This is a genomic window from Acinetobacter sp. V116_7, from assembly GCF_056735735.1.
In genome coordinates this window covers 1-55,045 of record NZ_JBWZIF010000012.1, presented here as the reverse complement: position 1 = coordinate 55,045, position 55,045 = coordinate 1, and the positions used below count along the sequence as shown (strand labels likewise).

62 protein-coding genes and 4 tRNA genes (1 of these 66 cut by a window edge) are annotated in these 55,045 nt (G+C 37.0%); 34 read left to right on the top strand and 32 right to left on the bottom strand.

All coding sequences use genetic code 11. The features are described from left to right. The 3 genes from AC1PJP_RS02935 to AC1PJP_RS02925 form a co-directional block, all read right to left on the bottom strand. On the bottom strand, positions 1 to 45 hold the 5' portion of the coding sequence (locus tag AC1PJP_RS02935) for a DEAD/DEAH box helicase (protein WP_479766505.1). 2,076 nt of this gene lie to the left of the window's left edge; 45 of the gene's 2,121 nt are visible here — the first part of the coding sequence; the start codon lies at positions 43 to 45; the stop codon falls past the left edge of the window. Positions 46 to 115: 70 nt separating this feature from the next. Then, positions 116 to 1,312 (bottom strand): tyrosine-type recombinase/integrase, encoded by a 1,197-nt coding sequence (locus AC1PJP_RS02930; RefSeq protein WP_479766504.1) that lies wholly within the window; start codon positions 1,310 to 1,312, stop codon positions 116 to 118. Positions 1,313 to 1,510: 198 nt separating this feature from the next. Beyond that, on the bottom strand, positions 1,511 to 2,212 hold the full coding sequence (locus AC1PJP_RS02925) for a hypothetical protein (protein WP_479766503.1): 702 nt from the start codon (positions 2,210 to 2,212) through the stop codon (positions 1,511 to 1,513). Between the two features lie 289 nt (positions 2,213 to 2,501). Here AC1PJP_RS02925 and AC1PJP_RS02920 point away from each other — a divergent pair, with 289 nt between their 5' ends. After that, a complete protein-coding gene (locus AC1PJP_RS02920; protein ID WP_416088515.1) occupies positions 2,502 to 2,948 on the top strand; it encodes a hypothetical protein in 447 nt (148 codons plus the stop codon). 122 nt (positions 2,949 to 3,070) lie between these two features. Here the strand turns inward: AC1PJP_RS02920 and AC1PJP_RS02915 are convergent, their stop codons facing one another. The 4 genes from AC1PJP_RS02915 to AC1PJP_RS02900 all read right to left on the bottom strand — a co-directional run bounded on the left by AC1PJP_RS02915 (position 3,071) and on the right by AC1PJP_RS02900 (position 4,885). Further along, complete coding sequence (locus AC1PJP_RS02915) at positions 3,071 to 3,349, bottom strand: type I restriction endonuclease subunit M (RefSeq protein WP_479766502.1); 279 nt, start codon at positions 3,347 to 3,349, stop codon at positions 3,071 to 3,073. Between the two features lie 60 nt (positions 3,350 to 3,409). Continuing rightward, positions 3,410 to 3,751, bottom strand: coding sequence for a hypothetical protein (locus AC1PJP_RS02910; protein ID WP_479766551.1), 342 nt, complete (start codon positions 3,749 to 3,751; stop codon positions 3,410 to 3,412). Next, complete coding sequence (locus AC1PJP_RS02905; protein WP_479766501.1) at positions 3,738 to 4,268, bottom strand: hypothetical protein; 531 nt, start codon at positions 4,266 to 4,268, stop codon at positions 3,738 to 3,740. The genes AC1PJP_RS02910 and AC1PJP_RS02905 overlap by 14 nt, the downstream gene beginning before the upstream one ends. A gap of 77 nt (positions 4,269 to 4,345) precedes the next feature. Beyond that, positions 4,346 to 4,885, bottom strand: coding sequence for a hypothetical protein (locus tag AC1PJP_RS02900; protein ID WP_202744875.1), 540 nt, complete (start codon positions 4,883 to 4,885; stop codon positions 4,346 to 4,348). A 118-nt stretch (positions 4,886 to 5,003) separates the two neighbouring features. Here AC1PJP_RS02900 and AC1PJP_RS02895 point away from each other — a divergent pair, with 118 nt between their 5' ends. Continuing rightward, positions 5,004 to 5,249 (top strand): helix-turn-helix domain-containing protein, encoded by a 246-nt coding sequence (locus tag AC1PJP_RS02895; protein ID WP_198307419.1) that lies wholly within the window; start codon positions 5,004 to 5,006, stop codon positions 5,247 to 5,249. A 39-nt stretch (positions 5,250 to 5,288) separates the two neighbouring features. On the opposite strand, the gene AC1PJP_RS02890 is transcribed toward AC1PJP_RS02895, so the two are convergent. The 6 genes from AC1PJP_RS02890 to sxtP form a co-directional block, all read right to left on the bottom strand. After that, the gene (locus tag AC1PJP_RS02890) at positions 5,289 to 5,516 is read right to left on the bottom strand and encodes a helix-turn-helix transcriptional regulator (RefSeq protein WP_202744874.1); all 228 of its coding nucleotides are present in this window, start codon (positions 5,514 to 5,516) and stop codon (positions 5,289 to 5,291) included. 16 nt (positions 5,517 to 5,532) lie between these two features. Continuing rightward, positions 5,533 to 5,691: a hypothetical protein gene (locus tag AC1PJP_RS02885; RefSeq protein ID WP_004839860.1), complete on the bottom strand. Its 159-nt coding sequence runs from the start codon at positions 5,689 to 5,691 to the stop codon at positions 5,533 to 5,535. A 407-nt stretch (positions 5,692 to 6,098) separates the two neighbouring features. After that, on the bottom strand, positions 6,099 to 8,201 hold the full coding sequence (locus tag AC1PJP_RS02880) for a hypothetical protein (RefSeq protein WP_479766500.1): 2,103 nt from the start codon (positions 8,199 to 8,201) through the stop codon (positions 6,099 to 6,101). A gap of 488 nt (positions 8,202 to 8,689) precedes the next feature. After that, positions 8,690 to 8,765 (bottom strand) — tRNA-Thr (locus AC1PJP_RS02875). Between the two features lie 111 nt (positions 8,766 to 8,876). Continuing rightward, a complete protein-coding gene (locus AC1PJP_RS02870) occupies positions 8,877 to 9,203 on the bottom strand; it encodes a gamma-glutamylcyclotransferase family protein (RefSeq protein ID WP_267531306.1) in 327 nt (108 codons plus the stop codon). 23 nt (positions 9,204 to 9,226) lie between these two features. Then, a complete protein-coding gene (sxtP, locus tag AC1PJP_RS02865; protein WP_479766499.1) occupies positions 9,227 to 10,471 on the bottom strand; it encodes a multidrug efflux MFS transporter SxtP in 1,245 nt (414 codons plus the stop codon). 139 nt (positions 10,472 to 10,610) lie between these two features. On the opposite strand from sxtP, the gene sxtR reads away from it, so the two are divergent. From sxtR to AC1PJP_RS02850, 3 genes are all read left to right on the top strand, one after another. Then, a complete protein-coding gene (gene sxtR, locus AC1PJP_RS02860) occupies positions 10,611 to 11,510 on the top strand; it encodes a multidrug efflux pump transcriptional activator SxtR (protein ID WP_479766498.1) in 900 nt (299 codons plus the stop codon). Between the two features lie 897 nt (positions 11,511 to 12,407). Further along, positions 12,408 to 13,370 (top strand): isocyanide synthase family protein, encoded by a 963-nt coding sequence (locus tag AC1PJP_RS02855; protein WP_013196634.1) that lies wholly within the window; start codon positions 12,408 to 12,410, stop codon positions 13,368 to 13,370. Positions 13,371 to 13,403: 33 nt separating this feature from the next. Further along, the gene (locus AC1PJP_RS02850; protein ID WP_013196635.1) at positions 13,404 to 14,198 is read left to right on the top strand and encodes a TauD/TfdA family dioxygenase; all 795 of its coding nucleotides are present in this window, start codon (positions 13,404 to 13,406) and stop codon (positions 14,196 to 14,198) included. A 510-nt stretch (positions 14,199 to 14,708) separates the two neighbouring features. Here AC1PJP_RS02850 and AC1PJP_RS02845 read toward each other — a convergent pair. Continuing rightward, positions 14,709 to 17,753: an efflux RND transporter permease subunit gene (locus tag AC1PJP_RS02845; RefSeq protein ID WP_416684889.1), complete on the bottom strand. Its 3,045-nt coding sequence runs from the start codon at positions 17,751 to 17,753 to the stop codon at positions 14,709 to 14,711. Beyond that, positions 17,750 to 18,877: an efflux RND transporter periplasmic adaptor subunit gene (locus AC1PJP_RS02840; protein WP_262771256.1), complete on the bottom strand. Its 1,128-nt coding sequence runs from the start codon at positions 18,875 to 18,877 to the stop codon at positions 17,750 to 17,752. The genes AC1PJP_RS02845 and AC1PJP_RS02840 overlap by 4 nt, the downstream gene beginning before the upstream one ends. Positions 18,878 to 19,009: 132 nt before the next feature. On the opposite strand from AC1PJP_RS02840, the gene AC1PJP_RS02835 reads away from it, so the two are divergent. Further along, positions 19,010 to 19,627, top strand: coding sequence for a TetR/AcrR family transcriptional regulator (locus tag AC1PJP_RS02835; protein WP_479766497.1), 618 nt, complete (start codon positions 19,010 to 19,012; stop codon positions 19,625 to 19,627). A 122-nt stretch (positions 19,628 to 19,749) separates the two neighbouring features. Here AC1PJP_RS02835 and AC1PJP_RS02830 read toward each other — a convergent pair whose 3' ends face one another. Next, on the bottom strand, positions 19,750 to 20,634 hold the full coding sequence (locus AC1PJP_RS02830) for a DMT family transporter (RefSeq protein ID WP_479766496.1): 885 nt from the start codon (positions 20,632 to 20,634) through the stop codon (positions 19,750 to 19,752). Between the two features lie 351 nt (positions 20,635 to 20,985). Here AC1PJP_RS02830 and AC1PJP_RS02825 point away from each other — a divergent pair, with 351 nt between their 5' ends. The 6 genes from AC1PJP_RS02825 (at position 20,986) to AC1PJP_RS02800 (ending at position 26,330) form a co-directional block, all read left to right on the top strand. Beyond that, entirely contained in the window at positions 20,986 to 21,666 is a 681-nt protein-coding gene (locus AC1PJP_RS02825) for a hypothetical protein (RefSeq protein WP_004789949.1), read from the top strand. Between the two features lie 15 nt (positions 21,667 to 21,681). Next, the gene (locus AC1PJP_RS02820; RefSeq protein WP_447506792.1) at positions 21,682 to 22,572 is read left to right on the top strand and encodes an FAD-binding oxidoreductase; all 891 of its coding nucleotides are present in this window, start codon (positions 21,682 to 21,684) and stop codon (positions 22,570 to 22,572) included. A 14-nt stretch (positions 22,573 to 22,586) separates the two neighbouring features. Beyond that, entirely contained in the window at positions 22,587 to 23,798 is a 1,212-nt protein-coding gene (locus AC1PJP_RS02815) for an ATP-grasp domain-containing protein (RefSeq protein WP_322005515.1), read from the top strand. Next, positions 23,795 to 24,991, top strand: a complete 1,197-nt coding sequence (locus tag AC1PJP_RS02810) for an ATP-grasp domain-containing protein (RefSeq protein WP_322005513.1) — start codon at positions 23,795 to 23,797, stop codon at positions 24,989 to 24,991. Before AC1PJP_RS02815 ends, AC1PJP_RS02810 begins: the two co-directional genes overlap by 4 nt. A 182-nt stretch (positions 24,992 to 25,173) precedes the next feature. Beyond that, on the top strand, positions 25,174 to 25,917 hold the full coding sequence (locus AC1PJP_RS02805) for a hypothetical protein (protein ID WP_479766495.1): 744 nt from the start codon (positions 25,174 to 25,176) through the stop codon (positions 25,915 to 25,917). A gap of 20 nt (positions 25,918 to 25,937) precedes the next feature. Further along, the gene (locus AC1PJP_RS02800; RefSeq protein WP_035332186.1) at positions 25,938 to 26,330 is read left to right on the top strand and encodes a hypothetical protein; all 393 of its coding nucleotides are present in this window, start codon (positions 25,938 to 25,940) and stop codon (positions 26,328 to 26,330) included. Positions 26,331 to 26,375: 45 nt separating this feature from the next. Here the strand turns inward: AC1PJP_RS02800 and AC1PJP_RS02795 are convergent, their stop codons facing one another. Continuing rightward, positions 26,376 to 27,377, bottom strand: a complete 1,002-nt coding sequence (locus tag AC1PJP_RS02795) for an aldo/keto reductase (protein WP_013196646.1) — start codon at positions 27,375 to 27,377, stop codon at positions 26,376 to 26,378. A 111-nt stretch (positions 27,378 to 27,488) separates the two neighbouring features. Beyond that, complete coding sequence (locus AC1PJP_RS02790; protein ID WP_479766494.1) at positions 27,489 to 28,391, bottom strand: helix-turn-helix domain-containing protein; 903 nt, start codon at positions 28,389 to 28,391, stop codon at positions 27,489 to 27,491. 763 nt (positions 28,392 to 29,154) lie between these two features. Between AC1PJP_RS02790 and AC1PJP_RS02785 the strand changes: the two genes are divergently transcribed. Continuing rightward, the gene (locus AC1PJP_RS02785) at positions 29,155 to 29,703 is read left to right on the top strand and encodes a TetR/AcrR family transcriptional regulator (RefSeq protein WP_322005511.1); all 549 of its coding nucleotides are present in this window, start codon (positions 29,155 to 29,157) and stop codon (positions 29,701 to 29,703) included. A 33-nt stretch (positions 29,704 to 29,736) separates the two neighbouring features. Here AC1PJP_RS02785 and AC1PJP_RS02780 read toward each other — a convergent pair whose 3' ends face one another. Then, on the bottom strand, positions 29,737 to 30,411 hold the full coding sequence (locus AC1PJP_RS02780) for an Ntn hydrolase family protein (RefSeq protein WP_479766493.1): 675 nt from the start codon (positions 30,409 to 30,411) through the stop codon (positions 29,737 to 29,739). 80 nt (positions 30,412 to 30,491) lie between these two features. Between AC1PJP_RS02780 and AC1PJP_RS02775 the strand changes: the two genes are divergently transcribed. Genes AC1PJP_RS02775 through AC1PJP_RS02765 form a run of 3 tightly spaced genes read left to right on the top strand, consistent with a single transcriptional unit; the run spans position 30,492 to position 32,867 of the window. After that, complete coding sequence (locus AC1PJP_RS02775; protein WP_151822598.1) at positions 30,492 to 30,854, top strand: hypothetical protein; 363 nt, start codon at positions 30,492 to 30,494, stop codon at positions 30,852 to 30,854. Then, positions 30,851 to 32,002, top strand: a complete 1,152-nt coding sequence (locus tag AC1PJP_RS02770) for a DUF2515 family protein (protein WP_151822597.1) — start codon at positions 30,851 to 30,853, stop codon at positions 32,000 to 32,002. The genes AC1PJP_RS02775 and AC1PJP_RS02770 overlap by 4 nt, the downstream gene beginning before the upstream one ends. After that, entirely contained in the window at positions 31,986 to 32,867 is an 882-nt protein-coding gene (locus tag AC1PJP_RS02765) for a hypothetical protein (RefSeq protein WP_151822596.1), read from the top strand. Before AC1PJP_RS02770 ends, AC1PJP_RS02765 begins: the two co-directional genes overlap by 17 nt. 62 nt (positions 32,868 to 32,929) lie before the next feature. On the opposite strand, the gene AC1PJP_RS02760 is transcribed toward AC1PJP_RS02765, so the two are convergent. Together AC1PJP_RS02760 and AC1PJP_RS02755 are read right to left on the bottom strand one after the other, a co-directional pair. Further along, the gene (locus tag AC1PJP_RS02760) at positions 32,930 to 33,148 is read right to left on the bottom strand and encodes a DUF6500 family protein (RefSeq protein ID WP_005066974.1); all 219 of its coding nucleotides are present in this window, start codon (positions 33,146 to 33,148) and stop codon (positions 32,930 to 32,932) included. Positions 33,149 to 33,175: 27 nt separating this feature from the next. After that, the gene (locus AC1PJP_RS02755) at positions 33,176 to 33,511 is read right to left on the bottom strand and encodes a winged helix-turn-helix transcriptional regulator (RefSeq protein WP_005066976.1); all 336 of its coding nucleotides are present in this window, start codon (positions 33,509 to 33,511) and stop codon (positions 33,176 to 33,178) included. A gap of 116 nt (positions 33,512 to 33,627) precedes the next feature. On the opposite strand from AC1PJP_RS02755, the gene AC1PJP_RS02750 reads away from it, so the two are divergent. The 4 genes from AC1PJP_RS02750 to AC1PJP_RS02735 all read left to right on the top strand — a co-directional run bounded on the left by AC1PJP_RS02750 (position 33,628) and on the right by AC1PJP_RS02735 (position 36,192). Next, on the top strand, positions 33,628 to 34,185 hold the full coding sequence (locus tag AC1PJP_RS02750) for an NAD(P)H-dependent oxidoreductase (protein WP_322005508.1): 558 nt from the start codon (positions 33,628 to 33,630) through the stop codon (positions 34,183 to 34,185). A 174-nt stretch (positions 34,186 to 34,359) separates the two neighbouring features. Beyond that, positions 34,360 to 35,316: an AbaSI family restriction endonuclease gene (locus AC1PJP_RS02745; protein ID WP_479766492.1), complete on the top strand. Its 957-nt coding sequence runs from the start codon at positions 34,360 to 34,362 to the stop codon at positions 35,314 to 35,316. Next, positions 35,310 to 35,768, top strand: coding sequence for a hypothetical protein (locus AC1PJP_RS02740; RefSeq protein WP_479766491.1), 459 nt, complete (start codon positions 35,310 to 35,312; stop codon positions 35,766 to 35,768). Before AC1PJP_RS02745 ends, AC1PJP_RS02740 begins: the two co-directional genes overlap by 7 nt. Positions 35,769 to 35,850: 82 nt before the next feature. Further along, positions 35,851 to 36,192 (top strand): DHCW motif cupin fold protein, encoded by a 342-nt coding sequence (locus AC1PJP_RS02735; RefSeq protein ID WP_479766490.1) that lies wholly within the window; start codon positions 35,851 to 35,853, stop codon positions 36,190 to 36,192. Between the two features lie 64 nt (positions 36,193 to 36,256). Here AC1PJP_RS02735 and AC1PJP_RS02730 read toward each other — a convergent pair. Next, positions 36,257 to 36,346: transfer RNA gene (locus AC1PJP_RS02730), tRNA-Ser, on the bottom strand. Positions 36,347 to 36,464: 118 nt separating this feature from the next. On the opposite strand from AC1PJP_RS02730, the gene AC1PJP_RS02725 reads away from it, so the two are divergent. Next, positions 36,465 to 38,342 carry a potassium transporter Kup gene (locus AC1PJP_RS02725; protein ID WP_005300825.1) on the top strand — a complete coding sequence of 626 codons (1,878 nt, stop codon included), beginning with the start codon at positions 36,465 to 36,467 and terminating at the stop codon, positions 38,340 to 38,342. A 56-nt stretch (positions 38,343 to 38,398) separates the two neighbouring features. Here the strand turns inward: AC1PJP_RS02725 and AC1PJP_RS02720 are convergent, their stop codons facing one another. After that, the gene (locus AC1PJP_RS02720; RefSeq protein WP_005300829.1) at positions 38,399 to 38,839 is read right to left on the bottom strand and encodes a hypothetical protein; all 441 of its coding nucleotides are present in this window, start codon (positions 38,837 to 38,839) and stop codon (positions 38,399 to 38,401) included. A gap of 255 nt (positions 38,840 to 39,094) precedes the next feature. Here AC1PJP_RS02720 and AC1PJP_RS02715 point away from each other — a divergent pair, with 255 nt between their 5' ends. From AC1PJP_RS02715 to AC1PJP_RS02705, 3 genes are all read left to right on the top strand, one after another. After that, complete coding sequence (locus tag AC1PJP_RS02715; RefSeq protein WP_479766489.1) at positions 39,095 to 40,174, top strand: DNA/RNA non-specific endonuclease; 1,080 nt, start codon at positions 39,095 to 39,097, stop codon at positions 40,172 to 40,174. 97 nt (positions 40,175 to 40,271) lie between these two features. Next, positions 40,272 to 40,871 (top strand): LysE family translocator, encoded by a 600-nt coding sequence (locus AC1PJP_RS02710; RefSeq protein ID WP_013196658.1) that lies wholly within the window; start codon positions 40,272 to 40,274, stop codon positions 40,869 to 40,871. Between the two features lie 45 nt (positions 40,872 to 40,916). Further along, positions 40,917 to 41,159, top strand: coding sequence for a hypothetical protein (locus AC1PJP_RS02705; RefSeq protein ID WP_013196659.1), 243 nt, complete (start codon positions 40,917 to 40,919; stop codon positions 41,157 to 41,159). 221 nt (positions 41,160 to 41,380) lie between these two features. Here the strand turns inward: AC1PJP_RS02705 and aqpZ are convergent, their stop codons facing one another. Beyond that, positions 41,381 to 42,070: an aquaporin Z gene (gene aqpZ, locus AC1PJP_RS02700; RefSeq protein WP_005300839.1), complete on the bottom strand. Its 690-nt coding sequence runs from the start codon at positions 42,068 to 42,070 to the stop codon at positions 41,381 to 41,383. 132 nt (positions 42,071 to 42,202) lie between these two features. After that, complete coding sequence (locus AC1PJP_RS02695) at positions 42,203 to 43,207, bottom strand: AraC family transcriptional regulator (RefSeq protein WP_322005501.1); 1,005 nt, start codon at positions 43,205 to 43,207, stop codon at positions 42,203 to 42,205. Between the two features lie 109 nt (positions 43,208 to 43,316). On the opposite strand from AC1PJP_RS02695, the gene AC1PJP_RS02690 reads away from it, so the two are divergent. After that, the gene (locus tag AC1PJP_RS02690) at positions 43,317 to 43,955 is read left to right on the top strand and encodes a hypothetical protein (RefSeq protein ID WP_479766488.1); all 639 of its coding nucleotides are present in this window, start codon (positions 43,317 to 43,319) and stop codon (positions 43,953 to 43,955) included. 40 nt (positions 43,956 to 43,995) lie between these two features. Here AC1PJP_RS02690 and hisF read toward each other — a convergent pair whose 3' ends face one another. Beyond that, positions 43,996 to 44,754, bottom strand: coding sequence for an imidazole glycerol phosphate synthase subunit HisF (hisF, locus tag AC1PJP_RS02685; protein ID WP_004789907.1), 759 nt, complete (start codon positions 44,752 to 44,754; stop codon positions 43,996 to 43,998). A 112-nt stretch (positions 44,755 to 44,866) separates the two neighbouring features. Between hisF and AC1PJP_RS02680 the strand changes: the two genes are divergently transcribed. The 4 genes from AC1PJP_RS02680 to AC1PJP_RS02665 are packed head-to-tail and all read left to right on the top strand — an operon-like array spanning position 44,867 to position 47,197. After that, a complete protein-coding gene (locus tag AC1PJP_RS02680; RefSeq protein ID WP_267531278.1) occupies positions 44,867 to 45,817 on the top strand; it encodes a homoserine kinase in 951 nt (316 codons plus the stop codon). A 12-nt stretch (positions 45,818 to 45,829) separates the two neighbouring features. Then, complete coding sequence (locus AC1PJP_RS02675; RefSeq protein WP_107880528.1) at positions 45,830 to 46,459, top strand: DUF1294 domain-containing protein; 630 nt, start codon at positions 45,830 to 45,832, stop codon at positions 46,457 to 46,459. A gap of 36 nt (positions 46,460 to 46,495) precedes the next feature. Continuing rightward, positions 46,496 to 46,888 carry a DUF4870 family protein gene (locus AC1PJP_RS02670; RefSeq protein WP_016139947.1) on the top strand — a complete coding sequence of 131 codons (393 nt, stop codon included), beginning with the start codon at positions 46,496 to 46,498 and terminating at the stop codon, positions 46,886 to 46,888. A 3-nt stretch (positions 46,889 to 46,891) separates the two neighbouring features. Continuing rightward, on the top strand, positions 46,892 to 47,197 hold the full coding sequence (locus AC1PJP_RS02665) for an antibiotic biosynthesis monooxygenase family protein (protein WP_192836230.1): 306 nt from the start codon (positions 46,892 to 46,894) through the stop codon (positions 47,195 to 47,197). A 32-nt stretch (positions 47,198 to 47,229) separates the two neighbouring features. Here the strand turns inward: AC1PJP_RS02665 and AC1PJP_RS02660 are convergent, their stop codons facing one another. Next, the gene (locus AC1PJP_RS02660; protein ID WP_192836231.1) at positions 47,230 to 48,132 is read right to left on the bottom strand and encodes a DMT family transporter; all 903 of its coding nucleotides are present in this window, start codon (positions 48,130 to 48,132) and stop codon (positions 47,230 to 47,232) included. A gap of 98 nt (positions 48,133 to 48,230) precedes the next feature. Here AC1PJP_RS02660 and AC1PJP_RS02655 point away from each other — a divergent pair, with 98 nt between their 5' ends. Continuing rightward, positions 48,231 to 48,782 (top strand): helix-turn-helix domain-containing protein, encoded by a 552-nt coding sequence (locus tag AC1PJP_RS02655; RefSeq protein WP_192836232.1) that lies wholly within the window; start codon positions 48,231 to 48,233, stop codon positions 48,780 to 48,782. Positions 48,783 to 48,965: 183 nt separating this feature from the next. After that, positions 48,966 to 50,657 (top strand): ATP-binding cassette domain-containing protein, encoded by a 1,692-nt coding sequence (locus AC1PJP_RS02650; protein ID WP_479766487.1) that lies wholly within the window; start codon positions 48,966 to 48,968, stop codon positions 50,655 to 50,657. 56 nt (positions 50,658 to 50,713) lie between these two features. Here the strand turns inward: AC1PJP_RS02650 and hisA are convergent, their stop codons facing one another. The 5 genes from hisA to hisB all read right to left on the bottom strand — a co-directional run bounded on the left by hisA (position 50,714) and on the right by hisB (position 54,176). Next, positions 50,714 to 51,445, bottom strand: a complete 732-nt coding sequence (gene hisA / locus AC1PJP_RS02645; RefSeq protein ID WP_002052186.1) for a 1-(5-phosphoribosyl)-5-[(5-phosphoribosylamino)methylideneamino]imidazole-4-carboxamide isomerase — start codon at positions 51,443 to 51,445, stop codon at positions 50,714 to 50,716. Between the two features lie 94 nt (positions 51,446 to 51,539). Beyond that, complete coding sequence (locus tag AC1PJP_RS02640; protein ID WP_250375069.1) at positions 51,540 to 52,181, bottom strand: 3'-5' exonuclease; 642 nt, start codon at positions 52,179 to 52,181, stop codon at positions 51,540 to 51,542. A gap of 86 nt (positions 52,182 to 52,267) precedes the next feature. Beyond that, positions 52,268 to 52,816, bottom strand: coding sequence for a DUF805 domain-containing protein (locus tag AC1PJP_RS02635; protein ID WP_151988698.1), 549 nt, complete (start codon positions 52,814 to 52,816; stop codon positions 52,268 to 52,270). Between the two features lie 149 nt (positions 52,817 to 52,965). Beyond that, positions 52,966 to 53,583, bottom strand: coding sequence for an imidazole glycerol phosphate synthase subunit HisH (hisH, locus tag AC1PJP_RS02630; RefSeq protein WP_250375070.1), 618 nt, complete (start codon positions 53,581 to 53,583; stop codon positions 52,966 to 52,968). Next, complete coding sequence (gene hisB, locus AC1PJP_RS02625) at positions 53,583 to 54,176, bottom strand: imidazoleglycerol-phosphate dehydratase HisB (protein ID WP_002116767.1); 594 nt, start codon at positions 54,174 to 54,176, stop codon at positions 53,583 to 53,585. Before hisB ends, hisH begins: the two co-directional genes overlap by 1 nt. A gap of 102 nt (positions 54,177 to 54,278) precedes the next feature. On the opposite strand from hisB, the gene AC1PJP_RS02620 reads away from it, so the two are divergent. The 3 genes from AC1PJP_RS02620 (at position 54,279) to AC1PJP_RS02610 (ending at position 55,045) form a co-directional block, all read left to right on the top strand. Beyond that, on the top strand, positions 54,279 to 54,662 hold the full coding sequence (locus tag AC1PJP_RS02620) for a GNAT family N-acetyltransferase (protein ID WP_004789887.1): 384 nt from the start codon (positions 54,279 to 54,281) through the stop codon (positions 54,660 to 54,662). A 105-nt stretch (positions 54,663 to 54,767) separates the two neighbouring features. Next, positions 54,768 to 54,843: transfer RNA gene (locus AC1PJP_RS02615), tRNA-Phe, on the top strand. Between the two features lie 126 nt (positions 54,844 to 54,969). After that, positions 54,970 to 55,045, top strand: a tRNA-Phe gene (locus AC1PJP_RS02610).

Here is a 55,045-nt window from a genome sequence, read left to right as displayed (position 1 = left end):
CTTAGAATTAAGATGAAACTCTATTGGTTTAGGTAAATTTGACATAAAAAATCCTCTGGATATGCCTGTAAGGGCATATCCATTCAAAATTTAAAATAAGTGAGAAGAGGTTTAACTAAGCGACATTCGCCGTTGGAATTGGGTGAGTACTCTGGGCACGTATAGCAGCAGCAACTTCCTCTGAAGCTTGTTTCAATGTGCTGGACTGTAAATGTGCATAGCGCTGAGTAGTCTGTGGTGAGGCGTGACCTAACAGGTGCTGAACGACATATAGGCTTTGGCCACTGTTCACAGCTAAACTGGCAAAGTTATGCCTTAAGTCATGGATACGGATATTTCGAATCGAAGCAGCTTTCATGATGCGTTGGAAGGTCTTTCGCATGTCGTTAAACGGTTGACCTGTCATCGGGTTCGCAAAAATAAATACATGCTGCCGTGATAATGAATGCAGAATCGTTAGTGCATCCTGATTCAAAGTAATACGTCGAGCCTTTCCAGACTTGTTTTCACCTAAAAGCCAAACACCTGTAGTGAGATCAACATCAGCCCACTTCATGTCCATTGCTTCACGCTTACGTACTCCTGTAAGCAGTAAAAACTTGACGATAGCGACAATAATCAAGTTGTCTATGCCATGCTGATGCGGTGCATTCAGCACATCCATTAAACGCTTGATCTCTTGAGCATTGAGATAACGCTCAATCTGATTATTTTCCTTAAATTTAGCTACCTTGCTTACAGGATTAACCTGTATCAAGTCATGATTAATTGCCATGTTGAACATGACAGAGAGCAGTGCCCGAACCCGATTGATTGAGGCATTCGTTAAGCCTTTTGAACGAAGTTCAGTCAATAGCTTATTGAGCATCCCAGCATTGATATCTTCAAACGGATAATCTCCAATGACTGGTAAAATATGCATTCGTAATTTTGCTTCATCATCCTTATAAGACTTTTTACGCATCTCAGCACTTGGCATATAGATCATTAAAGCAAACTCACGCAATGTATTTGCAGGTTTTACCTCATCTTCGAATGGCGCTAGGCCTTGAGCGATTCGTTGATGAAATCCTTGCATTTGAGAGATCAGTTTCTCTAAGTTTTGGTCAAAATCAGCATGAGAAAATGTACCTAAACTTTTTGAGATTTTCTTACCTTGAAAGGTTAAACGCGCTAGAGTACGTACGTGGTGTGCTGTAATCACAAAGCGTAATCCAGTCACTTTTAGGTCTGGACGATACTTGCGAATATCAAACTCTTTACCCGATTCAAATTGGTTGAGTTGGGTATTTTTCTCTAAAAACTTTACCATTTTTTGGTCCTTCTATTGATGTGCCAAAAAAATAATATGTGTTTAAAAAAGGGTTAAAAAACCAATATTTATTTGATTTTTTAAATCCTGTTTGTTGATTCGATTTAATTAATCTAGACAAAAATAAGGCGTACTAATCCCTGATCGTTAAACCATAAATTCATTACTTACAGAGAAAGTACGCTAGGGGAAAGTGAGTTATGGCGTTGTAAAATTACAACTTAAAAAAGACCTTGATGTATCGGCAAAGTCATCAGGAGATTTCGTTAAATTTAAACGAAAAGAATTATCAGGAGCATCTGCTAAATCAAAAAATTTATAGATAGTTTTAAATATTAATTTATCACTTTTATCAAATAAATATAAAACGAAGCCAGATAATGGATCATCTTCTTTAATACGATAATCAAGAAAAATAAGTGTAGAGGGATTAGAGTGGGAAAGCATTATCTCTAAATCGTCTATACAAAGGGGATTAAAACTTTCACCTTTCACGTTTCTCCAAACTTTTTCCTGCCAGTCTAAGCCTATCATTGCATTACAATTATTTTTCTTAATAAACTTAGACATATGATGAGACAGAGTCCACATAATTTGTGATAATAAATAATCAACGAACATACTTTCTGCTTGTGAAGACTTATTATATGCAATATTGCAGGTAGCTTTAAGATCAGGAAATCTAAGAGACTTCTTACTTATTTTTTTTGTAGTAGATGATAAATATCTTAAGTTTCTGCTGATTAACTTATTATTAAAAACATCTTTAATCTCTTCATCATAGAAATAGTCATAAAGTATTTTTTTACCAACCTCTGTAACATGATATTCATGTAGTAATAAGTCATCTGTATCTTCATAAAAATCAGGGTAATTTTTAGGTTGAGGAGTGATGTACATAATAGTGTTCCTTTAAATGGATTGGGGAGGCTTGAGCTAAGAAATAAATTCTTCATTGAATGCTCAAGTTGGGCCACTATAACAAATATAGTTTTTTACCTATAGTTGGGTGTATTTCTTTATAATTAATTGATATTTTTAAATAATTATTGTATTTTTAAATATCAATACAAAGGAGAATATCGGAGTTTAAGCTTAATAACTCACCATCAAAAATTGGTCCTCTTCCAGTTTTTAGTGAAGGAATAAACGTACCTTTAGTTTTGTAATTTTATGTAAATGTATTCTAATGAAAAAAGAAATTGAGAAATTCTTGTCAGAACGTTATGCAGAAGAAAAGGAAACTAGTGCACAAAGATTACGAGCATTTTTTCCTGAGTTATCAAGAAAAACTGCTTACAACTATATAAAGAAATTTAAAGCGAACAGAGAGCATGGTATACCTTTGCAAAATAAGAGGCAGAGGTTAATTTCACGAAAAAAGTTTGCCGAATTTATGATTGAGTTATTAAAAAATGAAGGTTTTAGGTCTTCAAAAGATTTATATGAAAAAGTACTTAAGATTAATGGAATATCTCGTTCAACGTTTAATTCTTATTTTAAGGAGTTTAGAGATAAACATAAGCCGAATCGAAAGAAATATAAAAGAGTTATTTATAAAAGCAAAAATAAATTTATAGGGTTTTATACGGTAAAAAGACAATCTAAAAAGAACCAAGACAAAATGAAGAAATAAAGATCTTCGGACTGCTAAAACGTTTGCCTATTTATTCTTAAAACTCATTAGTATTTGATTGATGTGTCTTAATAAAAAAAGACCTTAAGCTATTAAAGCTTTAAGGTCTATCAACGGTTCTGTTAGTAATCACTTGGTAATAGAATTGTTGTTAATGTCCTATCTGCCTCAGTGATAACCCAAATTTTCTCATTGTCAAAATTGTAGCTTGAGAGAATCCGGAGATCCTCAATCAAGGCCTGTTCATTTGCTTCACGGTCAGGTTCATCTAAATCACCCCAGTCGCCATGTTGATGTCGATGAAGTAAATCGAAAGGAGTAATGTATCTTTGAGTCATGAACTCTACTGCATTTTTAGTAGCCACGACTTGTCCCAAAGCGAATAAGATATGCCTTGTCATAAAATAGCCTTAGATAAAAATTAGTAAAAGGTTTGGTAGGGGAGTGTGCTGTAAACAGCTTTAGATCGCTGTCAAAGAATGATTGTCGAATATGTCTTCCGGAACATAGATTAATATGCCTTCATTATCATTGAGCAATACATAAACCTCATACCAGTTCTCTTTCTTTTCGATATATTCCACTTCACCTAAGTGAAGCTTATCGCTAAGGCTAAAGGTCAGATTGGCAAGTGGTTCAGATAAATCAGATTCATCTTCACAAATAATAAACCACCCATGTAGGGTGGCTTGATAAGGTTCATTATACTGTTGCTCTAAAGTCAGGATGTGATTGGAAATATTTTCCTTAATCGCTTCATTCTCTAGATGTGATAAATCATCTTTGGTCTTAATGCATTTCATCATGCGTTTCTTCCCCAACTTCGGATCCGATAGATTGATTCTTAGGTTTTGGACCACGTTTGGCAGGAATCTTAGTCACTATATTCTCTTGAATATCAGTTTTACCTACCATTTCTTCAAGGCGAAGAGGCCATAATTCATATTCCTCTATCACTTCCAGTAAACGGGCTGTTTGGGGATGTAAGCGAATAACCTGTTGATCAACTAAAACTGCACCCAAGAAACTATAGTTATTGACTGATTTGCCAATGAATAAGCCTTTCAAGGCAGTTGCATGGAAGGGCTTCCCTGACTGCAATAATTCTTTGATCGTTTTGAGGATGTCATCTACCTTGATGAGTTCAGAACTAAATCCACCCGATGATTCATTATGGCTCAAAGCAATACCAAGAGATAAATCCTCATTGTCTTGCCAAAGTTGATAATGCAATTGACCTTTAGAGCGTTCAGAAAGCTTGTTGCAAATAAAGGTTTTGATGAGGGTTTGATTCACTTTGTCGAATACACGTTGTTGCATGTTGAAATTCCTTAGAAATAAAAAATCCCGATGACCTGTAAAGATCATCGGGACTAATAAATTGATAATAGATTTAGTTATCTGCGCTGTTCAACCTTTTGTACTTCACGTTGTACGCAAGCATTCCAAGGGGGGGAGCTTTCAACATATTGAGAGCAATTTTTCAAAGCACCCATAGAAGCCTGTTGCATAGTGCCAAGCATTTGCCCATATGCATCAAGATCAGCAATTGAGACATCACCTGCACGTTTGGTTTGAGTCGTAGACTGACGTTGGGTAGTTTGTTCAGCTTTCCTTTGCTGTTCCAATGCTTGTTGAGCGCGAAGTTCCTGCTGCTTCAACACTAAATATTCTTCTTTAGTATTAAAGTCAGCAAAGCCAGTAATTTCTCCATCAGCGTTATATTTCAAAGCTCGCCAGACAGTTTTACCTTTTTCAGTTACAGGGATAATACCGTCAGGCGAACTTATGATTCGTTGAGCCATTTCCTGTTGTTGCTGAGCTTGATAAGAAACCACCAATTCATTAGCAGAATTAGCAACTTGTTGAACATCTGGATTACCAGAGAATGTAGCTACTGCAGTCAGTGCAGAGCTAAGTAAATTTGAAAACCCCATCTTTATGCACCTTATATTTTCTCGTTAGAAAGTGAAGACTTAGTTCTGATTTCAGGATTAGTTACATATTACATGTATCTATATTGGGTACAAAATATATTGTATCGATAATAGGTACATGACAGCAAGTATTAATACCCCAGAAATGCAGGCTTTAACTAAGTGGTTGAAGCAAATGCGGGAAGAACAACATCTCACTATGCGAGCATTAGCTGAACGCATGGGTAAACCGCACTCGTATATTCAAAAGGTTGAACAAGGTGAACGTCGGTTAGATGTTGTCGAGTATGTGTGGTATTGCCGAATACTTGGAATTACCCCAGAGGAGGGGTTAGAGCAGATTAGGCAAGCGATTCCAGCATAAAAAAATTGATATGGATCATAATAACTATTAAGAAGAGACCTATTTGTTTTGGTCTTGAGGATCAAGATCAATTAAGCGAATACCCTGATAAGGGTCAATATTCAAGGCTTGGCAATAATAAATAAATTCAATGACCTCCAAGCGATAATCACCATGTTCCACATCTTCAATGTATTGCAAAGGTTTTCCAAGCTTATGAGCTAATTGCTGTTGAGTCAGCTCATTGAGTTCACGTTGCTGTTTGAGCCACTCTTTCAAAGCTTTCATTTTCATCTCCATGTACTTAGATCATAACCCCAACTACAGCATGTAGTTTGGTGAGAACATGCGTATCTTGGTCATTGCAGATACGAATAGCATGTGCAATGGATTGAATTTGTGGATGAGGAATTGATGCAAGGATGTCGGAAACAGTATCAAGCTCAGGAAAGTATTTCTTCATGGTCACTCCTTGGTTAATAGACCATGTAGATAATATCTATGCAAATTCAAGACAAATACAGAAACAGTTCTCTCCATCCATAAGAGCCAAGCGATTTTCACCCCATAAAAAGAGTGGTTATTTTAAAGAAAATCCCCACAACCATCAGGTATTCCCCCTTGATGTCCAGTCCGAAACAGGAAATACAAGTAACCTTAAAAAACTCCCTAAATGCCATACTAAAAACATCCATCAACAAAAGCAAAAGAAAGCCCCTATTAATCAGCTGAGTAATAGGGGAGTAATTTGTTTATAGGCCTGATAATGCTATTCAATAATGTTTAGGAGTTAAGTTAGCTTCTCTCTTCTGATCTACTGAAATAAACTATTTTGTATTATTTAGTTGGTACTTCAATATTTAGCCTTATTTATGGGTGATTAATTTGATCAATAAATTCTGATAAATTCTCAAATTGGTTAATATTTCTGAAGGCAATATAAACTGCTAAATAGGAAATATAAATAAATCCTCTTAAAAATTGTAATTCGGATTCATTAAGTATTTCTATCGATTTACGTTTTTTTATACGATATGCCTCTCGTACATATTGTTGAACATTAATTGATTTATCATTTTTAATAAGATCTTTCATTCTTTTCTCTATAGTAAATTCTATAGGTTCAGCTGAGTGTTTTAGAAGAAGGTTTTCAATTGATAGCAAGCAATAGGTAAGACGATCTATTGGGTTGGATAACTTAGAACCCAAACTAAATAGTAATAAACTAGAACGAACAGTTGTAGAAAACTGATTTAATTTTTCAGGATATATAAGCGTTTCCAAAAGAGATAAGTCAGTTTGCAATTCTTTCTGTTTATTTTCAGAAATATACCAATCAAAAGAAGGTGAAAGTAGGTTTGAGGTGTAGCTGAAAGTTTCTGAATTATAAATAATTATTTTTGATACTGGCTTAATTTCATTTCCAAGTAAACTAATATTAACAGTAGATGGATATGATTTAGCCGCTGGAGATAAAAAGCATAAAAGATTGATAATAACTTCTGCAAGGGCTTGAGTATATTCACTTACTTTTTCTCTTTCTTTATTTACTCTAAACTCAAGAGCCGATAAACCCTGCATTTCTTTTCTCAAATCTGAAAACAATAATGCTGTTTGGTGCTGAGCCTGTTCACTTATCTTTGTAACTTGTAGTTCGAGCGAGTCAAATGTAGTTTTATTTAAAGGAATAATTCTTGCAGGCCCAAATTCAATTACCTCTTCAACTTGAAGGTTGGATATAGGTACCCATACAGTATATTCTCTAATACTTTCAGATATTGAAGAGAGTAGTTTTGTGACAAAATCTGTTGATTCTAGCCCGAGAAATCGTAAGCGGATCCATTTTAGTATCTCATTTTTTAAGTAATCCTCACTTAATGAGTTTTTAATTAATTCGAATTCTAATAGTTGTTTGATTAGCTCCTCTATATCAGCAATTGGTTCACCCATTAAGCCATAATTTTTATTAGATTTTTTAATAAAAAATACCATTGGAGTATTTTTATTGTATGTCCATAATATGGGAGTTTCTATTAGTTCTTCTATTTTTATGATAGCGCTAGGTATTCGATCACTAGTATGATTTTTGTTTAAAGGATCAGGGAATGATAACTCTTCTACTTTTGATAAAATTTCTAAAGTCTTGTCATTCAGTATAATTTTTGTATTGTCATCAAATAACTCTTCTTGATTTGATTCGGGTAATTTTTCAGAAGATTCCTCCTTATTTATCACAGAACCTTTATTCAGATCATGCGTGGAATGAAGCTCAGATACTAGTTTATTGTACTCAGTTAAGTCATTAGAATGGAAGCTATTAAGCTCATTGTTGAGCCAATTATGAAAATTGATAACTTTTTTTTCATAATCTGAAGCAAAATTATGAATATCAATAAAATCATTAGAATTTTCTAAATATCTTTTCGCTAGAGCTGTCCAACCTTTCCATTTTAATAATTCTTTAGTTTTTAATCTAATACCTGTTTTCATAGCTCCGTCACCATTACTTGTATTTGGATTAGATTTGAACTCCAAATACATTTCTGTAGGAGGCAGGCCATTGTGTAAAAGGAAATTACGTAAATCTTCCACAAATTTTATGACTGGTTCATTTCCAAAATCTAACTTAATTTTTTCGATATATTTATTATAAATTGATGTATTTTGATAATGTTCCTTCATAAAGTTTCTAGTATGTTCAACTAATGTTTTGGCAGAAGCTACAAAATTATGAACTAATCGTGTAACTTCGCGATGAGTCTGATTTCCAGCATCACGGTTTTCCGCCATCATAAGGTCTAATCCTTCATTAGGATCATTAATTCGTTGTGACAGTTGTAATAATTCTATTGTGTTCATTTGAAAAATATTTACTGAAAATGAGCGTTTGTATGTACGATTTATATGTTTATTTCCAGCAGACTCTCGAATAGTGTCATATGTATGCTTCCAGTTATTAGATTTATCACTCATTTTAAATATTTCTCATGAATAAAAATTATACTTCTTAGTATAATACTGAGAATTTGATAGAGGTCTATATTTACTTTTCTTTATTTAAAGTAGGGACTTACTAACTTCTATTAAATTTAGATATTATTGGGTTTAAAAAAGAAAACTCTATAGGAACTATGGAAAGAACCTAGTCCTGTTTGAAACAGGAAGTTCAAATAATCTTGAAAACTCCCCTAACGCCTTAAGTTTTCCATGCGTCCTGCTCTGTGCAGCGATAGCAACTATGAAAAGTTGATGTATCGACATCGCAATTCGCATGGAAAGCCAAAGAGCTGAAAACGGTGTGGGTAGTATGTTGGGGAGGGAAGTTGAGTAGGTCTAATGACCTATTTGGACCATCAGACTATTGATCAAATGGACCACAAAATAGTCCGTCGGACCAAAAATGAGCTAAACCTACAGGCAACAAAAAACCCCATAAATCAAATATTCATGAGGTTTAATGATGGTGCCGACACACGGATTCGAACTGTGGACCTACTGATTACAAGTCAGTTGCTCTACCAACTGAGCTATGTCGGCGACGTGGAATGAATTCTACAGTTTCTTTAAAAAAATACAAGCCAAAAAATGACCACTTAAATTTTTTCTATCAATTTTTAAATGTTTATGGGCTTGAGCTTTAGAAATAGCTTAAGACTTCAATACATAAATAAAAGAATCAACACGTTCGCCACTATTTAAAGTGACTTGGACAGGTACTCTTTCGTATTCTTCGCCTTCAAAGTCATCAAGTAATTTCCAGTTTGCATTTAAATGTTCTGAGCTAAAAACAAAACCTTGAACTTGATTGGTACTATCATCAAGCATAATTCCCGGATAGCCTAAATCAGCTCCCCAACCTTCATTATGTAAGGTTCCGTTGACCCAACCTTCTGCCCATTGTCCGCCAATATTTTCAAGTATATGTGCATTAGGACGACCTGGGCCTAAAGTGCCATAAACAAATAAACTCGACATGTGATTTTCCTTTAACTTAAAAATTAATGAGCTTTTGCGTGTGATATATAAACCACTAAAAATATTCCAAGTAACGACAGTACAACGGTTAAGCCTACGATTGCACTCCATCCACCGTGTAACCAGAACCAGCCACCTGCTGAGCCGACAATACTCGAACCCATGTAGTAAAACAGTAAGTACAGGGAACTGGCATGGGCTTTGGCTTGTTTGCTTTCAGCGCCAACGGAACTACTGGTAAGTGAATGGGTAATAAAGAACCCTGTGGTAATAAATGCAATCCCAATAATAATGCCGAAAAGAGAGGTGAGTAATGTCATGAGGCTACCCACAATCATTAAGGCAAAACCACTCATCATCATGGTTTTTTTACCGAAGCGGTCGGCTAGCGTACCTGCCAATGATGAAGACACCATACCGAAGCTATACGACAAGAAAATAAGGCTAATTTGAGTCTGACTCAGCGAATAAGGCACTCCACTTAAACGAAAAGTAGCGTAGTTAAACAAGGTCACAAAAACACTCGTGAGCAAGAAACCAATTGCAAACAGGCGTAGCAATTTTAAATTACTTAAATGTGTCAGCCACATTTGCAGGTGAAAATTTAAATTCAAACCCTTTTTCTGTACGAAATTACGCGAAGCAGGAAGTAAATTCAAAAAGGCAATCGAGCAAATAAAACAGATTGCGCCAAGTAAGCCTAAAGCAGTTCGCCAAGAAAAATATTCAATCAAAATGCCCATGCCGACACGGCCCATCATTCCACCAAAAGCCGTACCTGCAATATATAAGCCCATGGTTTTACCCAAGTGTTCAGGTGCGATTTCTTCGGCAATCCAAGCCATAGTTACGGCTGGTACGCCGCCAAGCAATAGACCTTCTAGTGCTCGTGCAATGAGTAAGCTATGCCAGTTAGGTGTAAACATAGCCACAATATTAAGAATAGCTGCACACAGCATTGAGCTGAAGATCACGCCACGACGACCAATTGCCTGTGAAAAAGCACTCGATAGCACAATTGAAATCGCTAAAAAGGCAGTGGTTAAAGATAGTGCGAGAGAGCTACTCGCAGGGCTAATCTGGAAGCTTTGGCTAAATGCGGGCAGGAGTGGCTGTACACAATAAATCAGAGAGAAACTGGCAAAGCCCACGAGGAATAAAGCAAATCCTGCGTGTTTATAGGCTTTAGTCCCTTTGTGAATCCATTCGCGGGAAAGAACAGAAGTTGCCTCAGTGTTTAAGGTACTGGGTGTAGATGAAGAACTCATATCATGACCATGACAGAAAGAAATAGCAGTGCTTGTGGGCATGCTGCATCGAGAAAATTCGATAAATTAAAATTAGCAATTTAGATGGTATTTTTCTAATATATTTAACAATAGGTCATGATATGTTTTATATATAGAGATGGAACTCAGACATATACGCTACTTTTTAGCAGTAGCAGAAGAAAAAAACTTTACCAGAGCTGCGCATCGTTTAAACATGAGTCAGCCGCCTTTAAGCATGCAAATACGCGACTTAGAGGAAGAGCTAGGCGCAGATTTATTTATTCGTTCACCACATGGGGTGGAGCTGACCGAAGCTGGGCTTGCCTTTTTAAATGCGATTCAGCCTGTACAACAACGTGTAGAAGATGCAGCGAACTTGGTTAAACAGGTAGCAAATGGTGAAGTTGGTCAATTGCGATTGGGTTTTACGGGTACATCTATGTTGAACCCCCTAATTCCTAAATGCATTCGCTATTTCCAGCAGCAATATCCTAAAGTGGATTTAAAACTTGAAGAAGCAAACACCTTGCTGCTCATCGATTTATTACTCGAAGACCGTTTGGATGTTGCGATTATAAGGTCACCACGCAATATTCCAGACAGTTTAATTATTCAAGAGTTATTGGCTGAACCCCTAATTGCTGCTTTACCTTCGGAGTCTTTTAATTTAGACGATTCATCACAAGAAATTGATTTAACGGCACTCCGAGAACTTGATTTTATTGTCTCGCCACCTTCAATTAGTGCAGGGCTTTTCGATGCGATTAAACAAGCCTGTCATGAGCGTGGTTTTGAACCAAAAATTGGACAAAATGCTCCGCAAATTGTGTCAATTTTATCGTTAGTATCTGCAAACTTAGGGGTATCTTTGGTGCCGGAGTCGACCAAACAATTGCAAATACAGGGCGTGGCCTATTGCTCTTTGAAAGCACCTGTACCTACCGTGGGTTTAGGGCTTGCTTATAAAAAACATGCCCCTTCACAAATGGCAATTAATTTTGCCAGTGTGGTGCAAGATATTCTCCATTTTAATTAAATATTATGAAAAGGCAGTTAAATTTTATTCAATATATAATTATTTATAGGTCTGGATTTATACAAAAATTATTTAATTTTGGTTGAAAAATAGGCTTATGAACGAAGTTTTTATCTATAAATTATAAAAATTATTATTCTATTTTTTTAACAAAATTTATGAAAACTTAATAATATTAAATATTCGGAAAAATTGTAAAATTTTTATATTAGTTTTATTAATAAATTAATTAATAGTTTGAATCTATTCTTAATTATAAATAATAAATCAATTGTTAGAGTTTTTTTGTAATTTAAATTTAAGCAAAGGTTTACTATAAGTTTTTATAATTTTAATTAATTTAATGAAAATAAAATTTTATTTTATGTCTATTTATTTTTTATTCTGTATTAAAGAATTAATATTAAATTAAACTGAATAATTATGTTTTTTTGGTGAGTGTTTTAATCAATTTTTAGGACGTGGATTTACGTTAAAGCAAATGCTACACTTGTGATTGATTTAGAAAGCTTAATATAAATAAAATTTTATAATTAAGGGAAATAATCAGATTTTAACTAATATATATATTTTATTGGTGGTTAAATGTTCGATAGTTATTTGTTTTGATAGTTAAAATTAGAAATATATGAGTTAAAAGTTGGGTCTTATTTTTTATTAATGGTTTGTATAAAAATGATTGATTAATTTAAATTTTATGAAAATTTTTTGTGTTAAATAAAAAGGTTAATATCATCAAAAATAGGATTAACTACTATAGAAATTATTATTGGAGAGAAAGCTGAATGAAATAAGTGAAATTTATTTATAAAGTAATATTGAAAATTTAAATAAAGGCTTAAAAATAAGTCTAATTTAAAAGTTTGTGAATGTATAAAGGAAATAAGGGTTTTTGTTGTGGTACAAATTTTAAATAATGATTTAATGTTAGCTGAGCAGATCGTAAAATTAATTTTTCATAAGCGACGTTTATTAGCAAATGACTCAGAGCAAGAGAACTTTCAAGAAGAAGCTTTTTTACATATTCAAAAAGTATTGAATTTTGTCAAAAATAAACAACCTATTCATATGATTTTACCTGCTTTTCCAGCTAAATCACCAAATAGGAAAAAAACTTTAGATATTTTTCCTGATAAAGGTGAGGAATTAGCTTTAGCAACATTGAATAAATTATGTGAAAAAATAAAAAATATTTATGCACCTGGAGCAAAGTTAACTATTTGTTCTGATGGAAGGGTTTTTGCTGAACTAGTACGAATCCCGGATGAGGCCATATCTTCTTATAAATATGATCTTATAGAGAGAGTGGGAAAACCTTATGCAGATAATATTGATTACTTTGATTTAGATGATGTTTTTCAAGATATACCAGAATATAGCACACTGCGTGAAGAGTTGATGGTTCAATATGGAGAGTCATTACTAAGCTTAAAACACCGATGTAAGCAAGAAAAACCAGCAGCTGAAATGTACCGCGGGATTTGTCGCTTTTTGACTGAGGATTTTTCAGGTCTTAATGAATTCAAAGGCTGGTCAAAAAACCAGATATTGAATGTAGCTCGTATGAATGCTTACCGGGTAATTCAAAGAAGCAATGCATGGACTAATTTATTGAAGGAGCAATTCCCAAATTCGGTTCGTCTTAGTATTCATCCACAACCTCGAGTTTCAGAAAAAATTGGAATATTTTTGATGGACTCGGATGACAATTGGCGTACACCTTGGCATTCGGTCGTTATACAAGATGATGATGGATTTACTTTAGTTCCACGACATAAAGCCGAAGAAGAAAATGCTTTATTAATCTTTAAAAACGGAAAAGCTAGCCATTATTTGCGTAATAACCAACAAGAAATGTAAGTAAATATGGTTTTATATTTAGAGATTTGAATAATGTTTAGTGTAAAAGATTTATCTCCATTTGGAGCATTAATAACTGCATCTGGTGATCATGACAATATTAATGAGATCGGTGCCGAGGTTTTAAATAACTTGTTGTCTCAATATAAAGTTTTAGTATTTCGTGGATTTAAAGCGTTACCAGATCCACAATATATTAACTTTTGTGAGTCATTGGGCAATCTGATGTATTGGGAGTTTGGTGCTTTACTCAATGTAAAAATGGAACAAGATCCTAAAAACCATATTTTCTCAAAAGGCAGAGTTGAATTGCATTGGGATGGAGCTTTTGCGAAACAAACTCCAAGAATTAATGCTTTTCAGTGTACCGTATCCTCAGAAGATGGGCGAGGTGGGGAAACACTTTTTGTTGATACCACACGTATTTTGAAAGATATACCTTCTAGTCAATTAGAAGACTGGAAGAAAATTAAGCTATCTTATTCGACTGAAAAAAAAGCACATTATGGCGGCTCAATTGATGTAAGCCTCATTGAAAACCATCCTCATAAAGGCCATTCAGTTATCCGGTTTATTGAAATCGAAAATGAAGATAATCAGGAAGTGAATCCTGTACAGCTCTCCATTAAAGATACAAATCATCAACCCGTAGAATCACAGGAAATTGTTCAGTCAATTACAGAGATTTTATATGACCCTAAATACATGTACCAACATCAGTGGGTCAGTGGCGATTACATGTTGATTGATAATAATTCGGTATTACATGGCCGTGCAAAAGTTGAGGGAAATGTGAATCGACATTTAAAACGTGTCCATATCTTGTAACTAATCGATAGAAAAAAATCGATGGAAAATGTTAATGGATCAAGTGCTTCAGCTGAAGTTATTAGGACAGATTTTCCATTGAGTGGGTGGTGATTCTGCTTATCAGCAGAATCATTGCCTAGATTGCTCAAAGGTTTTTAGCTCAAATGGAATCACTAGGTGAAATTCTAGCCGGAATTATAATAGGACCTAGTATATAGGGACTCTTTTACCAAATGTATTTGTCTCATTTCTGAAGTGATGTGTAGTAAAAAAATTAAAAATTTCCGTATGGGAGTTGCGGAAATTGAAAACTCTGTACAATCAGGTGTAGAAATTTTCTTAGCGGCTTATCTTGTCTAACACTATTTTTTCTTCTTATAAAATTTGAATAATGAGCTACTTCAAATTTACAAGTGACTCATCATTTTCCTCACTTTAGAAGTTTATAAACCATTAAAAAAGCACAAATAGAAAAATCTATTTGTGCTTTTAAGCTATAAATTTTTAGTTCTATCGAGCTAAATAAATTTAGCTTTTCACTCTAAACCAAGCGGCATAGAGTGCTGGGACAAAGAATAAAGTAAGTATCGTTGCTACTGCTAAACCCCCCATAATCGCAATTGCCATTGGGCCCCATAATGTGGAAAGTGTAAGAGGAATCATTGCTAAAATTGCTGCTAAAGCTGTCAATAGAACAGGACGAGTACGACCTACAGTGGCTTGAATAATCGCTCGTTCTGGCGTTTGACCGGTAGAAATATTTCTATCTATCTGATCAACTAAAATAACCGAATTACGCATAATCATACCAGCTAGAGCAATTACTCCTAATGTGGCCACAAAACCGAATGGTGCACGAGTAATCAATAAGGCTAGGCTTACTCCGATCATGCCAAGTGGAGCTGTTAATACCACCATAAACATGCGACTGAAGCTTTGCAGTTGTAACATCAAGAATATTGCCCAAAGTAATAACATCACCGGCATAACAGATTGAATAGCTGCATCTGCTTTAGCACTTTCTTCAATAGTTCCTCCAGTTTCAATACTGTAGCCAATGGGTAACATTTTACGAAGATCATTTAGCATTGGTTCTATTTGCTTTGAGACATCTGGTGCTTGAGCACCCGACACATCAGCACGGACGCTGAGAGTTGGTAAACGGTTACGTATCCAGATTCCTCCTTCTTCTAATACAGGTCTGAGTTCAGCGACTTGATCTAGAGGAATATTTTTTCCATTTGATGCACGAATCGTAATTTGGCCCATTTGAGCTGTATCAAGCCGATTATCTGCTTTGGCTCTTGCTACAACGTCAATTAACTCTGTGCCTTCTCGTATCTGGGTAACTGTATAACCACTTAATAACATTTGTAAGGTACGTGAAATATCTTGCGAGCTTACTCCTAAGCTACGGGCACGTTCCTGATTAATGATAAATCTGATGGCTTTACTACGTTCGTTCCATTGAAAATTGACATCACGTACATTTGGATGCTGACGCATAATGTCGCGAACCTCAGCAGCAATTTCACGAACTTTTTCAGGATCTTTACCACGTACCCTAAACTGTACAGGGTAACCAACGGTGGGACCTAGCTCTAAACGATAAACCCGTGTTCGAATATGAGGGAATTGCTGAATGAGACGATTATGTAGATCAGAAGTTAATTGACTCGCTTGTTCAATATCTTTTGGATAAACAATTAACTGTGCATAATTATTTTTAGGTGTTTCTGGATCAAGAGATAGATAAAAACGAGGAGAACCACTTCCTACATAAGCTGTGTAGTCTCGGACCCGTTGATCACTGGAAAGTAATTTTTCAACCTGTTTCGTTGCGTTTAACGTTGCCGTGTAACTAGCACCTTCTTCGAGCTGTACATCAATTAGAATTTCTGCACGCGGTGAATCTGGAAAGAATTGTTTAGGAACGAATTGAAATGCAACTAAAGCGAGAACAAAGCTGAGAACAGTGGTCAGTAAAACCCATTTCCTTTTTTTGACGCACCATGCAATTTTACGACTAAACCATTGAGAAAGTTTATCTCTGTATGAATTTTTCGAGGAATGAGAATGATGTGGCTGTACTTTGGGAAGTAAAATTGTGCCTAAAAAAGGAGTAAATAGTACTGCTACAAACCAAGATACAATTAAAGAAATCCCAACCACCCAAAAAATTGATCCGGTAAACTCACTTGTTGAAGATAAGGCAAAGCCAACTGGAACAAAGCCCGCCGCTGTAATTAAAGTACCTGTTAGCATAGGAAAAGCTGTATTACTCCATGCAAAACTCGCAGCTTTAAAACGGTCCAGACCTTCTTCCATTTTGACTTGCATCATTTCAACAGCAATAATCGCGTCATCGACTAACAAGCCCAAGGCAATAATAAGTGCACCTAAGGAGATTCTTTGTAAATTTATATCTAGGCGCCACATAAAGAAAAAGGTAATACCCAAAACTAGTGGAACAGATAAAGCAACCACAATCCCTGTCCGCACGCCTAAAGCAAATAAACTGACGGCAAGAACAATGCCTAAAGCTAGAATAAAGTGTCCGAGAAATTCATTAACTGAATGCTCAACGAGACTAGGTTGATCCACTACTTTTTCAATAAAAATACCCGCAGGTAAGTTTTCTTGTACCTCTTTAATACGTTGATCTAGATGTTTGCCCAAAGAAAGAATATCGCCTTTTTCTGTCATTGAAACAGCAAGACCAGTGACACGTTCACCATTTCGTCTCATAGACATTTGTGGGGGATCGATAAACCCTTTATCAATATGAGCAACATCCCCTAAATGAATATTGTGTGTTCCGACTTGAACTACGATATTTTTTAAGTCTTGTACGCTTTTTACATCTCCATCAACACGAGCATATATACGGGCATGAGGACCTTCAAAAGTTCCTGCTGGTTCGACTGCATTTTGTTTTTGTAATTCATTAACTAAGTCTAAGGGAGAAATACCCAATTGAGCTAACTTGGCATAATTGAATTCAATATAAAAGCGAGGTTCTTGAACGCCTAATAGAATGACTTTGGAAACATCAGGAACCTGAAGTAAATGGTCTCTTGTAGAAAGAAGAACCTGCTTCATTTGGACATCATCAAATCCGTCAGCATGAAATGCGTAAATAGACCCAAAGGTATCTCCAAAGTCATCATTAAAAAATGGTCCTTGGATATCTTGAGGCAAATTTTGCCGTATGTCGTTTACTCGTTTACGTGCTTGATACCAACTTTCTTCAATTTGACTTTTACGTGTCCAGTCTTTCAGAACTAAAAAGATGGTTGCTTGTCCTGGGCGTACATAACTTTGTACATAATCATAATTAGGTACTTCTTGAAGTGTACGCTGAATTTTTTCAACAACCTGTTGTTCTAAATCTCGTGTAGTAGCGCCTGGCCAATTTACATCTATTGTCATGACCTTTATCGTTAAATTTGGATCTTCAGCGCGCCCTAATTTAAAATAAGCTACAGCACCTAAAAGAAGAGAAAGTAGCATCGCGAAAATAATTAATGTTCGATGCTGGAGTCCCCAACTGGATAAGTTAAATCCTTTCACGGTAACCTCCCATCCCATGCTTTTACACTCATCTTGCTATCGAGACGATGAACACCCGCAGTAACAATTTGTTCACCTACCTGAATACCATTGGCAATGGTAATAGTCTCAGTATTGATTTTGCTAAGTTTAACAGGACGAAGCTGAAGGTTTTTTGCACCGTGGGGTAATATCCAAACGGCTGTTTGCTGTCCTTTTTGGAAGAGGGCACCAATAGGTAAAATAATTTGTTGATCTACATTATTATTTAAAAAATGGACCGTTGCTGTCATACCTAATTTAGCTGCAGCCGGTAAATTTGATATAGAGATTCGAACACGATAAGTACGACTATTTGGATCTGCAACAGTCGCTATTTCACGCACATGACCCGTAAAAGTATGGTCTGATAAGCTAAGTAATTTTATGCTGACCTGTTGATCTATTTTGATTTCATTAATTTGACTTTCAGGAACATCTATCTGTACTTCATTTTCACCATTTTGAGCTAATTTAAATATAGGGGTGCCAGCTGAAACAACCTGTCCACTTTCTGCTTGAACTTCTGCAATTGTTCCTACTGCTGGTGAACGTAAAGTCGTATAACTTAAATCGTTTTGTGCCCGATCAAGGCGACTTTGTGCTGCATTTACTTGTGCTTGAGTGTTTTGATATAAGTTTTCAAGACTATCAAGATCGGATCGGGAAATAGCGCCTATGTTAACCAGACTACGATTACGTTGAAGATCTCTTTGTAGTCTTGTGAGAGTGCTTTGTGCTTGATGCAATTCAGCAGTTGCTTCCTGAATACTAAGTCTAAACGGAGTATCGTCTAACTGGGCCAAGGCTTGATTTTTTGTAATAGAAGCTCCTGTATCTACTAAACGTTTAATGATACGACCTGCTACCCGAAAAGAAAGTTGGCTTTCAACTCTCGGTACAATATTTCCTGAAAAAGATAAATTAGAGAGCTCACTGGCAGGATGAGCTGTGGTGAGTTGAACAGTAATAACCTTTTCTGGCTCTTCAGTTTTATTACTACAACCAACTAGGGGGAGAATACTTACAAGAAATAAAATTATAAAAATCATGTAGATATTTGTTTCTAATGATTTTAATTGATTTTTAAACTCAATCGGAGGCATTTCGTAGATCCTTAAAGGGATTTTTAAACAATTAAAGTTTTCAGAGGAGTATTTTTGTACTGGTTCGCAAAATATTTGAATTTTGTACTGTTTTGTATAAAATAGTCAATAAATTTTTTATGGAGATCGCAAATGGAAATTAAATCTCGAGGCAGACCGCGCTCTTATGACCCTGAGCAAGTATTAGAGCGGGCATTACATGCATTTTGGAAAGGTGGATTTTCAGGAACTTCTCTTGATACTTTGGCTTTGGCCACAGGTTTAAACCGACCAAGTCTTTATGCTGGCTTAGGAGATAAACGCACAATCTATATTAAAGCGATGCATTATTTCCAAAAATATGCCCAGACAGAATTTGGCAAAGCATTGGAACGTAAAGATACGGATAGGTCGTTTGCCGATGTTATTTTGAGATATTTGCGAACAGCTCTCGAAGTAGATGGATATCATGAAGATATCGATTTGAGCGGATGTGCAGTTATATCAACAGCCATGGCTGATGCGTTGGCTGATAATGAAATCCAATCTGTATTAAAAGAAGTTTTAACAGAAATGAATGAACAGCTTTATCAACGATTGAGCCTAGCTAAACAAAATCTAGAATTGCCTCATGATACTGATATTGATGCATTAGTTTTCTTAATGACTTCTGCCGCGCATAGTATTGGAATTCGTGCTAGGGCAGGTTTAGACTTACAGCAAATCGAAATATTACTACTTTCTGTGTCTAAAATTCTTTGCCCAACTTAAAGTAGAACTGTGTCTAAATTAAATAAAGCTCTCTAAAGTTTATCAATAATATTTTTAAAATTAGATAAATTGAGTTTTAAAGAGAGCTTGGATTTTGTTCCCTTATCAAAATTAAATTTGCACTAGGCTTTAGGCGCTTTATTCATTAAAAAGATGCCTGAAATAATGAAAATTGCACCATACAAAAACGATAAGGTTGGCTGTTCATGAATGAAAACCCAAGCCATTAGTGCTGCAAAAATGGGTTCGGAAAGTTCGGTCACTTGTACTTTTGCTGCGGGTAGATATGTTAACGCTTTGGTTGTGCAATAAAATCCAAGAATGGTCGGCAGAACTGCCAAGCCAATTAAACCTAAAATAATATTGGAATTAAAACTAATGCTTTGAAAATTAATTAAAAAGGGAACGGCAAGATAAACACTACCAAAAAGTAATAAATACTTCGTTAGGAATAAACCACCATTTAATCTGAATTTTTTAATTAATACTGAAAATAGACCATAGCCAGTGCCTGCAATAGAGGCATTGATAAGCATTAATAAACTATTTTCACCTTTCCATGAAATTAAACTAATACCCGCTACAGCTAATAATGTTCCAGCAATAGAATGAATATAAATACTTTCTTTTAAAACTAATCTACCAAAAAATAAAGCTGAAATAGCGGCTGAAGCCATGAGCACCACAACTACATTGGCTGCTGCACCATGGTTGTAAGCAATGGTTTCGAAAAAGAATAGTGAAAAAATCCCTAAAAAAGCACATATTGCAATTTGGACAAAAACACTCAGTTTGCTGGGAGTATTGCTAATAAAAGCAATTTTTTGGCTAACAGGAACTTTAAATAAAAACACACTTAAAAAGAAGAAGGCGATGACTGTTTTTAAAAAAGCAATGTCTTGTGGGCTTAAGCCACTGTGCATAAGCAGTTTACTGATCACACCAATAGAGGCATTGAGTGCAGCCGCACAAAGTGCAAATAGAGTCCCAATAATCAGATTATTCACTTTTCTAATACTTCCATATATTTAGCCATAAGGAGTCTACATTGTTTTCCGCAATATAGCCCTGTCAAATTCCTTCTTTTCCATGAAGTATAAATTATTTAAATTTTGTTGGTGATGGATATTAATTTGAATTAATCCATTTATTAAAAATTATTTGTTGTTCGATTGTTAATTAAATTATTTTATTTAATTTTAATTAGAAATTCTTAAAAATAATATTTTGTTGACATTTTTAAAAATATATTTAAACATAATATTTGATTGTTTTAAGTTTAATTAATAACAGTCTTAATTCTAGCTAAATAAGTATTTAATACTTAGATAATAATTTAAATATAATGGAGATAATTCGTGTTTTTTTCACAGGAAAGTTTGAAAAAATTAGAAAGTGCGGTTGATCATGCTATGCATAGCGAGTTTAAAAAAGATGAGATTATGCATAAATTTCATAATGAAGACTGGTTTGATGAAAATTATTATAAACGTCATATTTTAGAGTGTGTTATTCGCATTCATATGAATAATGAATTAGATGCAAATGCAGTGCGTGTTGCAGCAATCAATAATATCTCTGCCGCAAAACAGCTTTCATATTATTTATATGATGAATTTGGTCACGATGAAATGTTCGGTCAGGATTTGACTAAATATGGCTATTCTTCAGATCAGATCGTTTCAAAAAATGCATTTCCTGAAACATGGAAATTGATGGGGTACTTAAACTTTTGTGTAGAGAAATTTGGGGCATTACCAGCAGTCGTTTGGGACTGGTTCCTCGAATATTATGGCGACAAATTTAATAATTTTATTACCCAAAAAGCGGGTGTTCATATGGGGAATCAGGCTGTATCTGGTGCAGCTTCGCATGTTGCATTTGATGAAGCTGAAGACCATAGCGGCATGATGACAGAGATGCTTTCTTCTGTAATTAAGACACAAGAAGACTTTGATTTAGCAATCAAGCATATCAATAGCTTTGTTCCAATGGTGGGTGAGTATTTTCAGGCTGTACGTGCTGAAACGCTTTCATAGCAATGGACTTAGAATATGCCAATGGTAAATATCCGCACTCAAGAGCATATTTACATTGCTGATTCTGAACAGCCTCTCATCGATGCGGTGCCTGAGAGCGCCGTGATGAAAGGCTGTTTAAAAGGTGTGTGCCGGGTTTGTCGATGTAAGCTAAAAGGTGGAGTCGTATATGAGTCGGGAAATCAGGTTGCCGTAGGGAAAGAGTTCTTACCTTGTATTAGCTATGCTCATAGCGATGTCGAAATCGCACCATTGGTTAATAATTTTAGTGTCGCTCAACTTGTCAGTAAAAGTTTTCTTGCTGAAAATATTGTTGAGCTCACATTTAAAATTAAAAGGACGTTCTTTAGCTCTAAAGCAATTGTGAATATTAAACACCCATCAGAGCCTTTAATTCGAAGTTACTCTGTGGTTTCACTGGGTGTGAAAAATTATGATTTTTTTGTTTTGCACATAAAATTAAGACCAAATGGAATATTTTCTAACTTATTTGAAAAGCTGGCGATTGGTGATCAATTAGAATACAACCTGAATAATCATATAGAACCTGAATACGAGAAAAATATCTCTACGCTGAATATTGTAAGCGGTGGAAGCGGCATGGGAGCTGCACTTACTCGTGGATTAGATCTCATCCGAAAAAATCCTATTTCTAAAGTAAATATCTATGCGATTAATCGGTCGGTTTTAAGTGATTATCATCAACATTGCTTCAATGTTTTTCGAGAACAAGTTACCGCTGAGGTCAATATTATAAATATCCCGTTTTGTACGTGGACGAATAATGGATTTGATTTTTCAAATTATTTGGACTCTCACGAGTTAACAGTGGGTGTTGGTTCTACCCCAATAATTAATAAAATTTTAAATCAGCCTCTGTGTGAGTTAGAAAGTTTTGGTCCCTAACGGAGACTGTAACAATGACAGTAGTAGTTATAGAACCTATTTCTTCAGGCGTCACTTATTTAAATGCCGCTCAAGAATTAGGGATAGATTTATATGTTTTTTCTACTGATGAAGGAGAGTGCAGCATTGATGGAACAATGCGCCAAAAAGCAAAAGAAATAATAAAAATAGATACCAGTGATTTTCATAGTCAACTCTCTAAAATTGTTGAGTTAAAGACCATAAAAGCCATTTTACCCGGTGTTGAATATGCTGTACCTATGGCAGCACAGCTCGGTAACTCATTTGCCAAAAACTCTCTTGGATATAGGGCAGCTCAAACAGTTCGAAATAAATTTAAATTTCGTGACAAGCTAACCAAGTCAGGTTTAAGCGATATTAAATATGCCTTGATTTCACAGGCTAAAGAAATTGACTTACCTCAAGGCTTTAAGTTTCCTGCTGTAGTAAAGCCAGTTGATATGGCGGGCAGTATGTCTGTTAAAAAAGTTGCAGATTTTGAGGAACTTTTAACAACAGTTGAAGCGATCTGGAAAGCTAAGCCTAACGATATTGGTTTCTATGCCAGTGGTGATTTAATTGTTGAAGAATACATTGTAGGTAAAGAATACAGTGTTGAAGGAATTATCCATACAGATGGAAAAATAACCTTTGCTTCGCTAACAGAAAAACTATTAGGGCCAGAACCTTACTTTGTCGAAATTGGGCATATTGTGGGTAATCAATATGACAGTCAATTTTCTGCACATGTTTTTGACTATGCAGAAAAAGTAATTCGAACCTTAGCGTTAAATATTGGGCCTTTTCACTTAGAACTGCGAGTTACACCTCAAGGAAAAGCAGTCGCAATTGAGTTAGCAGCACGTTTACCGGGCGACAATATTGTTGAGTTAATTAAATTGGCGACTAATTTTGACCTTGCTCAAGCAGTATTGAGCGAATACTTAGACCTGCCATATACACCTTCAATAGAAAAAAATCTGGTTTCTGCAATTGCCTTTATGCCCCAAGGTAATCACCGTCTGTTCAAAGGTTTTAGTAGTTTAGATCAACTGTTAGAAGCACCTGAATGTGTACATCATCACTTCTACTATGAAATAAACGATGAATTGGCGTGCAACCATGATTGGACCTCACGATTAGGCTACTTCATTTTCCGTTCCGAAAGCGAAGATAAGATTCGTAGTTTAGTCAAACATATACATGAGCAGGTGAAAGTCATATGAAACATGTATTAATCATCAATAGATATGACGATGAACTATCTGATTATAATAAATATATAGATCACGATGCCGTGCATGTGTCTTATATTTCATTAACAGAAACGATGCGTTATATCACTTCTTCAAACTGTTACTGCATAGCTGGGTTAGAGCAGTTAAATGAAGAAGACGTTCTCGATCAAGCTAAAAAAATCTATAAGAAAAAACCTATAGATTACGTTATTGCCATCTCAGAATATGACCTCGACGCTGCCGCTCGTATTCGAACGGAATTGAATATTGTGGGTGCAACTGTCGAAGATAATTTGTTGTGCCGTAACAAGAAAAAAATGAAAGATGCTTTAGCTCATTCGACTGTGCGTTACCCTAAATATTCGGAAGTGTCTTCGTATCAAGATATTGAAAAGTTTTTGCTGGAAATTGGCTCAGCGATTATTTTAAAACCTCAAGTAGGCGCGGCTTCTGAAGGGGTAATTAAAATTAGTGAGTTGGCCGATATTCCTCGTTTATCTTCATATGCGGGCTATGAAGTAGAAGAATTTGTTGAAGGGGATATCTATCACGTCGATGCGATTATTTCAGACAATCAAATGCCTTACTTTAAAGTCTCAAAATATATTAATACCTGTTTAGATTTCAGAAATGGTGTGCCATTAGGCTCTGTAACGATTGATAATTCTGAATTTATTAATAAAGTAGAAAAATTTACTTTAGAGGTATGTAAATTCTTAAAATTAAAAGATCAGGCGATTCATCTTGAATTTATTGAATCGAAGGGTGAGTTGGTCTTTTTGGAAGTGGGTGGACGAGTAGGCGGTGGAGAAATTCCATTCATCACATTACGCAATGAGTCAGTCGACTTATATGAAATGTGGATTAAGGCAGCCATGAAAATTCCACAAGAGCCAGTGAACACGAAAATTACGGGCTTTCTAATGATGCCTAATCCTTATAGTTCAGGCTTTTTATTTAATGGGATTAAAGAGCTCGAAAATGAAACCATTACCTATCAGTTGATTCAGGAAAGTGGTGACCATAACAATTTTAGTTATGAAAATATCCCTGCCAAAATTCATTTCATGGGAGATAGCCAAATACAGGTCGAAGATGCGATTAAAAATAGTATGAAAATTTTGCAAAGCGCAATTTGTCAAAATCATCATTCTAATTTGAGTCTGAGTGAATCTTCTTAGTTGAGATTTGGCTAAATTCTAAAAATCAAAAGGCTTGGACTTAAAATGTTCAGGCCTTTTTAAATGGTGTAATGAAAGTACCTAATTTAAATAGCATTGTAAGGGACTTTTGTTTCAGAGAATTGTGATTTATAAAACTTACTCATATTATATAATTAGTTAATTATTAAAGAATTTTAAAAATGATTAAATCTATTATTTCAGGTTGTGCGGTTCTTACACTTTCGGCTTTGGCGGTCACGCATGCAGAGTTTTCTTTTGAACAAGAATTACAACAAGGCTGTAATAAAGTGAAGCAATACGCGAGCTTAGGTAAGAAAAATTACGACCAAAAACAATATAAAAAAGCGCTCGAAAATTTCCAGAACCAAGCTTCTTGGACTGCATTTTGTAAAGCCAATGCAGATGAAACCACAGTTAAATTTACCGACCGTGATGTTGAAGTTGCTAACAATAATGTGGGCTTAGCCTACGCAAAATTGGGTCAGCCACTTTGGGCGAGATCGTGGTTTATGCTCGATGACAAATCAAAATCGAGCCAGTTTAATCTTAAGCAATTACCTACACCTAAGGCCTCAAATGATTTGTCAGGTGAGTATGTACGTTATTCAGGTTTTGGTGAGTGGGATCACATCACGGTAAGCCGTGAGAAGAGCCAATATGCAATCAGCTATGCTGGTTTATATATGGGTCTTAGAAGCTTAATTTACGGCCCGAACATGGGTGAGTTTGGGACCACAATGCCGAGCAATAAAAAGCAAACCATTTATAAAGACGAAGACTGTCGTATTCAACTCGACTTTAAAACCAACGCGAAATTAGGAAATTATATTCAAGCCAAACAAAACGAGGGTAACTCGGGCTGTGGCTTTGGACATAACGTTTATGCAGATGGTACATATTTAAAAGTTGAGTCTGGGAAATAAACCTAAAAATAGGGAATTGAATGATGAATAAATTTGCACGGTTGCTACTCGTTTCTACGATTGCCATTTCATCTCAAATTTACGCCGAGCCAACCAGCACATGCAAAGAAGTGAAATTCCAAAAAGCCGATGAGGCGTGGAGTGGGCACTATTATTTAAATGGCGTGATGGAAGTTGGTTCAGAGCTTTTACTTCAGCCAGACGGTAAGTTTAAATGGATGCTTGCTGTGGGTGCTTTAGACCAATATGCCGAAGGTACATGGTGGAAAAATGGTGACTGTATTGGTTTAAAACCAGAGGCTAAATTTAAAAAAGATTTAAGTATTTTCCCTGAAAGCCTAACGATTTCTGACAAATCATTAGACGCGATTTGGGAAGGGGGACGCCAACAAGGCACATATAGCAAAGACTAAATAAAAAAGTCCGACACTGAGTCGGACTTTTTTATGACTTAGATATTAGTGATTGACCGCAGCAAGTTGCTGAGCGTTATAGCGTGCGCCCATGTTTGGATATCTCGCGATAATCGCTTCAATTTCTGCCAAGTCTGCTGTTGTTAAATGAAGGTCTACGGCACCCGCATTTTCCACGAGACGCTCGATTTTACGCGTACCCGGAATTGGAATAATGTCGTCACCTTGCGCCAAAATCCAAGCCAAAGCCAGTTGAGCTGCTGTCGCATTTTTGCTTTGAGCAAAGTCGCTAAATGCTTGCGCCAAGCTTTGGTTATTTTTCCAGTTATCGCCTTGATAGCGTGGTAACTGACGACGGAAATCACTTTCGTCTAGGCTGCTCACATCAAGCGTATTGGTGATTAAACCACGCGATAACGGTGAATACGGCACAAGGCTAATGCCTAACTCACGAATGGTTTTAAAGTGCGTATCTTCCAGCTCACGGGTAAGCAATGAATATTCATGTTGAACCGCTGCAATCGGGTGAATCGCATGCGCTTTACGAATAGTTTCAGCTGACGCTTCACTGAGTCCTAAATAACGAACTTTACCTTGTTTGACCAAATCGGCCATTGCCCCAATCGTGTCTTCAACTGGAATGTTTGGGTCAATGCGGTGTGCATAATACAAATCAATCACGTCTGTATTTAAGCGTTTTAAACTGTTTTCGACCGCAACTTTAATCCACTCTGGAGAACCGTCGATATAAGACTCTAAAGAGTTTTGTGGGTTAAGGTTGTCTTCTTTATAGCGAAAGCCGAATTTGGTCGCTAAGAACACTTTGTCGCGATGTTTTTCTAAAACTTTTGAGAGCAAAACTTCGTTTGCGCCGTTGCCGTACATGTCGGCGGTATCCCAAAAGTTAATGCCGAGGTCTAATGCCTTTTCTAGGGTTGCAATGCTTTGTGTGTCGTCTGAGGCACCATAGGCAAAGCTCATTCCCATGCAACCTAAACCAAGTGCTGATACTTTTTCGCCTGTTTGTCCTAAAGTTCTATATTTCATTTTTCACACTCTTTTTGCAAAATCACTTGAGTAGAAAAACTATAAAATGCTTTGGCTCAAACTGACGTATAACATTCAAACCAATAATTATAAAATTCAAACAATCTGTTTTTAGGCTACACAGTCTTCGCGAAATTTTTTAGGTGAAAAGCCCGTATTTTTCTTAAAGAAGTTGGTGAAATACGCTGAATATTCAAAGCCTAAGCTATAGGCAATTTCAGAAATATTCCAACTGGTATGTTGTAGCAACGCTTTGGCTTCTTGAGTAATGCGCGAAATAATATGCTCGGATGTGGTTTTACCTGTAGCCTCTTTTACAGCTCGGTTTAAATGGTTTACATGCACCGACAGACCATAGGCATAGTCATTTGCAGTTTTGAGTTTGAGCTGAAAATGGGGCGAGTCAATTGGGAACTGGCGTTCTAATAATTCAAAGAACAAATGGCAAATCCGAACCGCAGCATTGCTATGTTTTTCAAACTGTTGGGTCGGTTGTATTTTCATGGCTTCATGCACAATCAGGTGCAAATAGTTTCTTAAAACGTTGTATTTGTGAATATAGTCTGAATTTATTTCAGTCATCATCTTTTTGAAAATAAATGAAATTTCCTCAACCTGTTGGTCATTTAAAAAATACAGCGGGTCGCCGTCGACTTTAAACAGCGGTGAGTCTTTTAAAAAGCTTTGTCTAGATTCTTGGTTTACAAACTCTTCGGTAAATAGGCAAAACCAGCCTGCCTGTTCGGGCGAATTAATTTCCCATGCATAGGGAACCATTGGGTTTGAAAACAGTAAAGCAGGGCGATCTACCTTTATCCAACGGTTGGCGTAGTGAAGTTCGCCTGTGCCTAAAACCAGTGAAATTTTATAATAATCGCGGCGGCTATAAGGTGTGAGAAACGAGCAGGCATCGCGTTGGAACACATTGAAATGTCCAAATGAAGTCGATGGAACCGAGTAATCGCTATCTCTGGTTAAAGAAAAGCGGCGATAAAAATCATGTATGGTTTCCATGTCTTTGCCTGCGTGCGTTATCAATTTATTTAAAGTTATAAAATTCAAACTTTATTTACTGTAGCTTTTATTTATAGCGCGATCAATCTGTTCATTTAAGCAGTTTTGAAAATGAATGATAAATTAATAATGAAATGATCAGACAAACTAAACTTTAAGAAAATATATTCCTAAATCACTATGCTAATGAAAAATAAAAATAATCTTTATAAATGAATAGCCAATATCACATTGACACTCAAAAATGCGCGGATTATCCTTTGCCTGCTGGCCACATTGCCAGTCGATTTTGACAGATCGATATAACACACAAGACATCAAAAAGTTCTCTTTTTGGTGGCGAACTCGTTCGTCCCCCTTCGTAGCGGTAGGGCGAGGGAGGGACGCCTTGTGCGTGCTGATTCTTGTGTGTCAGTCTGTCAACCTTCTCTCGTTCTACCACCATCATTTGACAGTGATCGGGTAGAACTCCTTTACACACAAGGAGTCCGCACATGCGTACTATTTCATCTCTCTCATTGGCAATCTTCGCCAAAATCTTTGACTCTATACCCAACTGGTCTTTAAAACGGTTTAACCGACTCTAGGTTTTAAGTCATAGGTCATTACGACTAAAAAATCATAGCAACAATAAAACCCGAGATAGGCGAGCACACCATTTCTTGTGTGGCTTCTGCATGCCTGTTTTTAGCGCTCAATTTAAGAGCGACGGCATTTCTATCTCTTTTACATACAACAAAAAATTATTTTAAACGGTATAACAATGCCAAATTTAGAAGCTTCATTTAGAGCATTAAGCGTGCTCCACGCAGCAAAAGATTTATTTAATCAAAATGGGTTTTACATCGGGATAGATCGAATTATTGAGGAAGCCAAAATCCCCAAAGCCACTTTTTATAACTATTTTCACTCCAAAGAAAGGCTCATTCAGATGAGCTTAACTTTTCAAATAGATGCATTAAAACATGAGGTGTTTTCAATTATTCATTCGTACCGTGAACTCATGGCATTCGATAAACTCAAGAAAATTTACCTTTTACATGTGAACTTAGATGGCTTTTATCGTTTGCCATTTAAAGCTATTTTTGAAATTGAAAAGATCTATCCAGCAGCATATAAACTCGTGATTGACTACCGAAAATGGTTAATTGATGAAATTCATAAATTGCTTTTAACCGTAAAGCCTACCTCTACAGTTGCAGATGCGCACATGTTTTTATTTGTGATTGATGGAGCCATGGTCCAGCTTTTAGGGACCAATAACACCGATGAAAGGGATGCATTACTCGACTATTTTTTAAGTCGGGTTTAATGGGGGGAGGCCCGACGGGAGTTGGGTCTGCTTTTAAAAATTATTTATTTTATTACTCTGTGTACTAGAGTTATGATTTAAATATTCTCCAAAAAAATATTCATCTTTGGTTTGAAAAAAGAAGTTAAATTCTTTGCTCATCATAGAATCATGTTGGGCTTGTTTATGAAAGATAGGAGATATTTGGTTTAAATAGTAATAAATACAGTCAGCCGTATTAGTAAATACATTTAATGGTTTTAAGCTGGAATATAACTCTGCAAGTGCATTAATAATAGGTCGAATATCTGGGTTAAATGTCCATAGTAAAATTTCATTTTCCTTACATCTAATTACTTCATATTCTTCTAGTTTGTTAGGTTGAATTGAGTAAAGTTGTGCTCCATTTTCACTATAAGTCGAATATAATAATTTTGTGATTTCTAATTGTGAATGTGTGATTTCTTGTTCACGCATTAATTTAGATGTCTTCAATAAATTTGGTAGCTCATGAATGTTCTGTTTCGTAAACTTATCGAAAGAATGCATAACATTTTGGATAAGGTTTAATTCGCCAGTTCCTGTAATAATACCGTTTTCCCATGGAAAGAGCTTTTGAATACCATCTTGATATAAATATGAGCCATTATCCTGATGAGGCACGGCACTACGAGTATCGGCTGCTATCACAATACTGTCCTCAAGTTGAATAGCAAGAATAAAGGTCATAATATTAAGATAGTTAAGTTAATTTTCATGGAATCTATTTTAGGAAGACAAATAAATTTTTACCAGATAAGGTTTTGTATATGGCTGGCGGTTCTCAGATCATTATTAATAAAAATGGTATTACATTAATTACTCCAGCAAAGTTTGAAGTAAAAGCTGGGCAACATTTATTTAAAGGTGGGGCTGAAGTAGGAGTAAATATTCAAGGATTACCTGCTTTTGAGTCATATAACGAAAAGTTCCAAATGTTATTACCTTCTGGTGAACCCATGAAAAAAGTAGACTATAAAATTTCTACCGATGGAAATGAGTACATCTCTCAAGCAGATGACAAGGGTAGGTCTAAGCGTATTCATTCTTCTAAGGAAGAAAATTTGAAGTTGGATTTAAATTGGATAAGTTTCGAGGCTGATTCTGCTGACAATGATGGTGATGCTAAATGAGTGGAAGTCTTGATTGGGATAGTAATACCAATACTACGGAAAATAGCTGTAAAACCGTTCAATGTGATTGCTTAACTTTCTGGGAAATTTATCAGCAAGAGGCCATAAAAAGAGTTTCTAATCTAAAAAGTGCAAATCATTACAAACTTGAACCTGGATATGAGGCTAGAGCAAGGCGTATTGCTTCTGTCTATGCCAGAATTTATTTAGAACAAGAAATTTCAGGAACTAAACTATTTAGAGGTCGTTACTATTGGATGGGACTTGGAGCATTTGCCTCAAAAACTGTAGCTGCTATTTTTAAACATGGATTAACTGCATGGGGGTATAAGTGGGCACCCGTGATTTCTGGTGCCATAGGCGGTGTTTTAACAGCCCCTGTTATTAATTCTATGATTCGAGACCCAGTACATTCTTTTGCTAAGGGCAATTTATGGTTATTTATGGATATTGCACCATGGCATTATGCATGGAGTGCTTCATCAGCCTCCTTTAAAAATTGTATGAAAGCCCGAAAAGTATCTGGTTTTAAACATATTAAAAAGGAAGTCGAGAATTTGCCTTGGTCTAATTCCTTATCCGTTATTAAACAATTAGGATGGACTGACCAGATAGAAGAGGGTTTTGGGTATTTACCAGATATTGAAAATACTTTTAAGCGAGCAGGGAAGACTCGAAACGATAATTTTAAAACGGCTTCTAAAAATCTTTTTGACCATTTGATGGCGATTGCAGTTCAGGAACAATATAATATTTTACAAGAACTTGTGTGGAAGGAATGGAAAGTCCAGAAACAGGCTTCTTTGCAACGTATTACAGGTTTACCAGATAGTACTCTTGTTTTAACTAGTGATTATGGTGTCGATGCAGTTAAACCTAATAAACAAGGACAGTATAAAGGACGTCATGCAGGTGTTCTATCCCAACTACCTGAAACGGTTTATAGCGAACCATTAGAGGGTACTCAGGTTGAAGTTTATGATAGCCGTATAAAATGGATTAAAGTTGCGGCTTCTAAATATCATCGATTAATGCAAAGCGATAAAGGACGAGACTTTTTAGAAAAAGAATTAGGAGTTATTTCAGGATGGGGAGATAGCAAAGCAGAGTTTAAAGTAGGGAAAGATAGTAATGATGGCAAAATTTAGACAATATTTCCTAATTTTGATTTTTGGATTATTACTTTCCGCTTGTCAGCCAACATCAGAACATAATGAGAATTTGACTATGAATCAGCAGGCCTACACTTTGCATATGGGTGAAAAAGGTATTCAAGATTTTTCAAAGTATAGTGATGGAAATGTCGATAATCATCCAGCTGGCGTTAGCTTTAGAGAACTTCAATTTTCTCCTCCTAACTTAGGAAAATTAACTATAGAGAATGGCTCTAACAGTTTGTTAATTGAGCATGCTTTCTCTGTATTAGGTACTCAATATGACAAAAATGAAGGGATCCAAGTTTTAGATATTGATGCTGGCCTCACAAAAGAAGAATTTGCTACCCCAGAGCAGGTTTATCAAAGCTACGTAGCTTTAATGAAACGTATTAATCAGGCTGGCTGGAAAAACTATTTCTTCACCGATGCTCCGCGTATAGCTAAAGAAGATAATATTAAACATCTATCGAAAAGTCGTGATGTCATTGACCCAAGTTATATTTTTAGTTTTGAAGAGTGGAAAAATATAATAAACAACAGCCCGACAAAATCATTGGGTTATAGGTTGTATGCTAATGGGGTTATTTTAGATATCAGTTTAAAAAGAACAGCTAAAAATGAGCGGAATGAAGAACAATATATGCTTAGATTTAGCTTTCAAAGTGTTCGATACAATGAAAGAGACTCAATTCCTGACTCTGATAAAATGACACCTAGTGAGTTTGAGCAAGCGTTTAAAAAGAGATTAATTGAAAATAAAAAATATCGTGAAAAGGAAGAGAGAAAAGCTAAGGCTGAAGGCTATCATATCGATGAAGAATATACAGATCCTGATGTTTGGTCATATGTTAAGTAATTAATTTTTAAATTTAAAAATAATGAAAAGGCTTAAATTTAAGCCTTTTCGAATAACTCTAATTACTGCTCACTCAAAACCAACTGCTTAATCTTAACAGCCTTCTCGAAGTGATCTAGCTTATGTTCCATAATCCACCAATGCGCTGCTTCCATCAGTAACTCAGGGTTATCATTCTTATTTTTAAAAAAAGCATAAAAAGATAGACCAACATTGTCTCCCTTCTTTTCAATTTTATCGTCGCATCCCTTAATAAAAATTTCTCTTAATTCATTTCTCATATTTAGTATCACTTCAAGTCTATAAAACTAAGATGATTTATTACGTTCGCCCCAATCGCACATCATATCTAACAAAGGAATCAAAGACTGTCCTCTTTCTGAAAGGCGATATTCAACCTTTGGCGGAATTTGAGGATATTCCTTACGAATAATAAGCTCGTCTCTTTCTAATTCTTTAAGGGTATTGCTGAGCGTTCTAAATGAAATATTGCCAATACAGCGTTGCATCTCATTAAAACGCATGACATTTTTTTCATACAGCCAATACATAATAATCATTTTATATTTGCCATTAATTAAAGAAAGGGTATAGCCGAAACCTGTCTCTTCTAATGGCGTATGTGATGGAACGCATTCAGTCATTTTTAAAATCTACACTATCTTTTAGTATAGTATATAACACAAATTACCGTACTTATATTTAGGAAAGCACACTTCTATAATCGATTTATCAACTTTTCGATAAGAGTGTTTTCATAATGAAAAAGACATTAGTCATCGTTACGCATCCTCACATAGACCAATCTGTTGTAAATAAAAGATGGGTAGAGGAACTAGAAAAACATCCAGATCAATTTACAGTTCACCAAATTTATCAAGCCTACCCAGACGGTGTGATTGATGTTGCCAAAGAGCAAGCACTGGTCGAAGAGCACGAAAATTTAGTATTTCAATTTCCAGTGTATTGGTTTAACTGCCCACCGCTTTTGAAACAATGGATTGATGAAGTTGTGACTTATGGTTGGGCGTATGGCTCAACAGGTGACAAGCTTAAAAATAAAAAGTTTATGTTGGCTTTGTCTGCTGGTGTGAAAGAAAACGTTTATTCAGAGCAGGGTGAATACAAGCTTTCTTTAGAGCAGATTTTTACTCCATTTAAGCTAACGGCTTTATATGTTGGGGCGGACTACCAACCACTTCATGCATTTTATGGCTTAGACACAAACCCTTCAGAAGATGACGATGTTCCGACTCACCAAGACATAGAGAATAATGCAATCGAGTACGTGCAGAAGTTATTAGCGTTGTCTGAGTAAGTTAAAAAAGGGAGAGGCCTGAACGTGAGGTTTGGGTCTTTCCTTACAAATAGATAGTTTTAATGTAAGGTATCATTATGATTTAAATAATTATTATTTTTTTCAATTAAGCGACAAGGAAAATTTAGAGGAGTAAAATTACAGCTTTACTTATAGATTATTAAAAATTCAATTATGTTTAGTTCAGATTTAACAGATTACGTCATTCGGCAATTAGGACGTACTAAAAATAAACGTTATGAAGCATATGTAGTTAGTCGAATTATTCATTTACTCAACGACTTTACCTTGAAATTTGTCACTCAACAGTTTGTTAGATTATCAAATAAGAAAATTGCTTTAACTGATTTATATTTTCCTCAACTTGGTATTCATATTGAAGTTGATGAAGGACATCACTTTTTAAAAAATAGCAAAATAGAATATTCCCTTAATCTGACAGATGAACCAATTTATAGTATTTCTCAGACCGAAAGTGATGCTATGAGAGAAGAAGATATTATTAGCATTACTGGTCATAAAATTTTTCGGGTGAATGTTTATAAAAATCAGGAAGGTGAACCTCAAAATTTAGAAAGTATTCATCAACAAATTGATAAAATTATAGAAGAAATAAAGGTTGCAAAGAATAAGAAGATAGAAGCTTCTGCTTTTAAAGAATGGAATATAGAAACAGAATACAACCCTCAAACTTATATTGATTTAGGAAGCATGAGCCTAGCTGATAATGTGATCTTAAAAACTACAAAAGATGTCTGTAATTGCTTTGGTTATAACTATAAAAATTATCAGAGAGGTGGAGCACTTCATCCATATGAAGAAGATACCTTAATCTGGTTTCCTCGACTTTATGAAAATAAAGATTGGATTAATACTATATCGCCTGATGGCTTAATGATTACTGAAAAGTCGACAGATGAAGCTATTACATTTAAAAAACTAGAAGAGTGGAAAAATGGCCCACAGAAAAGAATTGTCTTTGCAAGAGTTAAAGATAATTTGAATAGTCGAGCTATGTATCGTTTTATGGGACTATACGAATTTCAAGAAGCTGATTTAAAAGATGGGGTGGTATGGAAACGGGTAGCATGTGAAGTCAAAACGTATTCTCCCAAGGAAGCCAAATGCTAAAGTCTAGAATCTTTATAACTATCGGACTAATTCTTGCTGGATTATGTTTATTTGCAACCCTTGAGGTATACGAGAAAAAGGCTAATTCTGAAAAAGAACAAGCGAGTCGAGTGGCTATTTCCTTTTTTAATTCACTTTCTAATGGAGACGTAGCTACAGCATATAAATATGTTTGGTCAGGTGAGAACTTAAATATTCGAAGTGCTGAAATACCCCAAATTTATAAAGATTCAAAAGTTCTAGAAGTACTAAAAGTTCGTTACGACTCAGCAAAAAATAGACCTGATTACTATCAACAATTTTATAAAATGATTTCACTCTCCATAAAGATAAAAACAGTACATGCGGATCTTGCTGGTAACCCTGCGGGAACCTATATTGTGTTTGTAACTGTTGTAAAAAAGGATCCGAAGTCTCATTGGCTCGTTACTGAGTTAGGCAGCGGGCCTTAAGAAATAATATTTTTAAATCATTTGCAAAAACCAAATTTTTCTATAAGTTGAAAAATACAATAATACGTCTTTGGAAAAAATTATGAATATCGCGCCTTTTCCATTTCAAAGTACAAATTGGGAAGAAATTGAAGTCACTGAATATAGCGGTGAAACAGGAAAAGCTTATTGGAAAACTCAATTTTTTGGTGAAGAAGGAAATAAAATTAGAGTAAGACATGTCGAGTACTCAGCAAATTATTTAGCAGACCATTGGTGTGAGAAAGGGCACATATTATTTTGCCTAGAAGGTGAGTTAGAAAGTAGATTGAAAGACGGAAGAACATTTACTTTAACTCCGGGAATGAGTTATCAGGTAGGGGATAATTCAGAACCACATCAGTCTTTTAGCCTGAATGGTGCGAAGTTACTTATTGTTGATTAAATTGATTTTATTTAAGTTAAATAAAAAGACCTAAATCAAAATGATTTAGGTCTTTTTTCAATTCTGGCGGTGAGAGAGGGATTCGAACCCTCGATACGCGCAAACGTATACACACTTTCCAGGCGTGCTCCTTAAGCCACTCGGACACCTCACCAAGGCGTGCGATAGTAACTAAAAAAACGAGTCCTGCCAAGATTTAAGATGAGCATTACAGAAAAAAAATAATAGAGGTGATAAGATTGCGATAAAAATCATATTGGTTTAATTACACAATGCAAAATACGGCCAAAAAAGCAACCTTGCCTGCCACGGCTTTGGCAGCTCTTGGGGTGGTCTTTGGAGATATTGGAACAAGTCCACTCTACGCCTTAAAAGAGTCCTTCCATGCAGCGCATGGGTTGGGAATTCAGCCTGAAAACGTATTAGGAATTTTATCCATTATTTTTTGGTGCTTAATGCTGATCATCAGCATCAAGTATGTCGCTATTGTCATGCGTGCAGATAACAATGGCGAAGGCGGAATCATGGCCTTACTCGCATTGAACTTGCGTAAAGCCAAAATTGCCGACAACAAAAAAATCTACATGATTGCCATTGGTTTTATTGGCGCATCGCTATTTTTTGGTGACGGTATTATTACCCCAGCCATTTCGGTACTGTCGGCAGTCGAAGGTTTATCTATTGCAACCGATGTGTTTGACCCTTTCATCATGCCAATCGCGATCACCATTATCATCGCGTTATTCTTGGTACAAAAACACGGTACGGCCTTTGTCGGTAAGTTTTTTGGCCCGATCACGATGGTGTGGTTCTTATCGTTAGGATTATTAGGTCTTCACAGCGTCATTCAGACTCCTGTGGTGTTGGGCATGTTTAGTCCACATTGGGCGATTCAGTTTATCTATCACCACCCCGTAATGACCTTTTTTGTTATGGGTGCTGTTGTTTTAACAGTCACTGGTGGTGAAGCACTGTATGCCGATATGGGACATTTTGGACCAGTTCCAATTCGTCTAGCATGGTTCTTTGTAGTGTTGCCGTGCTTGGTTTTAAACTACGCAGGTCAAGGTGCCTTACTATTAAGAGACCCAGCGGCGATTCAAAACCCATTCTATTTATTGGTTCCGCAGTGGGCACTTTACCCAATGATTATTATGGCGACCATGGCAACAGTGATTGCTTCTCAAGCTGTAATTTCTGGGGTGTTTTCACTTGCTCGCCAAGCGATTCAATTGGGTTATTTACCACGTTTAAGTATTAAACATACCTCTGAGTCTGAAGAAGGCCAGATTTATGTTCCTTTCTTAAACTGGTTGCTTTTAATCGCAATTATTATCTTAATTTTGATTTTCAAAACCAGCTCAAACTTGGCAAGTGCGTATGGCCTAGCTGTAACTTTGACTATGCTGTGTGACACGATTTTGGTTGCTGTATTCATCTATTCGGCTTGGAAATGGAGCATGCCAAAAGTGCTGCTCCTGATTATTCCGTTCTTTATTTTAGAGTCGGTTTTAGTCGCAGCAACTTCACTTAAAATCTTGTCGGGCGGTTGGGTACCATTATTAATTGGTGCGATTGCAGTGACCATCTTAATGACATGGAAACGTGGTCGTGAGCTTACTTTTGCCAAGCTCGAACACGATACGTTATCTCTAGATTTGTTTGTGAAAAGTATTGGTAATAGCGTGCACTGGGTGCCGGGTGATGCTGTCTTTATGACGGGTACGCCGAACGTTGTGCCACATGCCATGCTGCATAACATCAAGCACAATAAAGTGCTGCATCAGCGCAATATCTTGGTGACAGTAGTCATTGAAGACGTACCATTTGTTGCACCAGAAGAACGTATTTCAACAGAAACCCTAGCTGAACATTTCTTCCGTATTAAAATCTTCTACGGCTTTAAAGATGAAATGAATGTACCAAAAGCGCTTATGCAAGCTTATGAGCAGTTAGGTCTTGAATATGACTTGATGCACATCAGCTTCTTTATTTCACGCGATCGTATTGTTCATTCAGTGGGCGATGGAATGTCTCCATGGAGAGAAAAACTATTTATCTCTATGCAGCGTAATACCAGTCCAGTGAGTGATTTCTACCAAATTCCAACTAACCGTGTAGTTGAGTTAGGTAGCCAAATCGAAATCTAAAAATTTGATGTAATAAAAAAACCAAGACAGATGTCTTGGTTTTTTTATGGCTCTGATTACTGAGCTTGCATAGGTGCATCTGCTGGCAAACCACCATCTTTTGCCATCGGGTCTGCCGACTGAGTTGGATCTGCCGGAGGCGGTGGAGTGTTCGGATCTTGTGGCGCTGGAGGCGCTTGGTTTGGTGCAGGTGGTACTGCATCAGTTGGTGCTGCTGGTGGAGCCAATTCACCGCCTGCTGGAGGTGCTGGTGGAACATCTGCCGGAATAGGAGCACCAGTAGGCGCTGCATTTGTCGGTGCAGCAGAAACTTGCTGTACTTGTCCGCTATTGACTAAATCGCTAATAGAACCAGGTTGGCCATTTACCGTTGTCGTAACTTTCACTTTAGACAAACTTTCTAAAGTATCTCCTGGCTGGACTGCTGGCTCAGCCAAAGCGGCCATACTACATAATCCCGTGATTACGCCAATACCAATAATCTTTGAATGGATCATTAAGTGGACTCCGATTATATTTTTATCCAAATTTGTGGAGCTAACCATGTCATAAGCAATCAGTGTTTTTCAACGAAAGATACGCAATTGGCGTAATTCAATAGCTAAAGCATCTCATAATTCCAACAGATTGTTACGTAAGGGGAAATGGAGTTACAAAAAAGATGACCATGTTTTAACCATTTGAAAGATAAGAGATATACTTAAAAAAGCAGGATTGTTAAGCTGCGTGTGGACAGTGGTATTGATAGAAACATGGCAAGTAAAAAACGTAGTAAAGGTACAAACTCATTCTCTCTAAGTGAGCATTTTGGCAAGATTATTCTTGCTTGTATTGCTGCGGGAAGTTTTGCGATTGCATTTGGTAGTGAAAAGATTTCGCAGTGGTTTTCACCTTTAAGTACTAACTCGACTTGCCTTAATCAGTTCTATCGAGAAGTTCCCCCTGCTTTAAATAAAGATAGCTTAAAAAAAGACAGTTATCCGCTGTGTTTTAATGGCTTTAATGTCTTGTATTCAGGCATTTCTAAAACGCCGTTATGGTCGGCTGAGCATTTAAATGCAGAACGTTTGAGTGTCAAAATTAAGCGTGAAGACAACTTCCATGAAGAAACCCGTATTGATCAAAAGCATCGAGCACTATTAAGTGATTATCGTGGTTCAGGCTATGACCGTGGTCATATGGCACCGAATGGTGATATGCCAAATAAAAGCTCACAGTCTGATAGCTTCTCGTTAAGTAATATGGTGCCGCAAGCGCCTAAGAATAATCAGGAAGTTTGGCGTAAACTTGAAGAAGCCACACGTGCCCTTGCGACCAAGCAAAAACAAGATGTATATGTTGTTACTGGCCCTGTTTTTGAGGGCAAACGCCTTAAAACCATTGGTAAGGGTGTCATTGTTCCAACCGCAGTTTATAAAGCGGTGTATATGCCAAAAACTGGCGCTATTGGGGCTTACTACGCACCCAACAATAACTCTCTGCAAGTGAAAGTGGTGAGTGTTTGTTACCTTGAAGAACGTTTAGGCGTTAATCTGTTTCCACAGTTAACTGAGCAACAAAAGCGTAATGTCTATCGTCTACCTTTAACGGCAGCTTCGGTTAAGCCAAATCAGAAGCTAGACTATTTACATTGGGATGGCGAGAGTCAATGTGAGCAGGACTTAAACGCCGATCAAATTAAAGCGCTACAAGACCAGTTTAAAAAACAAAAAAGTGGTTCATCAGAACCAATGGAAGCAAAAGTTCCAACGATTGACGAAGAAACACGCCAAGCGATTGTGAAGCAACTGGTTGAAGCATTAGTGAACTATTTCTTGCAAATAATGAAATAAACAGCTTTTTTGATTGTTATTGCAAAACCGTAAATGTTTAAAATAGAATCCATAGACAGATCTGTCTATGGATTCTATTTTAATAAGGACAATAACAATGTTTGCCTCGATGTTTCTTTTTTCATTTGCAATGTCTATTACCCCCGGTCCAGTGAATACCGTCATTTTATCAACCAGTTTAAATCATGGTTTAAAGAGATCGCTTCCCTATATTTCAGGTGCAACCATTGGTTTTACCTTGCTTTTAATTTTTATGGCATTTGGTCTTCAGAGTTTATTAACTCAGTTTCCTGTTGTATTAAAGATTCTTGCGATTTGTGGAACGCTATTTGTCTGTTATATCGGCATAAAAATTATTCTTTCTGCTGCAAATATTTCTATTTCCAGTGTTCCTATAGAACAGATGATTATTCCCAATTTTAAAGATGGGTTCTTATTACAATGGCTGAACCCTAAAGCTTGGTTGGCTTGTGTGTCAGGCATTACCATGTTTACAAGCATTGAAAACCCACAGTCGTTGCCGATCTTTATCGTTATTTATTTCTTTACTTGCTATGTGTGTTTGTTCTTTTGGGGGGTCTGTGGTGATAAATTTTCAGTGGTGCTCAATCAGGGCAACCGTTTGAAATATTTTAATATCTTGATGGGAATATTCTTAATTTTATCGGCTCTTTTAATTTTGATTGATTTTTTTTAAATTGGTCATATTACACTGTGAAGATATAACAACGAGACAAGACCTATGTTTAAGCCATTTGAAAAGGGTACAGAGTCTTCATCAATTGAAGATTTAACATTAGAAAATGATGTCGATTGCATCAGCATTTATGGCAACTTGCAAATCACCAAAGACAAAGTCGGATTAGAACAAGCGAAGGCTTTACAGAGCTTTTTAAACGAAGTGGTTGCGGCTTTGGAAAAAGAAGAATTGCCTGAGAAAATTGAACGACCAGCTGAACAAGAAATTAATAATCCGTTTTTATAATTTATGCATTCTATCTGTGATGCTTAATATAGTCGTACTGCCATACAGTCTTTAGTACCACGTTAGGTCTTATTGAGTTTGTATAGACATTTCTTACTTTTGAAAGACCAAAAGTAAGCAAAAGTCTTTTGTTGATCAGAGGGTACTTCCGTGTACCCCTGCTCAACAGGTGACATCCATGTCACCCACCGCGATAGCAGATTAAGGCTATATATAAAGAATTAATCCTTCTCCCCAGCAACTACCTTATAAATAATTGCCCCAATCACAGCCCCTAAAATCGGTGCTACCCAGAACAACCACAACTGGCTTAAAGCAGCAGTTTCAGCAAAGAACGCAACACCTGTACTACGTGCAGGGTTTACCGAAGTGTTCGTCACCGGAATACTGATTAAGTGAATGAGTGTTAAGCCCAAACCAATCGCGATAGGAGCGAAGCCAGCAGGCGCACGGCGATCAGTTGCCCCTAAAATAATGATTAAGAAGAACGCTGTAAGAACCACTTCAATAATGAAAGCAGAACCTAAGCCAAACTTGTTTGGTGATAAGTCACCGAAACCATTCGAAGCAAAACCACCAACACCGCTAAAGCCCGCTTGGCCTTGAGCAATAATGTAGAGAACAAATGCAGCAGCAGTCGCACCGACCACTTGAGCAACGATATAGGGAATTAAATCTTTAACATCGAAGCGGCCGCCGACCCAAAGGCCAACACTTACCGCGGGATTAAAATGTCCACCTGAGATATGCCCTAGAGCATAGGCGCCTGTCAGTACGGTTAAACCAAAGGCAAGGGCTACACCTGCAAAGCCAATACCAAGTTCAGGGAAAGCTGCGGCTAATACTGCACTACCACAACCACCAAAGACTAGCCAAAACGTACCTAGAAATTCAGCAAAATATTTATTCATTCTGATTACTCATTTATTTAATCTATTTTAATTAATGTGAATTACGTCACATAAATTTGAAGCATGTGACTATATGAAATTTTTGTTTTCAGTGTTGTTTTAATCAAGAAAAGATTTGTAAGTTTTGGTTGGTTATTCTTTGTCTAAAAAATGATCCCTCCATTGCTGTGGTGTTTGATTGGTCCAATGCTTAAAAGCTCTTTGAAAAGCACTTTGTTCCGAGTAACAAAGCAAAAGAGCTATCTCTTGCAAGCTTAAATGCGGGTCTTTTAAATACTCGGTTGCGAGCATAAAGCGTACTTGCTGAACGCGTTCCTGAAAGGTGGTGTTTTGTTGTTGTAAGTGTCTTTGAAGTTGCCGCACGGACAGGCCTAATTGAGCAGCTATATATTCAATTTGATATTGATTCTTTTGCAGTCCAGTCAAAATTGAATGCTGTAAACGCTGATCAAGTTGGGTCGAATTTGGTAATTGTTCTAACAGCGCTTGTGCTTGCTGAACCAATAGCTGCTGTAGGGTGTGGTCGGCGCTGCTAAGCGGCTTATGAATTTCCATAATTGGAATAAGCAACTCTGTACGCGGCTGGCTAAAACGAACTGGACATTGGAAGTATTGTTCATAAACCCTGATATTTTTAGGGGCAGCATTTAAGAAATGTACTTCATGTAAATGCACATCCTCATGAGACATAAAAAGACGTAAGAACTGAATCACCAGTGCAATCGCGATTTCATCAGTAAGCTGAGTAGGGTGTAGTTCTGTGGCTTCCCAGCGAATAGAACCATATCTTCCTTGTAACTCAACGACTAAAGGGCTGCCGTCATAAATCAGACGGTGAAAATCATGATAGCGAATTAAGGCTTCACCTAAGTTATCGCAAGAGAGCGCTAGGTAGGCAATAATCCCTAAGTGTTTGGGTTGCACATATTTGGCAATTTCTAGCCCTAATCCCGGCTTCGGGTCCAGTTTATAAATCACTTCTAATAGATCACGCCAAACCACATAGTCAAAGCGTTCCAGATTTTGAATTTGCTCTAATTGTTCAGGAATAGCTAACTGATTGGCCTCGCAATAAGCTTTTAATAGATGTCCCAGTCCTCCATATACTGAGCCTGTATAATTTTTTAGTTGTGGCATCCGTGACCACCTCTTTCTTGTCGTGATTTGTCAATGAAACCATAAATTCTGGTCAATACCTAGCATAACGAATTTTATATGCTGAATAAAAAGAAAAAGGAGTTAGGTGATGTTAAAAGGGTTTATTGCCGGAATTGCGGTTGCAAATGCGTTTGAATGGGTGGCACACAAATATATTTTGCATGGTGTACACCGTGCTGGAAAACCGCGCTATAGCCCAGTACCAAAGAGTATGGAATCACATTGGGCACACCATCGTGAAGTCCGTAAACAACAATTCCATGATGATTGCTATGTTGAGGGCGTTGGAAACTGGCGAACTAAAAATGAGTTAATTTCGCTTGCTGTGGTGGCAACTGTTTCAAGCGCAATTTTTTACCCGTTTTCAAAAGGTATGGCTCTCGCAGCTTGGTATAGTGCAGGAAATTATTATTATATTCATCGCCGTGCGCATTTAGAGCCTGACTGGGCAAAGCGTAAAATTCCATGGCATTACGATCACCACATGAACTCTAATCAAGATGCCAATTGGTGTGTGACTAAACCTTGGTTTGATTATGTAATGGGAACACGGGTGGTGTCGTCGGCAGATTTAAAAGAACAAAATCCTTTGGGTGTGCATTTACCTGCTGCGTTTGCTAGACCGCTGTCTCAAGCAGTAGAGAAAATCTTTCCTGCAAAATGGGTCGAGAAAAAAGAAAAACCTCAACTCGTTAGCGACATTAATTCGGTCGATGGTGCTGCGTAAAAAATAAAGGGGCATATCGCCCCTTTAAATATTAATAAGCTTACAAGCGCATTTCGATACCTTGTTCAGCTAAATATTGTTTAGCTTCTGGAATCGTATATTGGCCAAAGTGGAAAATACTTGCTGCCAATACTGCGTCTGCACCACCTTGTAAAATACCGTCTGCAAGATGTTGTAAGTTGCCCACACCACCCGAAGCAATGGTTGGAATGGTAACGCGGTCATTAATGGCACGCATTAAAGCAATGTCGTAACCTGCTTTCGTACCATCGGCATCCATACTGGTAATGAGTAACTCACCCGCACCGTAGTCCGCCATCTGTACTGCCCACTCAATCGCATCAATACCCGTTGGTTTACGGCCACCGTGAGTAAAGATTTCCCATTTGTTATCGCCAGTTTTTTTGGCATCAATCGCAACGACAATACATTGTGCGCCAAAGTGCTGTGACGCTTCTTGAACAAATTCTGGGTTAAATACGGCAGCAGAGTTAATACTTACTTTGTCTGCACCTGCATTTAATAACGCACGAATATCTTCAACCTTACGGACACCACCACCGACAGTTAATGGCACAAATACAGTCTCGGCCATACGTTCAACAGTACGGTAAGTGGTATCGCGTCCATGATGTGTAGCGGTAATGTCTAAGAAAGTAATTTCGTCTGCACCTTGTTCGTTATAGCGACGTGCCACTTCAACAGGGTCGCCAGCATCACGAATATCGAGGAATTGAACGCCTTTAACTACGCGTCCGTTATCAACGTCTAGGCAAGGAATAATACGTTTAGCAAGCATAGCTTTTTCCAAAAATAATCGCCGTTGGTGAAAGTTCCTACACAGGCGCTACACCTTCATGGAGGGAAGAGGTATTCTATCAAACTTCACAGATGTTTTTTGCAGGTTTTCCATGTCGGTTTATACCCCGTTGAGTTTAGATGAAGTTCGCACCTTTGCTGCACCTTATGGATTAGAGGTGTTGGAGCTGAACCCAATTCAGGGAGGTATTCAAAACACCAATTATTTTCTGGTTGATGTAAACCGCAAACAATATGTACTTACCGTGTTTGAAGAGTTAGATGCACAAGGGGCAGGTGAACTTATTCCTGTACTTGAACAATTGGGGACTCATGATGTACCCGTTGCGGTGCCGTTAAAACATAGCGGACAAGCGGTTCATGTGATTGCAGATAAGCCTGCACAGATTGCACCACGTCTCATGGGCCACCATCCCATGCAAACGACAGTAGCGCAAGTTGCCGCAATTGCAGACGCACAGGCGAAGCTACATGTGGCTTTACAAGATTTTCCGCTTGAGCGTGAGTATCGACGTGATCATCAATACTGGACAGGTGTTGCAGAACAGCTTAAGCCAAATATGACACAAGAAGACCAAACGTTACTTGAGCAGGTCTATCAAGCTTTTAATACTAAAACAGTGCAGTATTCAAACCGACCAACAGGTTTTATTCACTCAGATTTGTTCCGTGACAATACTTTGTTTGAAGGTGAGCAATTACAAGGTATTTTAGATTTTTACGAATTAAATCAAGATGAGTTGCTATTTGATATTGCGATTACCATCAATGATTTTTGTACCGAATATCCAGCAGCACATTTAAACTCAGACAAAGTGGTGGCTTACTTAGCGGCATACCAAAAAGTTCGTGTACTTACTTCAGATGAACTTGAGTGTTTAGATATATTCTTGGCAATGGCAGCTTGTCGTTTTTGGTCAATGCGCTTGCAAGTTGCTCAAAAAAATAAAGAAGAAGGACGTACCGGCGATGACATTTTGCAAAAAGACCCGCAGGAAATGCGAGCAATGATGCAAGACCGTTTAAGTCATGTAAAAGCATAAAAGGGAATAAAGATGCGAGATCAGGGGCGATTAGTCGAATGGTTCGACGAAAAAGGTTATGGCTTTATTCAGCCAGATGATGCTGAAAAAGAGCGAGTCTTTTTGCATATTAAAGATTTTGCACGCCCCGGTCCTCGGCCAATTATTGGCTGTGCACTGGAATATCTGATTATTCTCGATGAGCAAGGTCGCTTTCGTGCTCAGCAGGTCACTTATTTAAAAGCATCTCAAACTCGTAAAACATCAAAACCAGTAAAAACACAATCTTCTTTTCAAGCCAGTCCATGGTCTGCAATGCAAATGGGGATCGTGTTTTATTTCGTTTTAATGGGAATTATGAGTTTTATTCATATTTTACCAGCCTATACCTTATTGTTTATTTTAATGATGAATGTGCTGAGTTACTGGCTTTATTCACAAGATAAAGAAGCTGCACAATTGGGTAATCGCCGTGTGCCTGAGCAAACATTGCACATTGTCAGCTTTTTAGGAGGCTGGCCTGCTGCATGGTGGGCACAACAAAAACTGAGACATAAAACACAAAAACAACCATTCCGTAAGATTTATTTTTGTACCATATTCCTTCATTTACTTTTGATTTTGTGGCTAATTTCTCCCTTAAATGTGTTGCGGGGCGCATAAAAGTAAATCGTTTTATTAAACTTGAGAGGTATAAAAATGAATAGTTCTATCGACCAAGATTCAAATCGTACTTTAACACTTATTTTATATGTACTTTATATTGTTGCCATTTTTACAGGCGGCTTACTTGCGGTTATTGCTTTAATTATTAACTACGTAAAACGTTCCGATGTGCAAGGTTCAATTTTTGCGAGCCACTTTACATGGCAAATCCGAACATTCTGGTGGTATCTCGCTTGGAATATTATTGCCTTTCTGCCGTTTATTTTCTTGTTCTTTACAGGTGAAAATACTGACCTATTTGCAGGCGTTGCAATCTCATCGACCGTATTTTGTGTGGGTGTAATTGGTGCTGCATGGATCTGGATTGTATATCGTGCAATTCGTGGATTGATTGCTTTGAATGATAACCGTCCGATGTATCAATAAATCATGATTATTGAACATGTGCATTTGAGTATAAAGTCTGGGCAAAGTGAAGCATTTCTTGAGGCTTTTGAGCAGGCGAAACATATTGTTTATCCAATGGAGGGCTTCAATGCTGTCCAGCTCATTAGACATGCAACTGACCCACATCATTATATTTTAATGATCTCTTGGGATGAGATTGAAAATCATACAGAAGGGTTTAGAAAGTCGGAGGCTTATCAAGAATGGAAGGCATTGCTCCATCCCTTTTATGATCCCATGCCAACGGTTGAGTACTACCAGCCTTGTATTTCATTGAAGAAAAAATAATAGATAAAAAAGAGAGCATTAAGCTCTCTTTTTTATTCTCGAATTCTTTTAGTTTTTTTAATTGGCAACTTAAGTTTTAACTCACTCACTAAAACACCTAATACCACTAAAGCACCACCTAAAAGAGCAATAACTGGTAAACGCTCACCCGCAATTCGACCAATAATTCCTGCCCAAACAGGTTCTCCTGCATAGATAATTGCAGCACGGGAAGGATCAACCATACGTTGAGCCCAGTTCATCACAAATTGAATAAGTGCACTGGCTAAACCTAATGCAACAGCAAGGAGTACAAGTGGCCATGAAAATGCAGGAATTGTATGTTCACCCACCATAGGCATAATGGCAAAAGAAACCAGAGAGGCTACACCGAGTTGAATGACGGTGACGCGACGTAAATTTACTTTTCCAGCAAAGTAACTAATAAAAATAATTTCTAAAGCAATCGCAAGTGATCCGAGTACTGTTACAAGCTGTCCAAAATTTAAGGAGATTTGTTCAAAACCATTACCTGTCAATAAAATAAGGCCAGCAAAAGCAAGGACTGCTCCCACCCAAGTCATAATGTGTGGAACTTTTCTAAAGATGAGCCACATTAAAATAGGTACAAGCGGAACATAGAGCGCTGTTAAAAAAGCCGACTCACTACTTGGAATGGTTTGAAGACCAATCGTCTGTGTGCCATAACCTGCTGCAATTACAAGACCAATCGTGCTGCCAGCACCTAGATCTTTTAAAGTAACGCCTTTCATACTCTTGAAAGAAATAAGCAGCAAGGTAAGCGCCGCGACAGCAAAGCGGCAGCCCACAAAAAACATAGGCGATGAAAAATTCAGTGCATATTGCACAGTAAGGAATGTTCCACCCCAAATGATCGTAATCAAAACGAGTGCTAACTGTGGGGCTTTGCTTGAACTCAAAGAAATTGGTGACATATTCAAATTAGAAAGAATTGTGCAATATACTGCACATATTGCGCTATTCTTCTATTTTGTGCAATATATTGCTCATATTTTATTTGCTGCGTTAATTTATGAGCCAGTCCAGTACCGTTTTACAGCATGTCGGCACAAACATTCGTTCCTTAAGAGATGAACGAGATTTAAGCCAACAGGACTTGGCCGATCAGGCAGGGGTGAGCAGACGGACAATTGCAGCTTTGGAAACAGGGCAAGTTAATATTAGCCTAGCTAAACTTGATGCAATTGCAGCAGTGTTGGGCGTAGACTTTAGAACGATTGTGAGTGCACCTGAGCATAAAGAACAAGCTTTGGTCAATGCACTTGCTTGGCAAGGTGAAACAGAAGAAAGCAAAGCGACTTTTTTGGCTTCAGTTCCATCGCGTTCGCAAGTTGAGCTTTGGACATGGTCGTTAGCAGTGGGGGAGTCTTATGTTGCTGAAGCAGACCCAGAAGGATGGCAAGAGCTTATTTATGTATTAGAAGGTGAGTTAACTATACAATTTGCAGATAGTTCAAAAACCATCGTTGCTGGTTCTTCATTTATATATGCTAGTTCAGTGACTTATACCTATATCAATAGTGGTAACCAAGTACTTAAGTTTATTCGTAATGTGGTGTATTGATTTTAAATTCTTTATAAAATCACATGAGTTATTAAATTTTATATAAAGAATTTCTCTTATTTAAAAATTTGTAAGCTTAATTCTAAACAAAAAATAAGAAGAACAATAAATAAGGCAAGTTATAATATTTCTTGTGTAATGAAATTATTTTTAACTCGTTTTAATAGAAAAAAAGATACAGAAATGAAATTTTTATTAAGTTCGCAAGATATTCAGAACTATAAATTTATATGGCAGGTTTCTAAAGAAAATTATAAGAAACAGAAGAGTAGTATGTTTCTCATGTTTTTATTAGTGATGTTTTCAGCATTCTTTACAACATTGTTGCCATACCTGCTGAAAATTATTATCGACTATTCTGCACACGAATATAACTTTTTCCTCACTATTCAACTCCCATTTAATTTTTTATATCTACTCGTACTTGCCTATGCGACTGCATGGTTGGTGAATGAGTTATGCCATTGGACGCAAAATATTTTTAGTGCTTATTTGATGGTTGATTTCAAAGGAGCATTAATTTTTGCAGGTTTAAAAAATTATTTAAATCTTAAAAAAGATGAACAAGATCAAATTGAAGCTGGAACAGTAATCAGTGATCTCGCAAGAGGAAGTTCTGCTTTTGGTGAGATTAATTTAACGTTACTTCTTCATTTGGGGCCAATTATTTTTCAATTGGCAATGATTTTTGCAGTTCTATTTACGACCATTAGCCTAGTCTTTAGTACTAGCTTTTTATTAATAGCTATCATTATTTTCCTAGTTTCCTTTCATATAAATAAAACAAGTAGTTCACTATTCGATGCGATGTACCAAAAAGATAATCAGGTGAATAGTCATTTGATACATCAGATATCTAACTCCTATGAAATTAAAGTGAAAAATGCAGTACCGTTTCAGTTATCGAAGTTTAATGAAACGCTCAATTTATCCATTACAACAGCTAAAGATAGGAATAAGAAAATAGGACTATTGATGATTTCTCAATTATTCATGATTTTTCTATTCTTACTTATTTTTATGTTATTTACCGTATTTCTTTCAACTGAAAAGCAATTAACTCCGGGTGCTTTTGTATTAATAAGTACTTATATTATTCAACTTACCAATCCATTTTTGGCCGTTTCCCAAAGCCTAATGCGCTTAAATGGAAACTTTGTGGCCTTAGCAAAATACCGACAGTATTTTAATCTCAAGAAAGAACAATATACGTCTTCTGCTATTCAACATTCTGAAGTCCTCTTCCAATTTGTAAATGCTCAATTTTTATTAGGAAAAAGAGCAGTAGATCAATTTAATTTAACAATATTAGCCAATAAAACATATGTCGTGATTGGTCCAACAGGTCTAGGTAAGACTTCTCTGATGAATTATTTAATGGGGGTATACCAGATTCAATCAGGACAGCTTTTGTATAAAAGCATTGATATTAGCCATAACTTTTCCAAGCCTATTTTTGATGAGGTCATTTATGTTGCACAGCAGCCAGTTATTTTTCCTTATTCTTTAAGAGAGAATTTGGTCTATAACTCTCAGCATATATATGAAGATTCTTACTTACTTCAGATGCTTGAGCAGTTTAATTTATTGCATATTTTGAAAAAACATCAATTAACGCTCGATGATGATCTAACTGAAATTTATAAGAATTTTTCAGGAGGAGAAAAGCAAAGAATTTGTATTCTTCGAGGTCTTTTGGCTCGTCCTCAACTCATAATCTTAGATGAACCGACTGCAGCTTTAGATGTAGGTACTGCAAAAAATATACTTAAATATATTCAGCAGGTCGTTCCATCAGTGATTATGATTACGCATTCACCTTATGCAATGGAGCTTGCAGATGAGGTGATTGATTTAGAAAAGTTATTAAATTAAAGATTATTAAGAAATAAAAAAGAGCCTAAACAGGCTCTTTTTTTACATCTTAAAAATTAAAGACGGTTTTCATCTAACAAAAGCTGAGCTTCACGAAGGTTTAGAGTGCCTTCATAAATTGCACGACCTGTGATTGCACCTAAAATGCCCGGTTTGCCTTTTAAGTTACGAACGTCATCAAGGTTAGTTACGCCACCTGAAGCAATCACTGGTAAACCTGAGTATTGAGCCAAGTTTACAGTCTGCTCAACGTTTACCCCTTGCATCATACCGTCACGCGCAATGTCTGTATAAACAATGCTAGACACGCCTGCATCTGCAAAACGTTTTGCTAAATCAGTTGCTTTAACGTCAGTAACGTTTGCCCAGCCGTCAGTTGCAACCATACCATTCATGGCATCAATACCAACAATGATGTGGCCAGCAAAGCGCTTACAAGCTTCTTCTACAAATTCAGGCTCTTGAACTGCTTTAGTACCAATAATGACAAAAGTCACGCCAGCTTCTAAGTAGTGTTCGATAGTCTCTAGTGAGCGAATACCACCACCAATTTGAATTGGTAATTCTGGCTGAGCTTTAGCAATTGCTTCAACAACAGGCTTATGAATTGGGGTACCTGCGAAAGCGCCATTCAAATCAACCAAATGCAAACGACGTGCGCCTTCATTTACCCAATGCTGGGCAGTTGCAACTGGATCGTCAGAGAAAACGGTATCGTCTTCCATACGCCCTTGTTTTAAACGCACACATTTACCATCTTTCAGGTCAATTGCTGGAATGATTAGCATGCTTCCGCTCCTTGCTTCATCATGATTATGAAATTGTGCACATCTTAGCAAAGTATTGATCAATCGCTAAGCCTTAGAAAAGACTTTTATAACTTTACGTTTGAAGTGCGGTTTGAATCGTTTGTGAAATGTGAGCAGGTAATAGTTCTTGCTTTCTGAGCTCTTCAAATACCAATAATGCAGCATACGCATCGGCGGCAGCGTAGCTTATTTGTTGTGATGTAAGTGGCTTTCGTGCCCAATTTGAAGTTCCAACTTTTTTCGACTTTGCAAGATACTGCCCAAATAGTAGTGCAATCGCTTTTTGAACCCCCATTTGCTGGGTAAAACCAAAGTGACTAAAGCTTTTAGCTAGATCGACACAACTTTCCAGCTCAATGCCTTTTTTATGAAAAATGTGTTTGTCATTTTTAAGGCCAAAGCCAACTTTAATTTGCTGAGAGTTAGACAAAATGGGCTGTAAAAATTTTAAAGTTGATGAATTTACATGAAATAAATAGGCTTTTTTTGCTGTGGCAAGCTGAATCAAATGTGGACCTGTCGAGACTTCACCTACCCGAAAAGTCGGTTTAGATTCAGAATCAAAGCCCAAAACTACAGCGTTTTTTAATTCTTCTTCAATAGTTTTGCATTGCTCAATATTTTCAATCACGACAATATTTTGATAGTGAAGATTTTCAAAAGGAGGGAGCTGCTGAATAGAGGCTTTATCAAGGAGGGGAGAGGCTTCGGACATATTTAACAGCGTACAAAAGAATTGAGCTATTAGCTTTATATATGAATAAAGCCTAGAGAACTAGGCTTTATGACAGTCTTTAAAAATTATTGAGACTGAGACGGTGTACCAATGACAACGCTTTCGCTTTTTTCAACATAACCTTCATAGGTCGGAGCCATGATTGTGGCAACAATAGCAAAAACAAAAGCAAGCGGAATCAGGATAATATAAATCCAGCCTAAAACGCGTTCCCAACCAGGGGTAGGGCGCTGCGGGCCGTAATCATTATTGCCCTCTGTACCTTTTGCCGCAAAGAGATAAATCATAAAAATGAGGTTTACGAAAGGGATAAGCATCAGCAATGATAGCCATCCTGTATTATTGCGGTCATGCAAACGGCGAATTGTAAATACAAAGCTTACATAGAGGCAGACAATATAAAGAATGGCGATAACAATCATGCCTGCTGTAGAAAGGCCTGTTAGTTCCTGACTAGATGTAAATCCAAAAGTGAATGCGATGGCAACAACAACGATGCCGATGACGAGTGAAAATAAGAATGTCCAAGCAGCATAAGAGAGTCGTCCAAAACGACCATTAGCTTTAAAAGGGGAATCTTGTTGAAGTGGCTGATTTTCGAAAGGTGAATTCATTTTGTTTTCCTGATCATTTGGTTTTATTTAATAGTATAAATATTCAATATTTTGTTGAATAAAACATCATTCTATAAATGATTAGTTATTATTGTAAATAAAAAAAGATCAGGTCATCTAGACCTGATCTTTTTCAGTTTTAAATCAGATTAAATATTCCATTCCACAAAGTTTTTAAGTAACTGCAAACCAGCAGTATGACTTTTCTCTGGGTGGAATTGGGTCGCGAATAAATTATCTTTGTGAATCGCTGTGCAGAAGTTCACACCATACTCACAAGTCGCAGCCATAACGCTTTCATCTTTTGGTTCGACGTAGTAGCTATGTACAAAGTAGAAGCGAGCATCTTGTTCGATGTTGTTCCACATTGGATGGCTTGGGTCCATTTGGTGAACTTGGTTCCAGCCCATGTGTGGTACTTTTAAACCTTCCATTTGAGGGAAGTGCTTTACTACACCGTCAAAAATACCGAGTGCGTCTACACCGCCATTTTCCTCGGAACTTTGTAGTAATGCTTGCATACCTACACAAATCGCAAGAACTGGCTTATTAAAAGCAGCTTTACGTACGACTTCATCAATACCTGCTTCACGCATGCCTTGCATGCAGTCACGCATTGCACCAACGCCCGGAAAAACTATTTTGTCGGCTTGTGCAATTAATTTTGGATCATTGGTCACATCGACTGTAGCGCCCACATGCTCAAGTGCTTTAGCTGCTGAGTGTAGATTGCCCATGCCATAATCAAGTAACGCGATACGTGTCATTAGAGGCTACCTTTTGTCGATGCAATCGTGTTTTCTGCACGTGGATCAACTTCACATGCCATACGTAAAGCACGAGCTAGTGCTTTGAACACACTTTCAATTTGATGGTGGCTATTTTTACCTTTCAAATTATCAATGTGTAAGGTCATAAGCGCATGGTTTACGAAACCTTGGAAAAACTCAGAGAATAAATCGACATCAAAGGTACCGATGCGTGCACGAGTAAATGGAATATCCATGAATAAACCCGGACGACCAGATAAATCTACAACAACGCGAGATAAAGCTTCATCTAATGGAGCATAAAAATGACCATAGCGTTTTAAACCTTTTTTATCGCCTAAAGCTTGTGCAAAAGCTTGTCCAAGCGTGATTCCACAGTCTTCTACGGTGTGGTGATCATCAATCTCGAGGTCTCCGTCACAATGAATATCGATATCAAATAAGCCATGTCGCTTGATTTGATCAATCATATGGTCTAAAAATGGAACTCCAGTGTTTAGTGTGCCTTGACCAGTACCGTCGAGATTTAATCGAACTCGAATTTTGGTTTCATTGGTATTTCTAACCACTTCACTGATACGTTGCGTCATGGACACGTTCCTCAAAAAACGTCAAAAATGATTGGATGTTAACGACAATTTCGCTGTGACGAATTCGTGACAGCATCATAGTTTGCTCAGGAGGGTTAATCAATGCCTATTACCGTACATGCTTATAGTTCTCTAGATAATTCAGAGATCCGCGATCAGCTTGAGCGTTTGTATGATACAAGTCCGGAGTTTGGTGACGGGCACGATGCGATTGAACAACTTGAACAAGATTTACAACAGTATACCACGCTATACACTGCTGAATTTAACACCAAAATTATAGGTGCAATCTGGTCTTCAGGACAAGGCGAAAGCAAGGTCCTTGAATATATTGTTGTTCACCCTGCTAACCGTGGTCGTGGGGTAGCTGAGCGCTTGGTTGAAGAAGCTTGTCGTATAGAAGAGTCAAAAGGCGTTAAAATTTTTGAGCCGGGCTGCGGCGCAATTCATCGTTGTTTGGCTCATATTGGTAAATTACATCATTAACAGCCTAGTCCGTATGTGGCGGTGATTTAAAAATAATCACTTGTTACAAAAAATACGGAAGTTGCTTGACGTGGTCATATAAACATTGTTTAATACGCCCACTTCGGCGTGATAGCTCAGTAGGTAGAGCAACGGATTGAAAATCCGTGTGTCCCCAGTTCGATCCTGGGTCTCGCCACCATTATTTGTGTTTTCAATCCCTGATCCCATCAGGGATTTTTTTTAAGTATAAAAAATACTCAGTTAAATCAAAAACTCAGGATAATTGTTGACTATTGTTCTGAGATACGGCTTAATACAGGCCAACGGCGTGATAGCTCAGTAGGTAGAGCAACGGATTGAAAATCCGTGTGTCCCCAGTTCGATCCTGGGTCTCGCCACCA

Excerpts from the sequence above, each read along its gene's own strand:
- sxtP (WP_479766499.1), bottom strand. The coding sequence starts at position 10,471 with ATGAGTTCTTCATCTACACCCAGTACCTTAAACACTGAGGCAACTTCT.
- AC1PJP_RS02695 (WP_322005501.1), bottom strand. The coding sequence starts at position 43,207 with ATGCCACAACTAAAAAATTATACAGGCTCAGTATATGGAGGACTGGGA.
- hisF (WP_004789907.1), bottom strand. The coding sequence starts at position 44,754 with ATGCTTGCTAAACGTATTATTCCTTGCCTAGACGTTGATAACGGACGC.
- AC1PJP_RS02735 (WP_479766490.1), top strand. The coding sequence starts at position 35,851 with ATGAATATCGCGCCTTTTCCATTTCAAAGTACAAATTGGGAAGAAATT.
- AC1PJP_RS02765 (WP_151822596.1), top strand. The coding sequence starts at position 31,986 with ATGATGGCAAAATTTAGACAATATTTCCTAATTTTGATTTTTGGATTA.
- AC1PJP_RS02835 (WP_479766497.1), top strand. The coding sequence starts at position 19,010 with ATGGAAATTAAATCTCGAGGCAGACCGCGCTCTTATGACCCTGAGCAA.
- AC1PJP_RS02800 (WP_035332186.1), top strand. The coding sequence starts at position 25,938 with ATGATGAATAAATTTGCACGGTTGCTACTCGTTTCTACGATTGCCATT.
- AC1PJP_RS02740 (WP_479766491.1), top strand. The coding sequence starts at position 35,310 with ATGCTAAAGTCTAGAATCTTTATAACTATCGGACTAATTCTTGCTGGA.
- AC1PJP_RS02850 (WP_013196635.1), top strand. The coding sequence starts at position 13,404 with ATGTTTAGTGTAAAAGATTTATCTCCATTTGGAGCATTAATAACTGCA.
- AC1PJP_RS02720 (WP_005300829.1), bottom strand. The coding sequence starts at position 38,839 with ATGATCCATTCAAAGATTATTGGTATTGGCGTAATCACGGGATTATGT.
- AC1PJP_RS02755 (WP_005066976.1), bottom strand. The coding sequence starts at position 33,511 with ATGACTGAATGCGTTCCATCACATACGCCATTAGAAGAGACAGGTTTC.
- AC1PJP_RS02770 (WP_151822597.1), top strand. The coding sequence starts at position 30,851 with ATGAGTGGAAGTCTTGATTGGGATAGTAATACCAATACTACGGAAAAT.
- AC1PJP_RS02905 (WP_479766501.1), bottom strand. The coding sequence starts at position 4,268 with ATGCAACAACGTGTATTCGACAAAGTGAATCAAACCCTCATCAAAACC.
- AC1PJP_RS02745 (WP_479766492.1), top strand. The coding sequence starts at position 34,360 with ATGTTTAGTTCAGATTTAACAGATTACGTCATTCGGCAATTAGGACGT.
- AC1PJP_RS02710 (WP_013196658.1), top strand. The coding sequence starts at position 40,272 with ATGTTTGCCTCGATGTTTCTTTTTTCATTTGCAATGTCTATTACCCCC.
- AC1PJP_RS02750 (WP_322005508.1), top strand. The coding sequence starts at position 33,628 with ATGAAAAAGACATTAGTCATCGTTACGCATCCTCACATAGACCAATCT.
- AC1PJP_RS02805 (WP_479766495.1), top strand. The coding sequence starts at position 25,174 with ATGATTAAATCTATTATTTCAGGTTGTGCGGTTCTTACACTTTCGGCT.
- AC1PJP_RS02705 (WP_013196659.1), top strand. The coding sequence starts at position 40,917 with ATGTTTAAGCCATTTGAAAAGGGTACAGAGTCTTCATCAATTGAAGAT.
- AC1PJP_RS02650 (WP_479766487.1), top strand. The coding sequence starts at position 48,966 with ATGAAATTTTTATTAAGTTCGCAAGATATTCAGAACTATAAATTTATA.
- AC1PJP_RS02890 (WP_202744874.1), bottom strand. The coding sequence starts at position 5,516 with ATGAAAGCTTTGAAAGAGTGGCTCAAACAGCAACGTGAACTCAATGAG.
- AC1PJP_RS02660 (WP_192836231.1), bottom strand. The coding sequence starts at position 48,132 with ATGTCACCAATTTCTTTGAGTTCAAGCAAAGCCCCACAGTTAGCACTC.
- AC1PJP_RS02690 (WP_479766488.1), top strand. The coding sequence starts at position 43,317 with ATGTTAAAAGGGTTTATTGCCGGAATTGCGGTTGCAAATGCGTTTGAA.
- AC1PJP_RS02640 (WP_250375069.1), bottom strand. The coding sequence starts at position 52,181 with ATGTCCGAAGCCTCTCCCCTCCTTGATAAAGCCTCTATTCAGCAGCTC.
- AC1PJP_RS02680 (WP_267531278.1), top strand. The coding sequence starts at position 44,867 with ATGTCGGTTTATACCCCGTTGAGTTTAGATGAAGTTCGCACCTTTGCT.
- AC1PJP_RS02870 (WP_267531306.1), bottom strand. The coding sequence starts at position 9,203 with ATGTCGAGTTTATTTGTTTATGGCACTTTAGGCCCAGGTCGTCCTAAT.
- AC1PJP_RS02795 (WP_013196646.1), bottom strand. The coding sequence starts at position 27,377 with ATGAAATATAGAACTTTAGGACAAACAGGCGAAAAAGTATCAGCACTT.
- AC1PJP_RS02655 (WP_192836232.1), top strand. The coding sequence starts at position 48,231 with ATGAGCCAGTCCAGTACCGTTTTACAGCATGTCGGCACAAACATTCGT.
- AC1PJP_RS02895 (WP_198307419.1), top strand. The coding sequence starts at position 5,004 with ATGACAGCAAGTATTAATACCCCAGAAATGCAGGCTTTAACTAAGTGG.
- AC1PJP_RS02665 (WP_192836230.1), top strand. The coding sequence starts at position 46,892 with ATGATTATTGAACATGTGCATTTGAGTATAAAGTCTGGGCAAAGTGAA.
- AC1PJP_RS02790 (WP_479766494.1), bottom strand. The coding sequence starts at position 28,391 with ATGGAAACCATACATGATTTTTATCGCCGCTTTTCTTTAACCAGAGAT.
- AC1PJP_RS02885 (WP_004839860.1), bottom strand. The coding sequence starts at position 5,691 with ATGAAGAAATACTTTCCTGAGCTTGATACTGTTTCCGACATCCTTGCA.
- sxtR (WP_479766498.1), top strand. The coding sequence starts at position 10,611 with ATGGAACTCAGACATATACGCTACTTTTTAGCAGTAGCAGAAGAAAAA.
- AC1PJP_RS02925 (WP_479766503.1), bottom strand. The coding sequence starts at position 2,212 with ATGTACATCACTCCTCAACCTAAAAATTACCCTGATTTTTATGAAGAT.
- AC1PJP_RS02775 (WP_151822598.1), top strand. The coding sequence starts at position 30,492 with ATGGCTGGCGGTTCTCAGATCATTATTAATAAAAATGGTATTACATTA.
- AC1PJP_RS02880 (WP_479766500.1), bottom strand. The coding sequence starts at position 8,201 with ATGAGTGATAAATCTAATAACTGGAAGCATACATATGACACTATTCGA.
- AC1PJP_RS02715 (WP_479766489.1), top strand. The coding sequence starts at position 39,095 with ATGGCAAGTAAAAAACGTAGTAAAGGTACAAACTCATTCTCTCTAAGT.
- AC1PJP_RS02725 (WP_005300825.1), top strand. The coding sequence starts at position 36,465 with ATGCAAAATACGGCCAAAAAAGCAACCTTGCCTGCCACGGCTTTGGCA.
- AC1PJP_RS02820 (WP_447506792.1), top strand. The coding sequence starts at position 21,682 with ATGCCAATGGTAAATATCCGCACTCAAGAGCATATTTACATTGCTGAT.
- AC1PJP_RS02815 (WP_322005515.1), top strand. The coding sequence starts at position 22,587 with ATGACAGTAGTAGTTATAGAACCTATTTCTTCAGGCGTCACTTATTTA.
- AC1PJP_RS02930 (WP_479766504.1), bottom strand. The coding sequence starts at position 1,312 with ATGGTAAAGTTTTTAGAGAAAAATACCCAACTCAACCAATTTGAATCG.
- AC1PJP_RS02915 (WP_479766502.1), bottom strand. The coding sequence starts at position 3,349 with ATGACAAGGCATATCTTATTCGCTTTGGGACAAGTCGTGGCTACTAAA.
- hisH (WP_250375070.1), bottom strand. The coding sequence starts at position 53,583 with ATGACACGTATCGCGTTACTTGATTATGGCATGGGCAATCTACACTCA.
- aqpZ (WP_005300839.1), bottom strand. The coding sequence starts at position 42,070 with ATGAATAAATATTTTGCTGAATTTCTAGGTACGTTTTGGCTAGTCTTT.
- AC1PJP_RS02840 (WP_262771256.1), bottom strand. The coding sequence starts at position 18,877 with ATGCCTCCGATTGAGTTTAAAAATCAATTAAAATCATTAGAAACAAAT.
- AC1PJP_RS02675 (WP_107880528.1), top strand. The coding sequence starts at position 45,830 with ATGCGAGATCAGGGGCGATTAGTCGAATGGTTCGACGAAAAAGGTTAT.
- AC1PJP_RS02810 (WP_322005513.1), top strand. The coding sequence starts at position 23,795 with ATGAAACATGTATTAATCATCAATAGATATGACGATGAACTATCTGAT.
- AC1PJP_RS02910 (WP_479766551.1), bottom strand. The coding sequence starts at position 3,751 with ATGAAATGCATTAAGACCAAAGATGATTTATCACATCTAGAGAATGAA.
- AC1PJP_RS02785 (WP_322005511.1), top strand. The coding sequence starts at position 29,155 with ATGCCAAATTTAGAAGCTTCATTTAGAGCATTAAGCGTGCTCCACGCA.
- AC1PJP_RS02920 (WP_416088515.1), top strand. The coding sequence starts at position 2,502 with ATGAAAAAAGAAATTGAGAAATTCTTGTCAGAACGTTATGCAGAAGAA.
- hisA (WP_002052186.1), bottom strand. The coding sequence starts at position 51,445 with ATGCTAATCATTCCAGCAATTGACCTGAAAGATGGTAAATGTGTGCGT.
- hisB (WP_002116767.1), bottom strand. The coding sequence starts at position 54,176 with ATGACGCAACGTATCAGTGAAGTGGTTAGAAATACCAATGAAACCAAA.
- AC1PJP_RS02900 (WP_202744875.1), bottom strand. The coding sequence starts at position 4,885 with ATGGGGTTTTCAAATTTACTTAGCTCTGCACTGACTGCAGTAGCTACA.
- AC1PJP_RS02780 (WP_479766493.1), bottom strand. The coding sequence starts at position 30,411 with ATGACCTTTATTCTTGCTATTCAACTTGAGGACAGTATTGTGATAGCA.
- AC1PJP_RS02670 (WP_016139947.1), top strand. The coding sequence starts at position 46,496 with ATGAATAGTTCTATCGACCAAGATTCAAATCGTACTTTAACACTTATT.
- AC1PJP_RS02760 (WP_005066974.1), bottom strand. The coding sequence starts at position 33,148 with ATGAGAAATGAATTAAGAGAAATTTTTATTAAGGGATGCGACGATAAA.
- AC1PJP_RS02635 (WP_151988698.1), bottom strand. The coding sequence starts at position 52,816 with ATGAATTCACCTTTCGAAAATCAGCCACTTCAACAAGATTCCCCTTTT.
- AC1PJP_RS02620 (WP_004789887.1), top strand. The coding sequence starts at position 54,279 with ATGCCTATTACCGTACATGCTTATAGTTCTCTAGATAATTCAGAGATC.